Source organism: Mesorhizobium sp. WSM2561, from assembly GCF_000513915.1.
GTDB classification, from domain to species: domain Bacteria; phylum Pseudomonadota; class Alphaproteobacteria; order Rhizobiales; family Rhizobiaceae; genus Mesorhizobium; species Mesorhizobium muleiense.
Window position 1 is genome coordinate 1 of record NZ_AZUX01000047.1, and the last position, 50228, is coordinate 50228.

The following is a 50228-nucleotide window of genomic DNA, read 5'->3' on the forward strand; positions in this document are numbered from 1 at the left end:
ATGACGATCGTGGCATCGTCGATCTGTGACGCCGCCCATTTGGCGTAGACCACGGCCTCATCGGTCTTCTTGTCGTCCGCAATCTCCGAAATCACCGACCGAATCGCGGCTTCGCGCTGCGGCAGGACAGGGCCGTCCTCGGAAACGATGGCGGTGATCAGCGTCGCGGCCGCCACGACCGGATCGTCGATCGCCGTCAGCGGTGAGAGCGCCGCCTGCTTGCGCAGTCTCTTGCGGCGAATGTTCCCTCGCACACGCCCGACGACGTCCGCGACCTCGCGCGCCGCATCGTTCATTGCCTTCATCCGATACCACCAGAACGCCGCCGCTCCCACCAGCCCAATTGCAGCAATCATTATATGCATGCCTGTGATCCCCAAAAGGTTTCCGCCGTCATATCATTCTCCTTGAAGCCGGGTGACGAGAGCATGCCGTAAACGGACAAACCTTGATCTGGGTCAAGCACCACCGAAGATTGATCGAAAACGTGTCTGAATCGGCCGATTTGCCAGCCCGCAACTCGACAGATCGTCCGAGCGCCGCCTGCAAGCGCCGCGCCGGTTGACGTGTAGCCTCATGCCCGCGACTTGTACCAAGCTCCGAAGCAAGCTGCCTCGCCTTGCTTGCGCGATTTGATGGAATGCTTTGCCGCAGGGTCGCGGCAGATGGGTCAAACATAGCGGGGCTCTCCGTTCGGGTCCCCCAGCCTTAGTCGCAGACGATGAGGGTGTTGAACTGCTCGGCACGACAACGGCACCTGTGGTCCTGGTCGGCGTGGGCATCTCAGCCGGAAAGCCTTCTCTCGCGGTATGGACCCGCGCGGCATTCGGTCCGATGTCCGACGATGTCGGACATGCGACGTCGCTGTATCAACGGCATCGTCTTGTTTCAGCACGACTTTTCGTTGGAACGATACATGCGTGGCTGTCCGCGAATGTCCCCGAGCCAGTCTGGACGCCCCATGCCTTTGCCGATCCTTGCGCTTGCCATTGCGTCCTTCTGCATCGGCACCACCGAATTCGTCATCATGGGCCTGCTGCCGGAGGTCGCCGCCAGTCTCGACGTGACCATTCCCGCCGCAGGCCAGCTGGTCACCGGCTATGCGCTGGGGGTGGTCATCGGCGCGCCAATCGTCGCCATCGCCACCGCGAATCTGCCGCGCAAGCCAGTCCTGGTCGGGCTCGCCGCCCTGTTCGTCGTCGGCAATCTGTTTTGCGCCATCGCGCCCAATTACTGGCTACTCATGGCGGCGCGCGTCTTTACCGCTTTCGGCCACGGCGCCTTCTTCGGAATCGGTTCGGTCGTTGCCGCAAGCCTTGTGCCGCGCAACAAACGGGCGAGCGCCATCGCGCTTATGTTCGCCGGCCTGACGCTCGCCAACATCCTTGGCGTGCCCGCCGGCACGGCGCTTGGCGAAGCCTTCGGCTGGCGCGCCACCTTCCTGGCGGTGGTCGGCATCGGGTTGATCTCGGTCGCGGCGATCGCCTGGCTGGTACCGTCCGACGTCGCCGAGCCCAGCGGCGGCGGGCTGCGCGGCGAGCTGCGCGTGCTCGGCAAGCTGCAAGTATGGCTGGCCATGCTGATCGCGGCACTCGCCTCGGCCAGCCTGTTTGCCGTCTTCGCCTACATCAAGCCCTACCTCACCGACGTATCCGGCCTGTCCACGGCGGCAGTCATCTGGGTGCTGCTGCTGTTCGGCGCCGGCATGACCATCGGCAACATGATCGGCGGCCGGCTGGCCGACTGGAAGCTGATGCCGACGGTCATCGGCACGCTGCTGTTGCTGGCGCTGCTGTTCGTTGCCTTCACCGAGTTCGGCGCCGTCGCCACGGTGGCGGTGGGCATCGTCTTCCTGTGGGGCCTGCTTGCCTTCGTCGTGGTGCCGCCGCTTCAGATCCGCGTCGTGGAAGCCGCTTCCGAGGGGCCGAACCTCGCCGCCACGTTGAACCAGGGCGCCTTCAACGTCGGCAATGCCAGCGGCGCCTGGATCGGCAGCGTGGCTCTTTCCTGGGGCGTTTCCTATGCCAACCTGCCGCTGGTCGGCGCGGTGCTCGCTTTGCTGGCGGCGACCGTCGCGGTGCTGCTGCAGTTTCTCGATCGTCGGACTGTCCTGCAAACGCGGATGGCGTAGGCAGCATCTCGGCATCACACACATTCCGCGGGATCAGCCCGTGTCCCACCCTTGAGCAGCAGGACCCGGAGGGTCGGATCAGAAGGATAAGAGAGATTGGTCGCTACGGCCGAAAAAGATGTGAGGGCGGCGCTGAAATGACCACGATCCACAAGGGATGGGAGTTCGAGGAATTGGGAATAAAGCAACCGACCGACTGCCGGCCCGGTCCGGCTCCTATCCACCAAAACCAAGCTCTCCTCGAAATTCTAGCAACAAAAAATCAGTGACTGGTATGAGATCATGAGACGATGTGTTTTCCTCCTTGGGCTTTCCGTGTGTGCCGTTGGGGCAGCTGTTTGGCTCGCTTCAGCGCCAAGCAGGCAATCGTCCAATTCGGCACCGGCCGCTACTGTAAAGCGGGGCTCGCTGGCGGAGACCATAACTGCAATCGGGGTTCTGGAACCCTCACCGCTTGTGCAAATCGGTACGCGAGTCTCGGGCCAATTGACGGCGTTTCACGTCAGCTTGGGGGACAGCGTTCACGCAGGTGATCTTATTGCGGAAATGGATTTTTTCGAGCAGCAGAACCGATTGCGCGTGGCGAGGGCTTTGCTTTCCCAGAAACAGGCAGCCCAACGCTCGAGGCAGTTCGAGCTCGACCGGGCCAAGCGTGCCCTGAGGCGTCAGCGGCAACTCTCTGCGAGCCAAGTCATTTCGAGCGCTGCTCTTCAGGACGCCGAAGTCGCCGCCGGGACTGCCAGCGCCAAGCTCGATGAATCGACAGCGCAGGTCGAAGAAGCGGCTGCCGGGGTCGAAAAGGCCCAAAACGATCTCGGCTATACACAGATCACATCCCCGATAGACGGACGGGTGATCGCTCTCGAGGCCAAACGGGGACAGACGCAGACCTCGCGGGCTATTGCTGTCGTCGCGCAGACCGACGTGATGAGGGCGCGAGTGCAACTTTCCGAAGCAGATGTCGAACGCGTCAAGGTCGGGCAGCCGGTGCATTTCACCACAGCCGGAGACAGAAAGACGAACCGAGCTAGCCTGGTGATGGAAGTGGAGCCGGCCCATCCACTCTTCTGACGAACCAGGGACCTCCTGGCGGCGGCTGCTCGGGGGAGCCGAAGGCGGTCTGTTACAATGTGTTTTTTGAGGCACCCAACAATGACGGGAAGCTTCTGCCGATGATGACCGCTGAGGTGACGATTACGGTGAGCGTGGTTGATAACGTGTTGCTTGCCCCGAGGGGTGCGCTCGTCGGTCCAGATCCGCAGGGTTTCTACAGCGCGAGGGTCGAGATAGGGGACGGCGCGACCGAGCCACGCCGCGTGCGTGTGGGGCTGGTGAACCAAATGGACGCAGAAATGGTTGCTGGCTTCGCGGAGGGCGAAAAGATCGTTCTGCGAAAGGACAGCGGCATCACCGACACGGACTGACCGGTCCATCGCAACGTCGAAAGACAAGCGCAGCGCTGGCGGGGCGCGGACCCCGTACTGGCACCTGAGCTCGCGCGCGTCTGTGCCACATCTCTGATGGACTGCTCGAGGCCAGCTACCGCCTGCTGAGGCAGCCAAGTGCGGACACAAGGGTGGGTGCGCCTTGTGTCGGCCCTGACATTTCCCCCGCTTGACCGAACTTCCAACCCCGATGCGGTGGCGAGGAAGGGCTGGCTCCAAACCTGAGTGTAAGCCGATCCGTGTCGTCCGTTTCACCGAAAATCTGCTCAACGACAGAGTGCAATCGATGATTGGCATCGCCCCGTGTCAAGAAAAGGGGTCTGCCAGCCGCAATCCGGCAGCTCTACGATATGCGCGGCGAGAGATCCAAGCGGCCTAAAATTGAGAAGCTCTCATGCAGGATTGTGTGTTGCCTTTTGCCAGAGAACCCTGTCGCTAAGAGTATGCGATTCAGGTGCTACATATGATGACAGGCTACCGGGAGCGAGAAGCCTCCGCTCGGCTGCCGCCCTATGACGTTAGCTTCGTGTCCGGGGTGAGTGGGTCTTCGGGAATGGGCATCGAAGCGGGAGCGCTGTCCAGAACGTGCCTTCCCGACATACGCCAATTCTCGCCCATGGTGTGGGAGGGAGCGGCACCCGCTCAATCGAAGGTAGCCTAGCCATGTCATACGCCGTCAAGGAGATCTTTTACACGCTACAAGGTGAGGGGCGTTATGCGGGGCGGGCCGCCGTATTTTGTCGCTTCGCGGGATGTAACCTTTGGTCGGGCCGTGAAGCCGACCGCGCTACGGCAATCTGCAGATTCTGCGATACCGATTTCGTTGGTACGAAGGGCTCTGGGGGCGGACGCTTTGCGACCGCACAGGGGCTTGCATCTGCCGTTGAACGGGCCTGGCGCGGGTCTGGGCTAAGGAATCGCCTTGTCGTTCTTACCGGAGGGGAACCCCTTCTGCAGGTTGATGAAGAGCTGATAGAGGCACTGCACGCCGCAGGTTTTGAAATTGCTGCGGAGACCAACGGCACCATCCTTCCGCCGGCTGGCATCGACTGGCTGTGTGTCAGTCCGAAAGCCGGTGCTCCACTCGTGGTCAGGGCCGGCGACGAACTCAAGCTTATTTATCCTCAGCTTAATGCCGAGCCGGAGTGCTTCGAAGGCCTGGCGTTCGACCACCTGCTGCTCCAACCGATGGATGGACCTGAACGCGACGCGAATACCGCGGCAGCGGTCGCCTATTGCCTTGCTAATCCACGCTGGCGGCTCACCCTTCAAACCCACAAGTTCTTGGGAATTCCATGAAAATCGCGCAAGCTTTCACCTTTGAGGCAGCTCACCGCCTTCCCCGAGTGCCCGAATCCCATCGCTGCCATCGAATGCATGGCCACTCATACCGTGTGGATCTTCGTCTCGCAGGCTCAGTTAATCCGGACACGGGTTTTGTCGTGGACTTCTTCGATGTCGAGGCTGCTTTCGCCCCCCTTTTGCAGCGCCTTGACCATCACTGCCTAAATGAGATCGAGGGTCTAACAAATCCGACCGCCGAAAATATCGCGATCTGGATCTGGGACCGAATAAAACCCATCCTGCCGCAAATTGCGTCGGTAATAGTTTGGGAAACGCCGCAATGCTGGGCCGAATATGAAGGGTGAGACGATGCAACAAAATTCCGAGACTGCGCTCGTTCTCTTCTCCGGCGGCCAAGATTCAACCACCTGTTTGGCTTGGGCGCTCGAGACATTCGCGCGCGTCGAGACGATCGGCTTCGATTACAGGCAGCGTCATCGGGTCGAATTAGACGTCCGGCCCCGCGTGCTCGATCAACTACGGAGGGACTTTGCGGGTTGGAGTGCTCGACTGGGCGAGGATCACCTCGTCGATATAGCGGTGCTTGGAGATCTGAGCGAAACTGCGCTCATCCACAGTGTCGAAATCGCGATGCAGGAGAATGGGCTCCCGAATACCTTCGTGCCTGGCCGCAACCTTCTCTTCTTGACGTTCGCGGCCGCTGTCGCTTATCGCAGAGGCGTGAGGCATTTGGTAGCTGGAGTCTGTGAGACGGATTACTCGGGCTACCCCGATTCCCGAGACGACACGATCAAAGCGATGCAACTCGCTCTGAACCTTGGAATGGAGACGCGCTTTGTGATCCACACTCCGTTGATGTGGATCGATAAAGCGGAGACTTGGGAGCTGGCGGAGCGGCTAGGAAACGAGGCGCTGGTCAAGCTCATCTGTGAGGAAACCCACACCTGCTACAATGGCGACCGCGAGCACGTTCACGCCTGGGGTTTCGGGTGCGGGACCTGTCCAGCATGCGAACTGCGTGCCCAAGGTTGGGAACGCTTCCTCTCCTCCAGGTCGAACCCGAACCCGCGCCCGTAAGGCAATTTGGCTTCGGCACGTTGAGGGATATTTCCTACTCGTTCCATTGAGCAGCAAAAACTCAACACTGGACTTTGGAAGCCGTTGTCCCCGGTATATTATTGTGGCGCCTGCGATTTGGCAAAGGCGCATACTTTTACAGCCGACTCGCTCCTCTTTAGCTAAGCTCTTCTGTGGTCCGATCGCTTGGTGACCGTAGCCTTGATGCCCTCATGGGCGTCGGAGACGACAAGCTTGACGCCACGCAGTCCGCGACGCGTCAGCTTGCGCAGGAACTCCGTCCAGATCGGTTCGGATTCCGAGGTGCCGATCTCCATGCCGAGCACCTCGCGCCGGCCGTCACTGTTGACGCCGACGGCAATGATGACAGCGACCGAGACATAGTTCTACTCCCGAGCCGGATGAGGGAGCCTGACGGCCCGCTCGCGGGCGGGGAGATGAGAGGACGACCGCTCTCGCAGCAAACCGCTCGGTGACAAGGGCCTGGCCGGGCGCGGCGGGCTTTAGGCTGGTGCAGGAGCTTCGGTCACTTGAGCGCGCATCCACTTGGGCGGCGGTCGCCATGACGTTTGCAGGGTTGATTGTATTCACGGTTCAATCCCTTTGGGGGCGAAATCGATGTCAGTGCTCACCTTCCTGATCGTCGCCCAATAGGGCCAAACCAATTACGTGCATTCACCATTCCAATAGGAGGGAGCGGCAGGCTGCACAGCCTGGGCAAATCCTAGCTAAGCGCCGCTGGTCGACAATGCTTTTGCTTTGCTGATATTCATTGCAGGACGGGGGGGCGCCGCCTGGACGGAGAGTTGATGCGCATGACTTCGGCCGAAGCACCTGGCCTAGGTGTGAGCTGTCCGGGCGCCCACATGTGGACGTCGTAACAGGTTAGTTCTGCGCTTGAGATTCAATATGAATGCTGTAAAATACAGCAATAACAGCAAATTCAGGAGATCGCGATGCCGAAGTCCGGTGGCACCTACTCGACCAGTGACCTGTCGCGCAAATCCGGCGATATCATCGCCGAGGCGATGCGCCATCCCGTGACAATAACGCAACGAAAAAAGCCGCGCCTGGTGCTTCTTAGCATCGAAGACTATCGGCGCCTGCGCGGCAGCGTGGACAAGCGCGCCGTTGGCACAATCGAGACAATGTCCGACGGCCTGCTGGAGGAGTTCGAGGACGCGGTCGAGGCCTACGCTGATTCAGAAGAAATGTTTCAGCCGTGAGCTTCGAAGATATTCAGACGGCCAGCGTCATCCGCTATCCCTATCTCTGGGCGCGGGAAGCTGCCAGCGGTGAGACAGAGGGCCGCAAGTCCCGGCCGGTTGTGGTAGGTGTGCGCCTTGCCCGTGCCGAAGGCGACCTGATTCTGTTTTTCCCGATCACCACCAAACAACCTGAGCCGGGCCGCTTCGCTGTGGAGTTGCCCGACATCGAGAAGCGCCGAGCCGGCCTCGATGCCGCGCTGCGGGTCTGGATCATTTTTGACCAGTACAACACTGACATAGTCGGGCAGTCATTCTATCTTGAACCTGATCCGCCGCTCGGGCGGTTGAGCAAAGCGTTCTTCCTGCCATTGGCTCGCGAATTCGTCGCGCGCCGAGAAGCCTTGGTGGGCGTAAGACGGACTCGGTAGCCAAGTTCGGCCGCCTGTCGGATCTCGGCCGCCGGGCGTCCCTAGGTGGCCTTGGCCAGCGCATCAAAGCCCGCGATCTCGATATAGCCGCCCGTCATTGCCATCGGTCACGTGTGCTACAGCGCGCCGCAAACGGTGATACTCACCACCCGTGCCCCGCACCCGATCGCCATGCGCACATAAATAAATCCCCAGGAGCGAAGTGGCGACCGTCGCCTTCCTTATCACGGCAGTGAGCGACCGGAATGTGATGCAAGGCAGCGTCTGAGCTCTGCATGTCGTCATCGGAATGAATTTAGGCGGCATGAGCAGGGCCTTCTTCATGAGACTGCCTGAGATACGCGTCCACTTGGCCTTCTTGCTGGCCTATCTCACACCGCGTCCGGCTGCTGCAGCCCGACCTCGATCCCGCAACGTCGTGACGCCGACCTTCTTCCCCGCCGTGCTCGGCTGAAGCCTGCGCGCGGCTTCCTCGCGCTAGCAAGAAGCTCGGCCCGCGCCGCCCTCCATTTCATTTCGGCCCTTCGGGTGCGGGTCGGTCGCCCGGTGTTCTCCGATGCCATCAAGGCCGCGATGGTCGCGACCTGATACAGCAAAAGGAGAAGACCCATGGCTCAGATCGGCACCTTTACCCGCAACGATGACGGCTCGTTTGCCGGAGTCATCAAGACCCTCAACCTCAACGTCAAGGTCCGCCTCATCCTAGCCGATAAGGAAAGTGACAAGTCGCCCGACCTCCGCGCGCTGGCAGGCGCCAACGAGATCGGCGCCCGCTCCGATCTACGCCAGCCTCGTCGAGAACGAGGACGGATATGCCCTCTTCTGGTCGCGCTGAGGCGGCTCACGCGGCGCTCCACCTCGGGGAGTCGCGATCCGGCAAAAAACGGAGGCTCAGAACTGTCTTGTGGCGGATTCACCGCCCGAAGGCTTGGTCGCGCTCGCTTTGGCATTCTTCAAAGGCGCCGGACCGAATGATCCACCATGGACGCTCCACTGTTGCGGCTTCCCCCGATTGAGCTTGGGCCCCGCGGCGCGAAGAAGCACGTCCATCTGCGCCTAAGTTTGCCGACCCGGTACGTTGGACCAGAGACTCGCAAATATGAAACCGGTCATCCGGCGATGGCTGGACGCGCTCTTCGGGGATAAACCACTCACCCGATGGCGGATCATTTCGGCGTAGGGTTGAGGTTGCCGTACGAAATAGCCACCATCTCGCGCTGGCCTGACCTGGTCGGGATTGAGCAGATGGCAATCCTGGTTGCCGCAGCACTTGAAATGAAGAACCGGGTCAGTCCTATCAGTGTACCACCCGTGCGCATGGCTTTCGCCACCGGGTGCCCAACGGGTGCGCGTCAGCGCTGCCTTCAGCCAAGAAACTCAATCTGCGGCAGATGAACCCGACTTTACCAGGACCGACGACGATCGCACGCCTATAGTTGCCCTTTAGCGCTACTGTGCATAGAAAGCATTCTGCCCGGGGGCGAAAAAAGTTGGGATACTAAGGGCGTGGGCTCTAAATTCGAAAAGCTAAATAGGTTGCGCGAGTCTCTGCGCGAGTCCAACCATGATTTCCGAGCGAGTACCCAGCTGTTCAGCAGCTTGGATGTCGCCAAGATTGATCGCGATATGGATATCGCTGGTGTTGGGAGGGAGCGTGGCGAGCGCAACCAGCCCCCGAAGAGCGCTAAAAATCTTGACGATGTCGAACATGCCATCATCGAACGCGTCGAGGACGAGAAAAAGGCTTCGTATCATACTCTTGAGGACAACCTGCAGCTTCTCGGCGGACGTCTCGCCGGCCTCGATTTCGAAGAACAGTTCGGTCTAATCCGTCAGGCGAACGCGGCCAGCGTGTCGGATTTCAAAGCTTCGGTTGCGGTCGGGCTGGATGAACTTCATGGATTGAGGAGGGCTCTTGACGACGCTGAGAAAGAGCACGCCTGGTTCAAAGAGAAGCACGGATTGGTTCGCGCGGCGCGGGTCCAGCACGGCGCGGCTCATCTTTTACGGCTCTCGCTGCTGCTGTTCCTTTTTCTTATCGAAACAGGGATGAACGGGAGTTTCCTTTCCAAAGGGAACGAGCAGGGGTTCTTTGGCGGCATCCTGGAGGCAGCAGCATTCTCCTTCATCAACATCGGCGCGGCTTTGCTTCTCGCGGTTTTCTGCGCCCGCCTGGTCACCCACCGGTCGGTCTTTGGGACGTTGGTGGGGATCGTTTCAATCGTTGTCTATGTCGGTCTGGCCGTGACGATCAACCTGGCACTGGCGCACTATCGAGAGGTGAGTGGCTCGCTCGCGGACGGGGCGGGTGCAGAGGTCATCCGAAACATGCTCGCCAATCCGGCGGGCCTCATGGACGTGAAGTCGTGGCTGCTGTTTGCGATCGGCCTCATGTTTTCGATTTTCGCATTTATAGACGGCTGGTTCGTACTCGACCCTTATCCGGGTTACGCGGGCGTCGAAAATCGGTTGGTCCGTAAGCGGGAGGACTATATCGATCGTAAGAGGGAGTTGATTGAAGATCTGCAAGACGTTCGCGACGACCACAACCAAAAGGTTGAGGACATCGTCAAGGAACTCGGCAGTCGTCGCAGGGAGCATCGTGCGATCGTTGATCATCGGTCGAGGCTTCTGGGGCTCTTTTCACAGCATCAGGACCAGTTGGAGCGAGCCTGCAACCAGCTTCTCTCCAAGTACAGGGAAGCGAACATCCAGGTCAGAACGGAGCCTGCGCCAAAACATTTCGGGGCGCCTTACAAACTCGATCGCATCAAACCTCACGTGGCGGGCGACGGCGAGTGGAGCGAAGGAGACATTGGGGCGTCGATCCGGAAGGCGCAGGACGAACTCAACGGGCAGGTTCGCCTCATCGGTCAGGAATGCGAGCGGGGAATCGAGCAGTACCGCGAGCTCGACAAGCTTCATCCGGACAGCGCAAATGGCTAGGCGGGTCCGCAGGCGCAAGAAGGGCAACGCGGGCACCATCTTCGCGGCTGTCGCCCTTGGGGTGCTATCTGTTGCGATGTTGGTCGGCTTTGGCTGGATGTGGTCAAGATCTGGCAAGGGTCAGATCGAAGCCAACACGAATTGCCCGTTGGATGGCCCCGTCAGCCTGACGGCAGTTCTGATCGACGCCACCGATCCGATTTCGGCAACGACGATGGCCGATCTGAAGAACGAGTTCCGCAAGACGATCGGGCGGGTCGAGCCGGGCGGCTATGTGAGAATTTATACGCTGAACTCGGCCCCCGGCGACCTGACCGTGATGTTCGATGGATGCAACCCAGGCGACGGGTCGACGGTGGATAGTTGGACAAACAACCCGGCGCGTCGTCAAAAGAAATGGGAAAACGCCTTCGGCGATCCTTTGAGCAAGCTTCCTGATGAAATTCCGAATGCTGCCTCGGCGAGCCAGTCTCCGGTCATGGCCGGCATTCAGAAAATCAAACTGTCGCTCTTCGATAGCAGCTTGGCGAAACAGGGTGGCGCAAAGCGATTGGTGGTCGCCTCGGACATGATCGAACATACGGCGCTTTATTCGCAGTACCGATCAGGTCTCGATTACCAGAAATACGTCAATAGCGCCGCCGATCGGACCTACGGCACCTCGCTCGATGGGGTGGACGTCACAATTCTCTATATCGACCGGCCAAAGAAGCCATTTCGGTCGCTGGATCACGCCGAGTTCTGGACGCAATGGGTCCAGAGCCATCATGGCGAGTTCGAAAAGCTGGTTGGCTTGGAGGGGTTAAACTGATGGCGAGGAACCGCGGCAATTCCCTGCTGGGGCATCGAGGGTTTCCGCTCGTTGTATTCGCGGCTTTGACGCTCGGCGGCTGCGTTTTCATCGCCATTGCGAAGCTCTCAGGCGTAAACCCGATCGTGGCGGCGGGTGCACCTGTATGCCTGATGCTCTTTTACCTCGGCATATCGATCTTCACCGGGAAGCTGCGCCTTCACGATGAGCAGACCGGTGACAATCTTTACTACATGGGCTTCCTGTTCACCCTGACGAGCCTCGGCGCCTCGTTGTTCCAGTTCGGGTCGGAAGGCTCGACTGATGCAATCGTCAGGAACTTCGGTATCGCGATCACGTCGACCATCACAGGCATCGCGCTCAGAATCTTCTACAATCAGATGCGCCGCGACCCTGCGGATATCGAGAGGACCGCCAGGCACGAACTCGCCGATATGACACGGCGAGTAAGAGCCGAGATGGAGAGCGTCACCAGGGAGTTTGCCGATTTTCGCCGGATCAGCCATCAAATGCTCGAAGAGGGCTTCGCAGAGATTGCCGTGCAGGCAGAGCGGAACGGCGAGCACATAAGATCCGCATTGGACAAGATCGCCATGGAATCGATTAAGCCGGTGCAAGAGGCCTCAGGCAAAATCAGTGACGCGCTTAAAGACAATTTCGGGCAGGTCGAAAGTCAGTTCTCTTCGATTGCGAAGCGTGTCGAAGCTGCTGCTGACTTGCTCGACAAGGCCAACAGCTCCATGTCCTCGTCGGTCGGTAAGCTCGGTGAGCAGGCTGACACAGTGGCCACGAAGCTGGAGAAGGTTGTCGTTCCTGACGAGGTGCTAAAGAACGATCTGGCGCCGATGGTAAAGCTCATCGGCAGCGCTGTCGCCCAGTATGCGGTCAAAACCGAAACGGCCTCGCAGGAGCAACAAGCTCGTATGACCGGTCTGGCTGATGCAGTGACGAAGGTGGCGAGTGGTGTAGAACGGGCGGCCGCCGCGGCCGAGAAGACTGCAGAAACTGTTCAAGCGCAGCAGCGCCTAACCGAGGCGCTTGCGGCAGTGGTGCAAAAGCAGAGTAAGGACACGAGCGAACTCGTTGCAACGATAGCAGAAAAGAGTCTTCAGTTGGCTCGCGCCAACCATGCTGCCAACGACGCAATAGCAATCGACCCAACTCGCGCAGTGACACCTGCCGCCAGCGAGGCGATAATCAAGATCTCCGACCGTTCGCAAGGCGATTCCTTCCAACCCTTGGGCGGTGCGCCAGAGAAGGCTGAACCGCCGAGAAAAAGCGGTTGGTGGGGCCGGTGAGCGAGGCCGGCGGAACAGCGGTCGCTTTTGAGCGCAAGGGCTACGGCCGCGGCCTGATCCTGGGGCTGACGATGGCCGAGACGATGCTGCTTTTGGTGTTCTGCCTTCTGCTTGCAGCCGGCGCAATTATCGCCAAGAAGCAGAAAGAGGCTGCAGAGGCGCAGAAGATTGCCCAGTCCCTCAAGCAGGAATCGCGTAAGCTCGACGAGGAAAACAAGCGGCTCCTTGCTCAGCTGAATGAAATGGTCAAGCCAGCGACAGGGCGCAACTTGCCCGACCAGCAATGGCGTGAGCTGGTCCTAGCTAAAGAGAACATTGAAAGCATCAAAAAGGCAGGGCTTTCGGTTGAAGAAGCGGTGAAACAGGCCCCGGTCACGAGGGTCCTTTCCGACAACGATGTCGACGTTGATCAAGCCAAGGCGATGATCGAGCGCACGAAGGTGCTGAAGGAGTTTGGTTACGCCGGTACGGCCAAGACCTTCAAGGACCTTTCAGATGCATTGAAGAAGGCAGATGAGCCTATGGTTGCCAAGCCGCACGATTGGCCGCCGATCATCAGTCTCAGCGAACTCGATGGCTACAATTTCGATACCGGGAGTGCGGAGCTTTCCGATCGCTTCAGGACGCGGTTGCGGGATCTGTCGAAGACGATTGCGGGCATTGCAACGTCATACGGCGTCGACGTCATCGAGGTGATTGGACACACGGACGAGCAGGCCATGTCCGGTCAGTTATCGAACATGGATAAAGGTCTCCAACCGGTCCTGGCCCGCAAGGTAGAAGTCGGTACGCTTCATCCGGCCGACAACGCCGGCCTTGGACTGGCGCGAGCAATCTCGGTCACGAGTATACTTCGCGATATGCCCGAGCTGAAAGGGTTCACCATCCTGCCGATGTCGGGTGGCCAGCTGATATTGCCTGGCGACCATCTGACCGACGGAGCGCAGGCTGGTGACGTGAAGGCAAGACGACGAATTGAAATCAGGGTGAGGCAGCGGTCGCGAGAAACGGATCTCGCGCCAGCTGGGGGATCGAAGTCGTGAGTGGGAAAGAATGCTAGTGGCTTAGCGCACACAGCATTGAGTTGGGGGACTCAGGGAATGGGGTTTTACGTTCGAAAATCGATCGGTGCAGGTCCGTTCCGCTTCAACTTTTCGTCGGGCGGGGTCGGCGTCTCAGTTGGTGTAAAAGGTCTTCGGATCGGAACGGGTCCGCGCGGCCACTATATCCACGCAGGCGTAGGCGGTCTCTACTATCGCGCCACGCTCGCAAAAGCCGGCGCGAAAAAGGGTGTCCAACAGCCTCACAGGCCGCAAACTCAACCGCAACCGTCGGCCCCACAATACATCACTGATGGCGTCGTGATGAGAGAGATCGAGTCCGGCGACGTTATGGACATGCGGGATGAGACTTTTGCAAATGTGCTCGATGAAAATCAACGCCAGGCAATCGCAGAAACGGCTCTCCGTGGTGCTAGCAGTTCTATTCGGAATAGCCGGGTGCCTTGTTGGGAAAGCGCTCGGAGGTGCCGGGCCTGTGCTGGGCGCCGCTGCTTTTCTGCCGGGCATCCTGATTGGCAAATGGTTTGATAGCTACCGCCGGGTAAGCGTGCTCTATTATGATCTGGAGCAAGACGCCGAAGCTGCCTATGGCGGGCTGGTTGCCGCGTTCGAAACGCTCACTCGTTGCGCAGGAAGGTGGCATGTCGCTGCGGGGGGCAAGATCGACGATCTGACGGCTTGGAAGCGCAACGCGGGGGCCAGCATGTTGGTGGACAAAAAGCCTACGACACTTGCAAGTGCGCTACCAGACGTTGTTCGCAGCAACGTTACACCGCCTTCGATCCAGGTAGGCCGGCAGGTGCTATATTTCATGCCGGACCTCGTCCTCGTGAAAGACGGCAACCGCTATGGGGCCGTGTCTTATAGCGACCTTCGGACCCAGTTCTCACCCAGCAACTTTATTGAGACAGGCAATGTCCCGTCCGACGCCGAAGTTGTTGGGCACACCTGGGCATACCCTAACAAAAGCGGTGGACCGGACAGGCGGTTCAAAAACAATCGGCAGATACCCGTCTGCCGCTATGAAGCCTTGCAACTCTCCAGCCCGACTGGACTGAACGAACTCCTGGAATTCTCCAGGACGAACGTCAGCCAGCCGTTTTGCCAGTCGCTATCGGCCCTCGGGCAATTGCATCGAGGCTCGAGTCGCCAGGCGATATCCAGCCTTACGCGAAAATAGTTGAGCTTGGCTAACGCCTCCAATGACCGCAGACTTTCACATGGCGGTCAAGCTTCCCAAGCGAGCTTTTGACCCGCCGCAGATATCCCAACTGGCGATCGCCACCATGCGTGCGGCCACGTACCAACGGTGAGCTCGCATCGAGCTAAGCGCAACAAATGCTTCGAGAAGGTCGCCGCGAACGTCGTGGGGAACTCCAATCATGGCACATTCGCTCACGGCGGGCGGACGGCGAGAGCGATTCGACTCGCTACGGACCAATTCGGTCGCCGGCAATGATGACGACTTCGTCATCCCGCGATGAAAGCGAAAATGGCCATCGTGTCCTTCCCACCAACATGACCGGTATTCAAAACTTGAACTTGAAGCCGACCGATGTGGTGACGGCGTAGAAGTCCATGCCAGCTGAGCCCTTGTCGAGCTGAGCACCTTCGGCGTCGAACGTAGTCGTGTCGCCTCTCTCTCGGAGGTAGCGATCAAAGTCGGCGGCGAAAAAGATGCTGACGCTCTCAGCCACTTGATAATTGGCCTTGGCGCCGAGCGATATGAAGTCGATCGAGCTGAAGCGATCTTCGAATAGACCTCCTCCCCAATGGTAGTCGTCAGCCTCGGGATGGACCATCCGGCCGCCACGAAGCAACCCCGATAGGGTCCAGTCGCTGAGCTTCGTGGTTATCTCCGCGCCAAGGAATACGCCCGGAAAACGCTGCTCGTAGCTGATGACGGGCTGGCCGGGCGGCCAGGACACGGGCGAGTTACGGAAGCCACCATAGCTTTGGAGTCCCCCACCGCCATATGCAGTCCACTTGATGTTGGTATATTTGAAGCCGCCATGCAGATTGAGGATCGTAGCATTGTCGATCGGGAAGTCGTGGGCGACTGCGATGTCGATATTGATGTAGCGGTCGAGCCTGGTGTCGGGATGCACCGATCGATCCCACCAATGGTCCCAAGTAAAGTCCACGTTATCCGGAGTCTCCTCAATATTCTTTACATCAACCCCCCAATCGTAATCCTCCATGTGGCCGTTGCCCGATAAAGCAACCACAGCGTTGGCCGACATCGTCCAACGGTCATCGATCTCAGCCTCGAAGCCGGTGGTCAGAACCGGCGCCTGCGTTTCCCAGATCAGTTGGCTGATATGATGGCCTGCCTCGTCCAAGACGAGCTCGTTGGCTTTGAGCCAAGTATACCCGACACCACCGAGAAATATGATGCCGTCGTCAGGCGCAGCGTAGATTGTCTGATCAGCAGCCATGGCACTTGACGAGGACGTGCAGAAAGCAACAAGGGCGATCAAGGTTGCGCCGCTGTTTTCTGCGAGCTGTGCAGTGCATGTGCGATAGAAGCGGCGGCCAACTGCGCCGAGCAGGGACTGGGAAGCGGTGTAAGACATCGTAAAGGCAAGCACGGCTTTTTGCGTGATCCGTATTTTCTCGTTGGCATCGCAGTTGTGGGGTGTCACTGATCTTCCTCGTTGCTAAAATGAATGGGATTGGACGCTGTGAGCAGAGCCGTGCCCCTCGCGACAAGGTCACAAAAGCTTGCTTCCGTTGCCACAGGGGAATGCCGCGATCGGCATCCTGCTCGCGGCAACGCTATGCTTCAGTGGCCTGACTTGTTGATGCTCTCCCCTCCCGGGGGGACCCAGGCGCGTGCGTACAGGCCCACCCATCATAGATCGTGCCAACATAAGCTCCCTTTGAAAACAACGGGATGACCGTCAGAGGCGGTGTCTGACAGCTGACATTGTCGGATATCGGACAGGGGCATCAAGGAGGCGGTCTCCCGCGGCCCGGGGCCCCCTTTCGGACACAGCTGGCATGAGACCTTAGCTGCCTTCTCGACTTTTGACGACGAAGTCGACGCGTGGTCGAGCTTTCCCGCAACCCTCCGCTCGGGAGAAGGCGCGCACATTCCGGATTCCTAGTCAGGCGCGAACGCCGGCACACGTTTGTCGACGCGGGATCGGGGGTCGGGACACCCTCGGCTCGAAAACGCCGCCAGCGAGCGTGGTTGCGAATACGAGGAGCGTATGGGCGTTTCGACAGCGATCTCCTGCCGGAGTGAGCGGCCGCCCGATCATTGCCGAACTCGGGCTGGCGGTGGCCGCCGACGCTGGCGGATCACACCGCGTTACGGCAACATTGATGGAGAATTTTTGTTGCGATAGCACGCCCATCAGCGCGCTGATGACCGTACCGAAGCGGAAAGGAGAGGTGGCGCCGCGGGTCGGCGGGCTGGGGCTGGGCCGCAAACATTCACCCCGGATTCGGTGATTCTCGGTTCGGCGGGGTGGCTGGTCTCGCACGAGGGAGGCGAGCATGCCCGGTTACGCACGCAGTTGTTCGAGACTGCCGCACTCTCTAGGCGATGGAAGGGCGGAAGGTGACCGGCAGGCGCTGAGGGCAGCGAATGACGTAAGACGGCATGTAGACGACATCCTCCGCGGCGATGGTCAGCGCCAGATCCTCCAGCCGCCCGAACAGCGCGGGGAAGGCGCAGCCCAATTCCAGGCGCGCCAGCCCGGCGCCCATGCAGACATGCGGCCCCTCGCCGAACGACAGGTGCGGGTTGTGCCCCCGGGTGACATCGAACCTGTCGGCGCCGGGGCCGAAGGCCTTTTCGTCCCGGTTCGCCGCATGGAACGCCATCAGGACGGCGTCGCCGCGGCGGACCCTGCATCCGTCGATCTCCACGTCCTGGGTGGCATAGCGGAACGGCAGATTGGCCACTGCGCTGCCCCAGCGCAGGATCTCCTCGATCGCCTGTGACCACGGAACTTTGCCGCTGCGCACCAGGTGCAGTTGCTGCGGATGTGTGAGTAATGCCAGCACGCCATTGCCGATGACGCCGGTGGTGGTCACGAAGCCTGCAGAGAGCACCATGAACAGCATGTCTATGAGCTCGGTGTCGGAAACGATCTCGCCGTTGTCGCGCGCGACGATCAGGGCCGAAGCCAGATCGTCGCCGGGCTGGCCCCGCTTGAGCGCGATCAGGCGACGGAAGAACTCCGGGATGCGCTGCCGCGTCTGTCGCACCTCTGCGGCTGTGGCGGAGGTGTTGGCCAGGCTGTAGGTGAGCGCGACGATCTCCTCGCGCTGTTCGTCCGGCAAACCGAAAAGTTCGGCGATCACGATGGTGGGCAGCGGAACGGCGAACTCGCACATCAGATCGGCACTGCCGCCGCGCTGCGCCATCTCGGCCAGGAGCCGATCGACGCATTGTTCGATCCGTGGCGCCAGCAAGGCGATACGACTGGGCGCGAAGCTCCTGGACAGCAGGCCGCGCAAGCGCCGGTGATCGGCCCCATGCGCCGTGACCATGTTGTCCACTTTGCACATCCCGATCAGCGGATGATCCTCGGGAATCTCGCCGTCCTGCAGCGCCCGCCACTGTCGCCAGTCCCTGTTGAAACGATGGTCGGAAAGTATCCGCCTGAGCGTCTGGTGACCGCCTGCCGCCCAGGTCACCACATCGCCTGGCAGCGACACTCGCGCCATTCCCCCCTGCTGCAGAATCGCAGAAGACAGATTATCAAGTCGCCTGGGAGCGACCGAAACACCGATCACATCGCGATGATGGTTTTCTACGCGCATGCCAACAACTCCTTAAAGAACTATTATTATAATGTTACAAAGATGTTTGCAGCATCACAAAATCATTTGCTGATTTTATTATAAAGTTTACAAAATCATTTGCAGCTTACTGCAAATGCGTAGCGTCTCACGTCATCCATGTCAAACGCCTTCGGATCGAACGCGCCGCTCAGCCACCCGACGACTTCGCGGCGGCGGGCTGCGGCGATCGGCGAGCACCTAAGCGTGTCTGCATAGCCCACGGCCGCCCCAATCCTCTAGCGGGCAGGCACACTTGTCAGCGACCGGGCGCGGGGGAATTGGTCTGGTTTCGCGCGACCCTCCTCAAGCGGCGCTTCCCGTTCGCCTCTAGGCTAGTGATTGACCTCACAGATAATGGCGTCGGGATGGGGCCCGACGACGTCGAAGCGGCCACGGTGCCGTTCTTTTCAACCCGGGCGGGCACGCACGTCGGTCTTGGTCTGACGGGCTGCGCAGATGGTAAATACGATGCGCGGGAAACTCAGCATCACTTCGACCCCCGGCATAGGAACTCTGGTTAGGATTCTGCTTCCGATCTCACCAACTGGGGGCTCTGTGCACGGATTATAAGCGCGCAGGTCGTTGGTTTGCGTTAGAACTTTCGCTGATGCGCGGCGACCCTGCCGTCTGCTGAGGGCGCGCGAGGTCTCGGCCCATTGCTGTCGGACGCCAAGGCGCCTCACATCCGCTGTTAGTCAGACCTTAAATGTTCCCCGAAAGCGTACGTCGTCGGGACTGTGCGGTAGGTCTCCACTGCGCCGATATTGTTGATTAGTCGTTGCCGGGACGGCAGCATGGCTCTTGGTCGGATCAATCCGGCCAGATTTGCCGCAGTTTTCGGATCTCGCTACCTGCAGTGTTTCGTTTGGCGGCGGCTGTCCCTCCTTTACGCCAAGGCAGCGATCATCGGCCCGGCCGGTGGTCGGAGCTTTGCCAATCTTCTGAGATTCTGGGCGGTAGCGGCGAGGAGGAACTCATCGCGCGCGCCTGAGGGACCGCGCAGTCCCAGACGCCCAAGCCGCAAAATGCGTTTGAGATGCGCGAACAGCATCTCGACCTTCTTCCGTCGATGACGGGACCGCTCATATTCCGGCGTCTCGGCAATTGCCCTGGCGACATCGCGGGCATCCTCGTTCAGATCTCGGGGGATCTTACGAGAGGGCATATTCGGACAGCACTGCGGCTTCAAATCGCAGACTTTGCAGTCGTGCTGGCTGGCGCGGTAAAGCCGCGTGCCCGCACTGGTGATGCCTGGGCGCGGCGTCTTGTAGCTGCGCCGGAACTGCACCAGCCGTTTGCCACCCGGGCAGGTGTATTCGTTCGCGTCCGGATCGAACATGAAGTCGGCGCGCGAGAAAGTGCCATCCGTCCGGTTGGACTTATCGAACACCGGGATATGCGGCGCGATCTCCCGTTCCTTGACCAACCAGGCGAGGTTCGCTGCCGATCCGTAGGCGCTGTCGGCGGCCAGGTACTCTGGCTTCAGGGCGAAGCGGTCCTCGGTCCTGTCAATCATGGTGCGCGCCGCTCCCACTTCGGCCTGCCGGATCGCGCGGGTGGCTTCGACGTCTAGGATGACGCCATGGTCGGTATCGATCAGATAATTGGTGGCGTAAGCAAAGAAGGCATGACCCTTGTGCGCTCCGGTCCACTGTGCCGCCGGATCGGAGGGTGAGATGAACTTCGGTGTGACCTCACTGGCCGCCCCGAAAGCGGCGTCATCCAGGGTTGCGAGATACTCTCGCACCGCTCGACCGGCCCCAGCGCCAAGATCGGCGGCGCGCCACTCGTCGCCCGGAATGGAGCGCTGTTTGTTGGCATCGGCTGCGATCAGGCTGGCGTCCACCGCAAACCCTTCGCCACCTACCAGGCCTTCGCTCAGGCAGCGTTCCACGACTGTCTCGAAGAGGTGTCGCAGGATGTCGCTCTGCCGGAACCGGCCATGGCGGTTGCGCGAGAAGGTAGAATGGTCAGGAACCTTGCCGTCCAATCCCAAACGGCAAAACCATCGATAGGCGAGATTAAGGTGGACCTCCTCGCAGAGCCGTCGCTCGGACCGAATGCCCATGCAGTATCCAACGAGCAGCATCCGCATCATCAACTCGGGAGCGATCGAGGGACGGCCGATCGTGCTGTAGAACGGCTTCAGTTCCGAGCGGACGCTCTCCAGATCGAGGAACTGGTCGATCCTTCGAAGGAGGTGGTCATCAGGGACATGATCGTCGAGACAGAAATCGTAGAACAACTGCACCGGTGCCACCTGCGATCCCATCATCGTCCCATTCCCTCCGGAATCAACAGGTGGATGGAATCACGACACCGCCAGCCGATCAACGCCGACTAAATCAACACTATCCGCTAAGAGCAGACACTCGAACGGTGTTCGTTCCTAATCGCCAATGCCTCCCGGCGGCCGCCCACGCCGTGCATCGTACCGTGAGTGCCACCGCCCTCCTTGCGAAACTTCTGGTCGGATGCGCACCTGCACCTCCATTCGCCTGATCGGACAAATGCAGACAAAGCCGCTGCGGATCGTGATGGACATGCGGAAGTTCGTGTCCGCCCGCAAGTTCCGACCGTTGGCTGGCGAGCACCTGACCTCCGCACCCGAGCAGGTAGATCGCCGGGGGTTTACCTACGCTCAAAGGTACCGCGTTGCTGTCCCTCGCCCTCGGTTAGCACACCGGCGGCAACAAGATCTTGGCACGCTTCCAGGACATCCCAGGGAATTTCTCGCAGCCTATCCGCTACGTCGACGTAGGATGCGAGGCCTGAAGCTGGCCAAGCTGACAACACGCGCTTCCCCAATGTCGCCAGATCGAGTGCTTCGCGGGGCGAATATCCCTTTCTGCCGAGCCCGAACATTAAGATATGGCCGCGCCAGATGACGAAATGGCTCTCACATCCGGTGTCACGCCACACCGACGGGAAGACAGTGGGGGCCTCAGACGCCGCTTCGTAGAGCCTCCAGGCCTTCCCTGCCCTGTGGTCCAGATTAATGGGGATTTCTTCGCCGCAGCCACATGGACAGCGAAGCAGCAGCCAGCGAGGTGTCCCCCGCACCACGAGCACGGCGTCGCCAGGCTCTTTGATGAGCTCAGCAGCTCCTACTCGTGAGGTGACCTCGGCTTTAAGCGAAATCTGTTCGCGGCTCATAGACGTTCTCGTTCTACGGCAAAGCCGCAATGATCGTTTCCGCAATGGCGAAAGCCGCTGCCCGCACCTTCTCTCGGCCCACAGTTCCGTCAAGAACTCCGGCAAAATCAAGATTCTCTGGGTTGCACGCCTTCTTTAAATAAACAGCGGCTAAGATGCGCGCGTATTGAAGCGGCCTAGCCTCCATCTGTCGAGCCTGCATCCTCACCTGACGCACACTGTCGAAAAACCAAGCGGATTTATCCGATGCGGAGCAGTGAAGATCGTCGTGGCGAAAGGCCTTGGTCGTATATAGGGTGGACACGGACTTCAGAATTTCCTGCACTGTTCGTTTGTCGAGGATAAATCCGTCGATGAATAGACCCGCTTCCAAAGACGCAGCGTCAAATAGGAGGGGCTTTCCGAACTCAACACGTTCCAAGTCGATGATGATCGCGTCGTTCATCCGAACGAGCACATTCGTAGCGTGCAAATCTCCATGAATCACACCGACTAGGACGGGCTCTTTTCCAATTCCTCGGACGAGCCCTCGTTTCAGATCCTCGAAGGAGTGCGTGGCGCCGCAGCTTTCTATGAACGGTTTGCGATGCGCTGGAATTTGGCTCCGCTGAGCAAGGTGGCCGAGCAGAAACGCGCTAAGCGGCCAGTCATCTTCTACTTTTGCAGCCCGCCTCCAAGCTATGAGAGTCTGGTTGAAAAGATGCCCAATAGCGTGAACGCCTCTGCCGTCTCTGACACCGTCGCGCAGCGTTTCGCCTCCCACGACGAAGTCACTCGTTATGAGACCCGCCGAGCGTCCCAAAACGCACCGTTCCACGCGGAGCCTGGGTCCGAGGTGGAACGGAATGTTTTCAAGTGCGGTATTTTGGTAGTTTTGAAATTCTCGGGTGACCTTTGTGCGCGGGCCTACCTTGACGAAGCAGTGATACAAGGCGGGTCCTCCCACCGTATTTTCCGCAAACTGCGCGAAAGCCTCATATGCATCAACACCTGACAGGCCGTCAGTCTTTTGAAAAAGTGTAATTGAGGAACAGTCAGCGAAAGCGCGCTGCAGCAGCTTGGTTCTCTCCGCATTGAGATCGGCGCCTCCGAACACAAGACCCCGGTTGGGGGCTCGCCCCGCCGGATTGCGCGCGATCAATTCGGGCAGACGACCACGATCTTGCTCGTACAAGATGTGTACAGCGGGTCCGAATACCAGCAGGGATGGATCGTACCAATCGCCCGACAACTGAGCCAAGGCCTCGGGGGAAAGGCCAAATGTCGGTAACTCTAGTCGATTGATGAGACCAAACAAACTGTCTTGAGATTTGCCATCGCCCGCAGCAAAGACGTATACGCGACAGTCGTAATCAAGGACGGGAGCGAAGGTCTCCAAATCCCGACTGAGCGTGCTGGGCTTGTCAGGATTCTGCTGAATAACGACAGCTTCGGTCCCTTCGATCACTCCGGGCGACTGCAAAGTTGCTTCGCTAAGCATAAAGCAGTCATAGCCCCACGATTCCAGCGCCGCCTTTACATCGGCAGGTGGGCCGCTTCGTACAAAGGCGACCCGTTTGCGAGGTTGTCTCACTGGAAATTCTAAGATGGGCATGGTTAGTCACGTCTCGTGAAGAGAGGCCGATCATGGCCCCATGCGAGAGCGCCATTTTTGGAACAAATGAAGCAGTCGGGTTTTCGCGTCCCCCGCACCGATCGAACTGACGGTGCCATGCCGCTGTAAATGAGGTGGGTTGCATTGACCGGCGCCTCCGCAATAATGCCCAACATCATCGTGACTGCGAGAGATACGACGGTGCCGTTCAAGGAAATGACCGATGGAGCGGGCTCACGCGATCCGACAATATAGGGATCGAGCCGACGCTCCGATTCGTTCATCATGTCGCGCCGAACCTCACTGGCGTCGAGAAGCTCGCTGCACCAGAGGCATGGGAGCGTCGGGGCAAGGAGTTGGACACGCCCGTAGATGCCGGTAACTTCGCCTTTGCGTTGGATGATGGTCGAGCCAACATCGATGCACGGAATCAAGTGCTGATATGCCACCTGCTGCACGACGGACCGGCTGCCATGGGAATCGGTGCAGCACAGAATGAGATCAACCTGCGCGAGCTTCTGGGCAACTGCATCGTAGACCACGTCACCCGTAATGGCCTCGACGCCCACCGCCGCGTTGAATTCTTTAATGTAGCGCGACGCGACGGCGACTTTTCCCGCGCCAATATCACTTGGTGTGGCACCGACCACGCGATTAAGATTGGTCTCTTCGATAGTATCGGGATCAATGAGCAGAAAATGACGTATACCTAGGTGGACTAGCTGTTGGGACGCAACGGAACCCGTGCCACCAAGCCCAACAATACCGACGCGCAGGGCGCCCAGCCGTCGTTGCCCCGCCGCACCAAAGGCACGCACCTGTCGGTCGAACACTCGAGAGTAGTCCGACGCCCCAACAAGTGGTTCGAATTCCACTTTTCGCTTTGCGCCGAGCGCGATTACCCGAAGTTCCTCTTGCGCCCCCAATCGCCTTGCGCGCAAACCGCCCTCGCTCAGAACCAACGCCGCATGGTTTCGGTGCTGACCTCGAGATACCAAGAAGTCGGCCAATAGCCGTTCGCCGCCGTTGTCGATGAGCGAAAACACAGGAGGCTCGACACCCGGGTGGGTGTGGGTAAAAACCAAACTCAGATTCTGTGTACGGGCGCGTTTTGAGACACGGGCCACAAAGTGGGGCGACAATTCAGCCCGATCGATCGATTGAACTGTGTAGTCTTCCACCGTGGGGTATTCAATCTCGCGAACGAGGAGACGAAATTGCCCGTCGTTCAGTTTGCATTCGGCCGCATAGAGCACCGCGCAATGCTCCTGGTCGGAGGGTAGCAAGCGCTCGCGCAACTCTTTGAGATCCTGATCGTCCAAGCACAAGTAGCTCATCGAGCCGGCCGCAATCGGTCAAGAATGACGAGGAAAAAGCTGTAGAGCCTATCTTTGTTCGGATTCCACCCCTGCATGTGCCACGAGAACCACGTCGTACTGCGATTTGGAACGACGTCGCTCGGAATGGCGTTTGAATCGTTCGAGTTTTGAGGCGTTCCAGCTTCGCCGACGCGGATCCCGTTTGGCTCTACCCAGAAACAATCAGGAACGGCACCGGGATACCCGACTGGCGCAACGAAGAGTATGTCTGCCGTAGGACGGTTCCACCCCTCAATAGCGATCCCAGTGACCTTAATGAGCGCGCTACCTCCTGGTAGCGCGGTCATCGTGACGTCGGAAGCGGGGCTGAACTCAGCGACCCGTTTCTTCAAGTCGGCGAATTGATCCTCAACCATATGCTCAATTCCAGCCGAACGTCGCAGGTGGGACCGAGAAGAAGTGCCTCACGTGTCCACGGTTGAACGTGACGGTTTGACCATCTGAGACAGCCATATCGGGCTTGTCCCCCTCCGCCTCTTCGTAGAGCAGGAAGTTCCCCTGGACTTGGCCGATAGTTTTGATTTGAAGGCCAGTCAAATGGTGTTGGTCCGTCGTGTAAAGTGTACCGTCAATGTAGAATTCGAAGTTATCGTCGTGCTTGTCATCATGTTTGTCGCCGTGCTCGTTGTCGCTCAATACAGTTCTCCTTGGTAAGGGCGCTTTCTTCCCGCCTCGATTAGCCCAGCCAGATCAGCCGTAATCTCGGCTTCAATTGGCTGCTCAGCCACGCTCGCATCGGCGGGCGGTTCAAGATGCAGCTGACGCAATACATAGTACGCTAGCGCCCGACGTGATCTGAGCAGGAGTCGGCCGCTCTTCATGCCGTACTCCGCCTCGACAGTCGCTCTCTGGCTTTTTGACAATCCGTCCCTCGGCCGAAGAACGATGTCTACGGATGTGTGCCACTCTTGATCTAGAAGAGAGTCGACCGTGAGTGGGCGCGATGCCCGCACGTTTCCTATCCGAGAGAGCACGAAGTCTCTGAACTCGGCGCACTCGAAACACCAAGCGCGCGCATGCCATCGCGTCCCATCGTTTGCCAATGCGTGCGGCGCTATCCAACGGACCGAGGCGTCGGGTCCCCGCATCGACTGATAAGTCACCTCAACCTCTCTGCCCTCGCGAATTGCCGCCAAAACCTCCCTTAGGACCGCAGCTCTGACCGGCCGCGACGGATAGCTAAGGACTTCACATGGAGGCTCCCATCCAATGAAGCTAGGAACCTGATCGCCTGCCGCCTTTTTTGCGACAAGCTGATCCAAGTAGTACTCCGCACCGAGGCGAGCATGGCCAGAAACAAAGTTAGGAGCGGCTCGATAAGTTTTGGCGCTACGATCATAGATGAGGTTCGCAGGCCACCGTCCCGCGTATGATGCCAAATCGGCCGAAGCTTGCTGAACTGAAATCCCAAAAAACTCGACCAACTGCGCGCGGTTGACCGTGCCCTCCCAACTGAGCTTAAAGTCAATGAACTCTATGCGGCGCTCAGCACCCCATCTAGCGCCAAGTTTATCAACGATCGCCTTTCCCAAAACACACAACCACTTATTTGATCAATCTAGTTTCTAGCCTGATTCTGCCGTGGGCGCAATGTGGTTGTGGGAAGGCGGGGCTCTGACGTAGAGGGCGCGTGTTCGCTCATGACCTCACGGATCGATGATGGTGTTGACACGGGCGACGTCGTAGTTCAGCGCCAAGTGCTGATTGCGCCCACGATACGGCACTGACCCTGAATCTCAATCATATGAAGCCGGTATCTAGGGCCTCCCCGGCATCTATGCTTCCCAGCCGCGCCGCCAGTTCCATCCGCTCGGGCGTGGCCCGCTCCGGGCAAATCTCCTTCAGCGGCAAGAAGGTAACGACCATGCCCGGATGGCAATCCCTGCACAGCATCCGGCGGGGATAGCACCTTCACTGTCCAGAGACAGTTCGGATACGGCGTGCCGTATAGTCCTGATCGGCCGAAAGGCGTGGCAATCCGGGTAGACACGAAAGAGGGGAGCGCTCGGCCTCATGGCTGACGACCGCGCCCTGCAGCGCGGCCATGATCTTCCTGCCATCGTCGACCGACAGGCCGATGTCACCGCCAAACAGGCGCTGCCAGCTCTTGTCGACGTCGCAACGACAAACGTCACCGAACTCGTTCTTCCCCTTGAAAGTGATCGTCCACTTCACCGCTATTGTCGCGCCTCCGAACAAAAGGACGGTGGTGGACTGCATTGCCTTATTAATTCCTTTCCCAAACCCAGAGAAGTTATCGGTCTTATCTTCGCGAGGCAGTGATCTGCGGCAAAACGCTGGCCACGTCGTAGAAGCGCCAGGAGGCAAGCGACAGACAACACCGGCAGTCAGCCCGCGCCACCGCGCGACTTGACCCGCCATTGCGGCACGATACCTGCGATGCCAAGGCTATCGAGGCGACCCGTCGGCCTCGACGAAGTACTTTGTTGCCGTGAGCGCAAGGCGCAACAGGCGAGTGCGGTCGTGCTGCGGTCGCGATCTGCTGATGGCAGCGCAGCAGGCGATCAAAACCTGGCGCGGCAGGAATTCACAGTTCGCACGAACGTGTTCGGCGTTGTCCGATATCCGACACGATGTTGGACATATGCATCGTGACAGCAGAGCTATCGTATCGTTTGAAACGGTTCTCCGTCTGGCACGGTACATGCTGCGTTATCCGCGAACGTCAGGAACGAAGGAGAATCGCACCATGATCACTCTTGCCGAAAATGTAGTCGCCGAAGCGCTGACCCGCCAGGCGGCGGAACGCCGCCGTGGAGACTAGCGAATGCCGGGCCGGGGAACTCTGTCTCGCGTTACGCCACGATTAATAGCACGCCTCATAATCTTCTGCTGGTCCTCCATGACGCCCTCAATTCTACGCCTTTTCGCGAGCCGCGGTGCCGAGCCGATCGGTGCGATCCAGCCTGCCAGCCCCTTGCGAGCCCTTACGGCGACCAAACGTCTCTTCGCTGCCCGCAGCGCCTGCCGGTCACATTCCGCCCTTCCATGGCTTAGATAGTGAAGCGCCACCATGTCCGAACAACCCTTGCCGACGCTGCCGATGTGGCGCGTCGATCACATCGAGCCCTCGCCCGAGATGTTGGCGCTATGCGCCACCGGTCCGATCCACCGCGTGCGCTTCCCGTCCGGGCACGAGGGCTGGTGGGTGACAGGTTACGACGAGGCCAAGGCGGTGCTGTCCGACGCGGCGTTCCGGCCCGCGGGAATGCCGCCGGCGGGATTCACCCCGGATTCGGTGATTCTCGGTTCGCCGGGGTGGCTGGTCTCGCACGAGGGGGGCGAGCATGCCCGGTTACGCACGATCGTGGCGCCGGCCTTCAGCAACCGCAGGGTGAAGCTGCTCGCGCAGCAGGTCGAGGCGATCGCCGCGCAGTTGTTCGAGACGCTGGCGGCCCAGCCCCAGCCCGCCGACCTGCGGCGCCACCTCTCCTTTTCGCTTCCGGCCATGGTCATCAGCGCGCTGATGGGCGTGCTCTACGAGGATCACGCCTTTTTCGCCGGGCTGTCCGACGAGGTGATGACGCACCAGCATGAAAGCGGCCCGCGTAGCGCGTCGCGCCTGGCCTGGGAAGAACTGCTCGCCTACATTCGCGGCAAGATGCGGGACAAGCGCCAGGATCCGGGCGACAACCTCCTGACGGATCTGCTCGCGGCGGTCGACCAGGGCAAGGCGACCGAGGAAGAGGCGAGCGGCCTGGCGGCGGGCATGCTGGTGGCGGGGCACGAGAGCACCCTCGCGCAGATCGAATTCGGCCTGCTGGCCATGTTCCGCCATCCGCGACAGCGCGAACGCCTGGTCGGCGATCCATCCCTGGTGGACAAGGCGGTGGAGGAAATCATGCGCATGTACCCGCCGGGCGCGGGCTGGGACGGCATCATGCGCTATCCGAGGACCGACGTGACCATCGCAGGCGTGCATATTCCCGCGGAGAGCAAGGTGCTGGTCGGCCTGCCGGCGACGTCGTTCGATCCACGCCATTTCGACGACCCGGAAATCTTCGACATCGGACGCGACGAAAATCCGCACCTGGCGTTCTCCCACGGGCCGCACTACTGCATCGGCATGGCGCTGGCCAGGCTGGAACTCAAGGTGGTGTTCGGTTCGATCTTCCAGCGCTTTCCCGCGCTGCGCCTGGCCGTTGCGCCCGAAGAACTGAAGTTGCGCAAGCAGATCATCACTGGCGGGTTCGAGGAGTTCCCGGTGCTCTGGTGATGCGCGGACGCCGCCGGGAATCGCGATCTTCTCCGCAATTTGCCGGCGCGCCTGGCGCGCGCCGGTCAGGGTCAGCCAGCCAACAGGTAACCAAGATGGACGTGCAAGAAACCACGGCAGCATGCCGGGACGCCTTCGCCGAACTGGCGTCGCCAGCGTGCATCCACGACCCGTATCCGTTCATGCGGTGGTTGCGCGAGCACGATCCGGTGCATCGCGCGGCGTCGGGCCTCTTTCTGTTGAGCCGCCACGCCGACATCTACTGGGCGCTCAAGGCTACGGGCGATGCGTTTCGGGGACCGGCGCCGGGCGAACTGGCGCGCTATTTCCCGCGTGCGGCGACCAGCCTGTCGCTCAACCTGCTGGCGTCCACGCTAGCGATGAAGGAACCACCGACGCATACACGTCTGCGCCGGCTGATCTCGCGCGATTTCACCAAGTGCCAGATCGACAACCTGCGGCCGAGCATCGCGCGCATCGTCGCAGCGCGCCTGGACGGCATGGCGCCCCCGCTGGAGCGCGGGGAGGCGGTGGACCTGCATCGGGAATTCGCGCTGGCCTTGCCTATGCTGGTCTTCGCCGAACTGTTCGGCATGCCCCAGGATGACATGTTCGGGTTCTCCGCAGGCATCGGCGCCATTCTGGAAGGCCTGAGGCCGCACGCCAGCGATCCCCAGCTCGCCTCGGCGGACGAGGCCAGCGCCACGGTGCAGGCCTACTTCGGCGACCTCGTAGAGCGCAAGCGCACCGATCCCCGCCACGACATCGTGTCGACGCTGGTCGGCGCACACGACCACGACACCGACACGCTGTCGGATGCGGAGTTGATCAGCATGCTGTGGGGCATGCTGCTGGGCGGCTTCGCCACCACTGCTGCGACCATCGACCATGCGGTCCTGGCGATGCTGGCGTATCCCGAACAGCGGCACTGGCTGCAGGGAGACGCCGTGGGGGTGGAGGCATTCGTCGAAGAGGTCCTGCGCTGCGACGCGCCCGCCATGTTCAGCTCCATTCCGCGTATCGCCCAGCGCGACATCGAACTGGGCGGCGTGGTGATCCCGAAGAACGCGGACGTGCGCGTGCTGATCGCGGCCGGCAATCGCGACCCGGACGCCTTCGCCGATCCTGACCGCTTCGATCCCGCGCGGTTCTACGGCACCAGTCCTGGCATGTCGATCGAGGGGAAGATCATGCTGAGCTTCGGCCACGGCATCCACTTCTGCCTTGGTGCGCAACTGGCCCGGGTGCAGTTGGCCGAGAGCCTGCCGCGGATCCAGGCGCGCTTCCCCACGCTGGCATTGGCCGAGCAGCCGACCCGAGAGCCCTCCGCGTTCCTTCGGACGTTTCGCGCGCTGCCGGTGCGGCTGAATGCGCAGGCGGGGGGCTGAGATGCGCGTCGTGGTCGACCAGGATCTGTGCGGAACCACCGGCCAGTGCGTGCTGACGCTGCCGGGCACCTTTCGCCAGCGCGAACCGGACGGCGTGGCCGAAGTGTGCGTGGCGATGGTCCCGCAGGCGCTGCACGCCGCGGTGCGGCTCGCGGCCAGCCAGTGCCCGGTCGCCGCCATTCGGGTCATCGAAAGCGACGCGGGCAATGACGAGCGCGCAAGCGCCGACCCTGCGCCTTCTCCGGCGGAGGCCGAGCAGCCTGCCGCGAAAGACCAACGCAATCCAGGAGGACACGATGGGACGGTTTGAAGGCAAGGTGGCCGTGGTAACTGGCGCCGGCGCCGGCATCGGCAAGGCATGCGCCCTCGCCATCGCGCGCGAGGGCGGCAGAGTGGTGGTGGCCGACATTGACGGCTCGGCGGCCATCGCGTGCACCGCGCAAATCGCGGCCGAAGCGGGCCACGCGCTGGACCTGGCCATGGACATCGCCGATGCGGAGGCGGTGACAGCACTGTTCGAAACGGCGGAGCGGCACTTCGGTGGGGTCGACCTGCTGGTGAACAACGCGAGCGCCATGCATCTGACCCCCCGCGACCGCGCGATCCTCGACTTGGACCTGGCGGTCTGGGATCAGACCATGGCGACCAATCTGCGCGGCACGCTGCTCTGCTGCCGGCAGGCCATCCCACGGATGATCGCCCGCGGCGGTGGCGCGATCGTCAACATGTCGTCGTGCCAGGGTCTCAGCGGTGACACCGCGCAGACGTCCTACGCCGCGTCGAAGGCGGCGATGAACATGCTGTCGGCCTCGCTCGCCACCCAGTACGGCCATGCGCAGATCCGCTGCAACGCGGTTGCGCCGGGTCTCATCATGACCGAGCGTCTCCTCGCCAAGCTGGACGAGCGCATGCAACGGCATCTTCACCGGCACCAGCTCTTGCCGCGCGTCGGCCGACCCGAGGACGTGGCCGCGCTGGTGGCGTTCCTGCTCTCCGACGCTGCTGCGTTCATCACCGGCCAGGTCGTGTGTATCGACGGCGGCATGCTGGCGCATGTGCCGACGTACGCCGATGGTGGCAACAGCCCCGACGCGCGGGCTGCCGGCGACACTGCCGAAGCGGCGCGCTGCTGATGAACATGCTGCTCAACCCACTGGACCGTCGTCACCGGCTGCGGTACGACATCCCGGTCGTGCCCGGCGCTTTCCCCTTGGTCGGGCATCTTCCCGCCATCGCCTGCGACCTGCCGCGCCTGCTGCGGCGCGCGGAACGGACGCTGGGCAGCCACTTCTGGCTGAATTTCGGCCCTGCCGGACACCTGATGACCTGCATGGATCCTGATGCGTTCGCACTGCTCCGGCACAAGGACGTGTCCTCGGCGCTGATCGAAGAGATCGCGCCCGAATTGCTTGGCGGAACGTTGGTCGCCCAGGACGGCGGCGCGCACCGGCAGGCGCGCGATGCGATCAAGGCGGCGTTCCTGCCCAAGGGGCTGACCCAGGCCGGCATCGGCGACCTGTTCGCGCCCGTCATCCTGGCGCGGGTGCAGGCGTGGCGCGACCGCCGCGAGGTAACCATCCTGCCTGAAACCGGCGACCTGATGCTCAAGCTCATCTTCAGCCTCATGGGAATCCCCGCGCAGGACCTGCCGGGATGGCATCGCAAGTACCGGCAACTGCTGCAGTTGGTCGTCGCGCCCCCGGTCGACCTGCCCGGACTGCCCTTGCGGCGCGGCCGCGCCGCCCGCGACTGGATCGACGCGCAGTTGCGCCTGTTCGTCCGCGACGCGCGCGCGCATGCCGCGCGCACCGGGGTGATCAACGACATGGTGAGCGCCTTCGATGGCAGTGACGATGCGCTCTGTGATGACGTCCTGGTCGCCAATATCCGCGTGCTGCTGCTTGCCGGTCACGACACCACCGCCTCGACGATGGCCTGGTTGGTGATCGAGCTGGCGCGGCGGCCTGTGCTGTGGGACGCCCTGGTCGAGGAGGCGCAACGCGTGGGCGCGGTGCCGACCCGGCACGCGGACCTGGCGCAGTGTCCGGTCGCCGAGGCGCTGTTCCGCGAGACGCTGCGCGTGCATCCGGCGATCACGCTCCTGCCGCGGCGCGCGCTGCAAGAATTGCAACTCGGCCAGCGGCGGATTCCCGTGGGCACCGACCTGTGCATCCCGCTGCTGCATTTCTCGACCTCGGCGCTGCTGCACGAGGCGCCTGATCAGTTCCGCCTGGAGCGGTGGCTGCAACGCACGGAGCCGATCCGGCCGGTGGACATGCTGCAGTTCGGTACCGGCCCACACGTCTGCATCGGCTACCACCTGGTATGGCTGGAAATGGTGCAGTTCTGCATCGCCTTGGCGCTGACCATGCAAAAGGCCGGGTTGCGGCCGCGGTTGCTGAGCGGCGTCGAAAAAGGCCGGCGCTATTACCCGACCGCACATCCGTCCATGAAAATCCGCATCGGATTCTCATGAGCTGGCATCGCATGCCCCGTGTGGCGAGGCAGCGGCGCCGGCGACGCGCGGCATTGCTGCACCTTGCGCGCGCTCGGTGCGACCCCGGCAACACCACGGCGGCTGCCGCTCGCGGTGGCCGTCTCCTGTCAGGTACAAGGACATGAACAACGTGCAGACCGGTTCCACGCTACACGACGACCGAACTGGCGTTTCCGCGCTCGGCAGATTGGGTGCGCAGGCGTGCGGCGCATCCGGCAGGCTGCTGCCGGAGATTTGGATGCAGGACGGCGCAAAGCGGGTCGAACAGGCGCTGGCGCGTCTTCTCGACGCCGAAGAGGACGGTGAGACCGAACTGATGGCGGCGATGCGCTACGCCACCTTGCACGGCGGGAAGCGCACCCGCGCCTTGCTCTGTCTGGCTGCCGGCGCACTGGCCGACACGCCGGCGCACATGCTCGACGACGTCGGCGCCGCCATCGAGATGATGCACGCCTGTACCCTGGTCCACGACGACCTGCCCGCGATGGATGACGACGTGCTTCGCCGCGGCCTTCCAACCGTGCACGTCAAGTTCGGCGAAGCCACTGCGATCCTGGTCGGCGATGCGTTGCAGGCGCACGCTTTCCTGACCCTGGCGAGCCTGGATGCGCCGGGCGACAACCGTATCGCGCTCGTGCGCGAACTGGCGCAGGCGGTGTCCGCCGAGGGTGCCGCAGGCGGGCAGGCCATGGATTTGTCGCTGGTCGGAAAGCACGTCGAGCTGGACACGATCGTGGCGATGCACCGGATGAAGAGCGGAGCGCTAGTGCGCGCGTCCGTTCGCATGGGCGCGCTATCCGCCATCGCGGAGGATGCCGCACACGCTGCGCTGTACTGTGCGCTCGATCGCTACAGCGCCTGTTTCGGGCTGGCGTTGCAGGTGGTCGACGACATTCTCGACGCGACAGCGGACACCGCGACGCTGGGCAAGACCCCCGGGAAGGACGCGGCGGCGCAGAAGCCGACCTGCGCGTCGATCATGGGGCTGCAGGCAGCGCGCCAGTTCGCGCTTGATTTGTTGAGCGACGCCGGCGAGGCCATCGTCCCGCTGGGGCCGCGTGCGGAACGGCTGGCGCAGATGCTGCAGCGGGCCAATGCGTATCTGTACAAGCACGCGCCATGCGCATGAGCGCGCCCGTCCGCATGGAATTGCCCCTGTGCCGTTGCGATCGGCCGGCGGCAGCGGTGCATGCTGCGCTGTGTCCGAGTCCGCGGCGCCGATTGCTGCAGTTGGCCGGCACCGCACGGCGCATAGCGGCGCGCTGCGCGCAACAACCCTATGCGGCGGACCGGCGTCTGCCCGATCCTGGTTCTCGTCAACCGCCTGCAGAAGGAACGTCCCGCGTGAACGCGCTGTCCGAACAGATTTTTTCCGAATTGCGCCACCTGCTGAGCGAGATGAGCGACGGCGGCGGCGTCGGTCCATCCGTCTACGACACGGCGCGAGCTCTGCAGTTCCACGGCAACGTCACCGGTCGGCAGGACGCATACGCGTGGCTCATTGCGCAGCAACAGGCCGATGGCGGATGGGGAAGCGCGGACTTCCCGCTGTTCCGCCATGCGCCCACGTGGGCGGCGTTGCTGGCCTTGCAGCGTGCCGATCCTCTTCCCGGCGCTGCCGATGCAGTCCAGGCTGCAATCCGATTCCTCGAGCGCCAGCCCGATCCCTACGCGCATGCGGTGCCGGAAGACGCGCCGATCGGCGCGGAGCTGATCCTGCCGCAGTTGTGCGGCGAGGCCGCATCCTTGCTGGGCGGCGTGGCGTTCCCGCGCCACGCGGCGCTGTTGCCGCTGCGGCAAGCGCGCATGGTCAAGCTGGGGGCGGTGGCGACGTTGCCGAGCGGCCATCCGTTGCTGCACTCCTGGGAAGCCTGGGGGACGTCGCCGACCACCGCATGCCCGGATGACGACGGCAGCATCGGCATCAGTCCGGCGGCCACAGCCGCGTGGCGTGCGCACGCCGTGACACAGGGGAGCACGCCGCAGGTCGGGCGCGCCGACGCGTATCTGCAGGCGGCATCGCGGGCGACCCGCAGCGGGATCGAAGGTGTCGTTCCCGGCGTCTGGCCGATTAATGTGTTCGAGCCGTGCTGGTCGCTGTACACCCTGCATCTGGCCGGGCTGTTCGCGCATCCCGCGCTCGCCGAGGCGGTGCGCGTGATCGTCGCACAGCTCGATGCCCGGCTGGGCGTGCGCGGTCTGGGCCCGGCCTTGCACTTCGCGGCCGATGCTGACGACACCGCCGTTGCGTTGGGCGTCCTGCGCCTTGCAGGCCGCGACCCGGCGGTCGATGCGTTGCGCCATTTCGAAACCGGCGAGCTGTTCGTCACCTTCCCCGGCGAGCGCAATGCCTCGGTGTCGACCAACATCCATGCCCTGCATGCGTTGCGACTGTTGGGAAAGCCCGCTGCCGGCACCAGCGCCTACATCGAGGCCAATCGCAACCCGCACGGTCTATGGGACAACGAAAAATGGCACGTTTCGTGGCTGTATCCCACCGCGCATGCGGTCGCTGCGCTTGCGCAAGGCAAGCCCCAGTGGCGCGACGAGCGCGCGCTGGCGGCACTGCTGCAGGCGCAGAGCGACGACGGCGGCTGGGGCGCCGGTCGCGCGTCCACATTCGAGGAAACTGCCTATGCGCTGTTCGCGTTGCACGTGATGGACGGGAGCGAAGAGCCGACAGGGCGCCGGCGCATCGCGCAGGCGGTGGCGCGTGCGCTGAAGTGGATGCTCGCCCGCCATGCGGCGCATGCATTGCCGCAGACGCCGCTGTGGATCGGCAAGGAACTGTATTGCCCCACCCGGGTCGTGCGCGTGGCCGAACTCGCCGGGTTGTGGCTGGCGCTCCGTTGGGGGCGGCGCGGTTTGGCCGAGGGAGCAGGAGCGGCGCCATGAGCCAGACCGAACGCGCGCTGCAGCAGGTGCTGGAGTGGGGGCATTCCCTGACCGGGTTCGCCGACGAGCATGCCGTGGAAGCGGTGAGGGGCGGCCAATACATCCTGCAGCGCATCCACCCGAGCCTGCGCGACACCAGCGCCCGCACCGGGCGCGATCCGCAGGACGAAACGCTGATCGTGGCGTTTTATCGCGAATTGGCGCTGCTGTTCTGGCTCGACGACTGCAACGACCGGGGCCTGATCGCGCAGGAGCAGCTCACCGCGGTGGAGCAGGCGCTGGGGAAGGGCGTGCCGTGCGCGCTGCCCGGATTCGAGAGCTGCGCTGTGCTGCGCGCTTCGCTGGCCGCGCTCGCCTACGATCGTCGCGACTATGCTCAGCTTCTCGACGATACCCGGTGTTACTGCGCGGCGCTGCGCGCCGGACACGCGCAGGCGGCAGGGGCGGAACGCTGGTCCTACGCCGAGTACCTGCATAATGGCATCGATTCGATCGCCTACGCGAACGTGCTCTGTTGCCTGTCGTTGCTGTGGGGACTGGACATGGCGACCTTGCGCGCGCGTCCCGCGTTTCGCCAGGTCCTGCGGCTCATCTCCGCGATAGGGCGCCTGCAGAACGATCTGCATGGACGCGACAAGGACAGGTCGGCCGGCGAGGTCGACAATGCGGCGATCCTGCTGCTGCAGCGCTACCCGGCCATGCCTGTGCTGGAGTTCCTCAACGACGAGCTGGCCGGCCAGACGCGCATGCTGCACCAGGTCATGGCGGAAGAACGCTTTCCCGCGCCATGGGGACCGTTGATCGAGGCCATGGCCGCCATCCGCGCGCAGTACTATCAGACCTCGACCAGCCGCTACCGCAGCGACGCTGCGGGGGGAGGCTAGCGTGCGCCGGCCTCAACGCGCGGGAGGCGGCGGCGTGCGCGCGCTGCCGTCGGTCCGATCCGATGCTACGCCGTCACCCGATTCGACGGATGGAGCGAGCATGAGCGACACCGCCCTGAGCCGGCGCAAGGACGACCATTTGGACATCGTGCTGGACCAGCGAACGGCGCGGGCCACGGTCGCCGCCGGCTGGGAGTACATCCGTTTCGAACACTGCGCATTGCCCGAGTTGGACCTGACGCAGATCGATCTGCGCGCTTCGCTGCTGGGCAAGACCATGCGCGCGCCGCTGCTGATCAGCTCCATGACCGGCGGCATGCCACGCGCGGAGGCCATCAACCGGCATCTGAGCGAGGCAGCGCAAGCCTTGGGGATCGCCATGTGCGTCGGTTCACAGCGCGTGGGCCTGCAATCTCGCAACTCCCAGGGGCTGACGCGCGCGCTGCGCCGGCTGGCCCCAGACATTCCCTTGCTGGCCAATATCGGCGCCGCGCAACTGCGCGAGGCCGACGGCCTGGACCTGGCGTGCCGGGCGGTGGATGCGCTGGAGGCCGACGGGCTCATCGTCCATCTCAATCCGCTGCAGGAAGCGGTACAGCCGGAGGGCGACCGTGACTGGCGCGGCATCCTGGCGCAGATCGCTCGCGCCGCGCGCAGTGTGGGCGTGCCGATCGTGGCCAAGGAAGTGGGGTCGGCCCTGTCCGCCTCGGTGGCCTGTGCGCTCGTCGAGGCGGGCGTGGCGGTGATCGATGTGGCCGGCGCTGGCGGCACCAGTTGGGCCGCGGTGGAGGGCGAGCGCGCCCGCGATGTCGCCGACCGTGCAGTGGCGATGGCGTTCGCCGATTGGGGGATTCCGACCCCGGCCAGCGTGAAGGCGGTACGTCGGGCGCTGCCAACGGTGAAGCTGATCGCCTCGGGCGGGATCCGCGACGGCGTCGACGTGGCCAAGGCCATCCGCCTGGGCGCGGACATCGCCGGGCAAGCGGCCGGCGTGCTGCGCGCGGCGACGGTGTCCACCGAGGCGGTCGTCGCGCATTTCGAGATCGTCATCCGCCAGTTGGCCGTTGCCTGCTTCTGCACCGGCTCGGCCGATCTGGCGGCGTTGCGTCAGGCGCGCTTGTTGCCCTCGGCGCATCTGCCCGCCGGTTGATGCCGGCGTCGCCCGCCCGTGGCGGCGGGCGCCTAGTTAAAATGACCCGGACAAATAGCTCCGTAGCAGGGAGAAAGCGCAGTGCCGATGTTGAGCTTTCCGATGGAGCAGCGCAGTGCCCTGTTCGAGGATTTGCTAGCCCGCATTCCTGCTGGGAGCCCTGTGATTCAAATTACCTGCGGACCTTTGTTACCAGTGATCAAGATGCCGGACCGCTATGTCGTGTCGCACTATGATTTCGTCGTCCGCAACATCCCGCCCCGCACAGCTCTGGACCTACCGACGGGCAGCGTGAGCGCCCCCGGTCGGAGGATGAGAAGCTGTGAATCGTCGGGGGAGCTATTCGGTTCCGCCGCAGGCATCCGCCGACGTCACCTTCATCAATTTCGAGGGCAGGGAGTCCCGGGAGCGATCGTACCGAGTTGAGCCTGTCTCGAAGCGTCTTCCGATGATGCGGCGCCATCATGCAGCGATCTCAACGCAACTGAAATGCCCACCTCATCGGACCGAAAAAAACAGTCCGCTCCAGAACTGCCGGGGGCTGGGCAGGAAAAATCAATTCGGCATAACCATTGACCCGCTTCTTAAGGGCGGCGCTCCGCAGGAGCATTGCCTGAAACCACCCTGCCGCTCGTCCCGAAGGTCCGCCGCAATTTGCTGATCGCACTCACAGTGGGCAGGTCTATGACAATTTGCAGCTGCTTGTCACGGTTGCGGTGGCCATGAGAGCTCTCGCGAGGCCAGCCCTCTTTGATGCTGTGAACAACTTGCATGGCCTGATTGCGCTGGCTGCGGCTTCGCGCACAGTTTGCGCATGGCGGCAGACGTTGGCCTCGATGCTCTCTTGTTCGAAATGGCGGCCGCAAGCGTTCGGCTGCTGCCCCTGAGCTTTGGCGACAAGGCAGCCAGGCTAGCCCACCAGACGTCGGGGCGGTTTCTTTTTGAGGTCCGGGTCGATGGTGATCCTCAATTTCAGCGAATTGCGGCCATCCGCTATGCGACCGGCACAACCGGAATCCTCGCCTTGAGCAAGGACGGGCTGGCGGTCGTGTCCTTCACGGCCAATGGAGAACTCGCCAGCTTAATCGATCCATTGGAAAGCTGGGATCGTCTCCCGCTACGCCAACAGGCGCGCAATGACATCCACGGGCACATCGACCTGCTCCTCGCCGCGCTTCGAAACGCNGGCTGCACGCCATACCGCTAGACTTTGAATTAAAGGCCGCTGTGGATATTTCCGTTTCGTTTTGTCGGCGCATGGCACGGCTCCCTTGGGGAGCGCCACGATGGAGGCATCATTGACAACAGATTTCGCGGCTGCCTGGTTGCATCTTGATCGAGCCTATCATTATCTCGGCGGCGACGATGACACGAGCCGCAAATCCCGTGCGGCCCTGGATTTGTTGATCGAGGCCATTGCGACGGCACAANTCCGGGCCATCTCACCCAAATTTGCGGTTGGCCTGATGCAGATCATGCCCGCCACGTGGGCCGAACTGCGCATCAAACATGGTCTCGGCACCGATCCCTTCGATCCGCGAGAGAACATCCTGGCTGGTGCGGCGTATCTCCGCGAGATGTTCGATCGCTTCGGTCGGAAGGGATTTCTGGCCGCCTACAACGCCGGACCACAACGCTATCAGGAGCATCTTTCCAAGGGTCGCCCTCTGCCTCGTGAGACGATCGACTACGTCGCGAAACTTAGGCCGCTGATCAAGGGAGCTGTTGATATCCCGCCCCGCTCGGAACGATCGGGAAATCGGTCGAGCGCGGATGGTTCGCAGCTTTTTGATCGCGACTTTGCTCGGATAAATGACCTCGGGTGGCGCGGCAAAAGAGGTTTCGGTTCCGTCGACCAAACGGTCTTCACGGAGATCCGTTCCGCCAACATGCCCTCGCGGATCGACACGGCGGTGGACGATCTCACGGCGCTTGAGCCGACGCCGGATGTTGGTTCTGAAGTTGCTCGTCCTGCACCGAACTTAGCCAGGAACAGCCTCTTCATCCCACGATCGCGCGGTGCATCGCAATGAGCGCTGGACCTCGCGTAAATTGCACTCTGACCTGCTCTGTCGCACGATTGACGGCGAAAGTGCTGGCGCCCAGGGAAGTCGGGGAGGGATGGCAAGATAAAAGGCCGCGATATGCGGCTCGGTCGGTCGGTTGTTTTGGTTGCCTTTTCTCGAGCTTTCCGCACATCGCCAGAAGTTCCCGCACATCGCCCGACTTGATTTTCTGCAAGGGTTTCAACGTGATCCGCACATCGCGGGTGAAACGTCGTGAGAGGTGATGACGATTTCCGCGTGCGGCCAGGCCGTATCCGCTCGCGCCAGAGCCAAAGGGCACGGCCCTTCATCGCTCAGGCGCTCGCCGCCGCGCAAAAAGCTGGCGGGAGGATCTCTCGCGACGGCAGTATCACTGCCGGGCGCGGCTCATATTTCGGACGAGGCCGGGTGGCGAGCCTTCGTGCCAATCGCTTCATTACCAGCCGCTCTCGATCCTGCACAGTCAAGGCGCTCGTGGTCCGTCATCACAAGAGACAGAATGGCCCGCTTGCGCGACACCTCAATTATCTGCGTCGCGAAGGGGTCACCCGCGACGGCGAGAAGGCGCGCATGTTTGGTCTGGAAACCGACGATGCCGACGTCAAGGATTTCGCCGAGCGCTGCGAGGATGATCGGCACCATTTTCGCTTCATCGTCTCGCCCGAGGACGCGGTGGAGATGGCCGATCTCAAGATCTTCGCCCGCGACCTCATGGGGCAGATGGAAAAGGACTTGGGCACCAACCTAGATTGGCTGGCCGTCGACCATTGGAACACCGACAATCCCCACGTCCACATTATCCTGCGCGGCAAAGCTGGGGACGGTCAGGATCTCGTCATCTCTCGCGACTACATAAAAAATGGGATGCGCAGTCGTGCGCAGGATCTGATCACTCAGGAGCTTGGCCAAAGGACCGATCGTGAAATTCGTCGTGCATTCCATCAACAAATTGAGGCCGAACGCTGGACACACCTCGACCGCCAGCTTGTTCGTGAAATCGACAGGCATGGCATTATCGACGTCGCGCCCGTCGCGGACCGAAAGCCTGATGAGTATCTCGCGGTGAAGGTCGGCCGATTGCGTAAATTGGAAAGCCTCGGCCTCGCGCACCCGATCGGTGCAGGCCAATGGACAATGGTAGCCGAGGCCGAAGCCACCCTGCGAGCGCTTGGCGAGCGAGGCGACATCATCAAGCGCATGCATCGCAGCCTTACCGAGCATGGGCTCGACAGAGGCGCTGCCGACCAAGTTTTCGCGGGCGAGGCGAGCGAGGTGCCGATCATCGGCAGGCTCATGGAACGAGGCCTCGATGACGAGTTGCGCGCTTCTGCTTACACAATTGTCGACGGCATCGACGGACGCACTCATTACATCCGGTTTCAAGATCTCGATGCCACCGGAGACTCTGCACCAGGTTCTATCGTCGAGCTTCGGCGCTACGAAAATGGAAAAGGCCGCAGCCGCGTCGCCCTAGCTGTCCGTTCTGATCTCTCGATCGAAGAACAGGTCCGTGCTGACGGCGCGACTTGGCTCGACCGGCAACTGGTCGCGCATCGGCCAACCAACTTAGGCGAGGGCGGATTTGCACAGCAGGTCAAACAGGCGCTGGAGAACCGCACCCAGCACCTTGTCGAGCAAGGCTTAGCGCGGCGTGAGGCTGACCGTGTCGTACTTGCGCGCAACCTGATTGCAGCGCTTCGCGCTCGCGAGGTTGATGCACTCGGTGAGCAACTGGCCGCCGGGACAGGTCTGTCCTTCACGAAGGCTGCTGAGGGCGAGCAAATTGCTGGTACCTACCGGCGGCGCTTCTCTCTTGCCTCAGGCCGCTTCGCGATGATCGATGACGGGCTCAGCTTCAAGCTCGTGCCCTGGTCACCTGCACTCGACAAACACCTCGGCAGTCACCTCAATGGCGTCATGCGGGGCGGGGGTGGTGTGGATTGGGCCCTCGGCAGGAAACGAGGGCTAGGGCTGTGAGGAGGGCAGCTAAGCCGCTCGCGAACGCGCCCTGCTGGACGAGCGGTATAGCGGCAGCCATCGACGCGTTCTCCGAAGGAGCGATCGCCGCTCTGTCACAGGGAACCGAACACCGATGATTTGATGAACCGGCGTGCGCTCGTTGAGAAAAGCGCGCGCGCAGGAACATCGCGCCAAGTTGCCGCACACTCTCGCATCATGGCGCATCGTCAGCCCGCACATCCCGGAGAGCAAGGCTATCACGACGACAGCTTCACCAGACGAGGGGAACGAACTCAGGCTGTCCTTGGCTCTTAAACGATGCGTGCGTTCGAGCTTGCTCGGAGAAGAGTTCTGTCCATCCATTCGTGAAGAAGGTCTCGCAATCGACACTTAATGTCGGGTTGGTCGCGTTCGCAACACGGTGGTGTTCGGTCGAGCGCTTTTCATTTCGAAAAAACGGTTCCTGTGCAGTTGGCATCACGATTGCATCTAACGCCTCGCAACACACGCGCGGCCGTCTCCGTTTTGTTTGTTCCATCGCGATCATGTGAAGAACGAAAGAAATCAACAAATGTCAAAATATGCATCAGAGAGGTCATGCGCACGCAAACGCGGCGTTGGCTTAGTTCCCAATAGTCTGCGAGTCGAGCAGCTCACAAAGCCAGCCTCGAAAACCGCAGTCGACACTCTCCGCGCCTTGCTCTTGACAGCCGCCCTGATGCTCGTCGACCCCGCGCTTGCCGCCGACGGCGGCAAGGTGACGGATTTCTTGCTCGATAATGGCATGGAAGTGATCGTCATTCCCGACCATCGCGTGCCGATCGTCACCCATATGGTCTGGTACAAGAACGGCAGCGCCGACGAGCCGTCAGGCAAATCCGGCATCGCCCATTTCTTCGAGCATCTGATGTTCAAGGCCACGACCAATCACGCGACCGGCGAGTTAGCCAGCGCCGTCTCTGACATAGGCGGCTCCAACAACGCCTTCACCTCCTCCGATTACACCGCCTACTTCGAGATGACGGCGCCGTCTGCGCTGGAGCTGATGATGAGCTTCGAGGCCGACCGCATGCGCAACCTCATCCTCACCGACGACGTCATCGAGACCGAGCGCGATGTGATCCTCGAGGAGCGCCGCTCGCGCATCGACAACAACCCGCAGGCCGTGCTCGACGAAGAGGTCGAGGCCACGCTGTGGCAGAACCAGCCCTATCGCATTCCGGTCATCGGCTGGATGCAGGAGATGGAGCAGCTCAACCGCACCGACGCCGTCGCCTTCTACAACAAGTACTACCGGCCCAACAACGCGGTGTTGATCGTGGCCGGCGATGTCGAACCCGAAACGGTGAAGGCGCTGGCCGAGAAGACCTATGGCAAGGTGGCCCGCGGGCCGGACCTGCCACCACGCGTCCGCCCGGTCGAGCCGGAGCAAAACACCAAGCGCACCGTGACGCTCTCCGACGCCCGCGTCAGCGTGCCGAGTTTCTCGACCAAATGGGTCGTGCCCTCCTACCACACGGCCAAGCCGGGCGAGGCCGAAGCGCTCGACCTGCTCGCAGAGATCCTTGGCGGCGGCAACCGCAGCCGGCTTTACCAGGCGCTTGTCATCAAGCAGGGTATCGCTTCCAGCGCCGGTGCGTACTTCCAGGGCACCATGCTCAACGACACCAATTTCACCGTCTACGGCGCGCCGCGCGGCGACGCCACGCTCGCCGACGTCGAATCCGCGGTCGATGCGGAGGTGGCGCGCATCGCCAGCGACGGCGTCACCCCGGATGAACTCGAAAGAGCCAAGGACCGCCGTGTCAGGTCGATGATCCTTGCCCGCGACAACCAGGCCATGGTCAGCATCTATGGTTCGATGCTCGCCACGGGCGGCAATGTCCAGGACGTGCAGGAATGGCCGGATCGCATCCGCAAGGTCACGGCCGACGAGGTCAAGGCCGTTGCCGCGCGCTATCTGGTATTGGCCCACTCGACCACCGGCTATCTCTTGCCGCAACCAAAGACGGAGAATTGATGTGTTGACCAGTGAGCATTTCCGAGTTTTCTCTTCTCGCGCAAAGGCAGAGGGGAACGGCTGGCACGCTTTCGCCACACTCTTCCTCTCTATCGTCTTCCTGGTCCTGCCGGCGCTTGCCGCCCGCGCCACGGAAATCCAGTCCGTCACCTCATCCAAGGGTATCACCGCCTGGCTGGTGGAGGACTATTCCGTCCCGGTCGTCGCCGTCCGCTTCGATTTCGGCGGCGGCTCGACGCAAGATCCGCCGGGCAAGGAAGGCCTGGCCAATCTGATGACCGGCCTGTTCAATGAGGGCGCCGGCCCTCTCGATTCGGAAGCCTTCAACATCAAGCTCGACGATGCCGGCGCCGAGATGAGCCTCAACGCGACCCGCGATGGCATCTACGGCTCCATGCGCATGCTGGCCGAACAGCGTGACGAAGCTTTCGACCTGTTGCGGCTGGCGGTCAACGAGCCGCGCTTCGACCAGGCGCCGATCGACCGCATCCGCGCCCAGATCCTGTCCGGCATCATCGCCAACGAGAACGACCCAGACACGGTGGCGCAGAACCGATGGGCGCGCGCCGTCTATGGCGATCATCCTTATTCGCGCTCCGACCAGGGTACCAGGCAGAGCATCGCCGCCATTACGCAGGATGATCTGAAGGCCCGCCACAAGGCAGTCTTCGCGCGGGGCGGGCTGCATGTCGGGGTCGTCGGAGCCATCGACCCGGAAACGCTGAAGAAGAAGCTGGATCTGGTGTTCGGCGATCTGCCGCAGAACCAGGCGCTCGCTCCGGTCGCCGACGTCACGCCTGCTCTGGCGCAGCAAATCGAGGTCAACTACGACCTGCCGCAGACCTCGCTGCAACTCGCCTGGCCCGGCGTGAAGCGCAACGCGGCGGATTTCTTCCCCGCCGTTTTGATGAACCAGATCCTCGGCGGCCCCTCCACCTCCCGCTTGTTCCAGGAGGTGCGCGAAAAGCGCGGACTGGCCTACAGCGTCAATTCCTCGCTGGTCAATCAGGACCACGCCGACGCGCTGATCGTCACCACCGGAACGCGTTCCGACCGCGCCGCCGAGACGCTCGGCATCGTGCGCGACGTCGTCAAGCGGCTGGCGCAGGATGGGCCGACCGAGGCCGAACTGGCGGCGACCAAGAAATATCTGATCGGCGCCTATGCGATCAACAATCTGAATTCGTCGAGTTCCATCGCCGCGACGCTGGTCGAACTGCAGCTCGACGATCTCGGCATCGACCACATGCAGCGCCGCACCGGTTACATCAACGCGGTGACGCTCGATCAGGTCAAGGCGGTGGCAAAGAAGCTCCTGAGCGCCGAGCCGACCATTATGGTGGTCGGACCTCCGCTGGCCGCTGCCGGAAAGGGATGAGCCCGACTTTTGGGATCGCGTCGGCGGCTGTGGCGCGGGGCTTGGTGCAAATCCCCCGACGCCGGGAGGAACTTGGCACCCGGCCGGTGGCGATCGCCGGCTCGTCCATCGGCGCCATCATGGGCGTCGGCATGGCCTCCGCGTTGGCGGGCCAACATCCGCGCCTGTGCCTGCTCGATCCTTCAGCCGCCGCGGAAGCTGTCGGTCACCTTCCGCCCTTCCATCGCTTAGAGAGTGAAGTGCCACCATGTCCGAACAACCCTTGGCCACGCTGCCGATGTGGCGCGTCGATCAGATCGAGCCCTCGCCCGAGATGTTGGCGCTACGCGCCAACGGTCCGATCCACCGCGTGCGCTTCCCGTCCGGGCACGAGGGCTGGTGGGTGACAGGCTACGACGAGCCAAGGCGGTGCTGTCCGACGCGGCGTTCCGGCCGGCGGGAATGCCGCCGGCGGCATTACCCCGGATTCGGTGATTCTCGGTTCGCCGGGGTGGCTGGTCTCGCACGATGGGCGAGCATGCCCGGTTACGCACGATCGTGGCGCCGGCCTTCAGCAACCGCTGGGTGAAGCTGCTCGCGCTGCTCGCGCAGCAGGTCGAGGCGATCGCCGCGCAGTTGTTCGAGACGCTGGCGGCCCAGCCCAGCCCGCCGACCTGCGGCGCCACCTCTCCTTCCGCTTCCGGCCATGGGCAGTTGCCGGGATATTTCGCAACGCTTTCCTGGATCATCTGCTCCTTGAGCGTCGGAACGGGGATTTGGCAGTTGAAAGTTTGAGATGACGCCGGACCGATCAGGGCAGCGAGGACGGCGAGCGCCAGCCATGGCTGATTACTTGGCAGCAGACCTTGCGGACATAGGTGTTTCCGTAGGTCACGAACGCATCGTCCGGGATCGCTCCACTCTTCTTCAGCAGCGCGACCAGGTTCCTGGCCATCTGCTCGTCATAGGTCTTTTCCAGCGTGATCGCGAACCAGCCATTGGTGACCAGGTATGCCGAGACAGCAATGCTGGCCGATCGGGCATAGGCGTTCGCTTCGGCAAGATTGTCGAAACTCTTGATCTGGATGTGACGCTGACGAGAGGGTCCGCTGTCATACTGGTCGACGAAAACCCAGGTGTGGTGCATGTAGCCAGTCTGGCTACCCGACTGGACCCGGCACCAGCGGTCGGCGTCATCGAGGATCGCGACGGGGCTCCCATTAGCCAGGTTGACGAGGTTGATCGAATTCCCATTGGGGAGCGCCTTTATTGGGGGGCAGCGCCCTAGGAGTGCCTGACGCGGCCGGAGCGAGCCTCGGGGATTGAAACTGGCCAATCATTCTGAATCGAAGGCGCAGGCGCTGCGGCGACACTGGATTGCGGTGAAGGGGGCGGGGCTGTTGGCAGGGAGATCTGCGGCTGGCCGGTATCCATGTGGTGTGTCGTAACCCGGTACTTGTCCATCTCGCTCCTTGAGAGGTGCCGTACGTCATTGCTTTCGTACTCCAGGGAAGCTGGAGCAATGACGGGTCGACGCCCATTTCCAACATGTACGATATCACGTCCGCAGTGATCTGCTGCACTGCCGAAACAGCTTCTTGCGCGCTGAGGGAAACCTGGCCGCTGAAGGAGGACTTATGCACCCCGATCGCGCCGGGCTCCGCGAAGCGCATGACGCCGCCCAAGAATGCAAGAGCGCAGGCCGAGGATCATTCCGGGCCCCTGGGCTGGAAAGTGCTTAGCCTGTAGGAACGGATAAGGCGGCCGAGCTCCATCGCCTTGACGATATTGCCGCCATTCGAATCGAAGCCGATCACAGTCGGATTATGCGACCGCACGACCGATGCAAATTCATCAAGATTGTCTTCGAAGGAAAACTCGCCGATGACCCTCACGTAGCGGAGGCCGTCGGGTGTCTGATCGGCTTGATACCTCAATCCGGCATGGGCCGCCAGCCACGCGCCAACGCAACCCCAAGCACCTTAGACAGACGCAGCATCGCCCTCTCACCCCTGGCGAAGGTTAGCGTCCTCTATCGGCGCTGTCGAATCCTAACACGAAATACCGTGAGGAGAGCCTTAAGGCCCTGCCCTTGACGACCACGGCTCCTGACGCAGGGCTACGCTGCCTCATGCTCCAGCATCCATGCACGACGCTGCGATCATCCCTCTACATCCGGCCAGCCCGTATGGCGTCCAGGCCGCCCTATAAGTTTGGCGGGCCCCCGCGCGCCTGATAGCGCGCGCCGGGCTCTCGTGGAACCGAGCCCGCCTTCTTCGCCTTGCTCAGGGCGGGGTCGGCCCTTCGGGCTTTGATCCCTGGCGATAACAAGCCTCCGGCTCGTTCAGCGGATTCCGCTCTTGCGAGCGGCGACATTGTTCAACTGGCCTCTCCCGGCGGCGCGGTGTGGGCGGCGCTCCCTTCTAGGCCCGCCGCGCCAGGCCGCAACCCTTCGCTTCGCTTCGGGTCCTCCACATTCGTTCCGGCCCGCAACCACCCTTTCGCACAGATACGACAAGGCCCCCGCGGGTGCGGTCTGCCTTCCGGCGGGCCTGTCCGGTCGCAAGTCGCCGTCCACCCCGCTTCCCGGGGAGGCGCGGCTTTGGATCGGAGAGGATGAAAAGCCATGCGCCAGACCGCCAGACGTCCCGCCAGCGGAAAACACGGGAGCCGGAACAAGGACGACAACCGGCCGAGCCTTTACCACGAAGTGACCAGCCGCACCATTGCCGAGTTGGAGCAGGGCCGCTTCCCATGGGTGCAGCCACGGGGCCTCGTCGCGGAAGCGCTCCTGGCGATCGATCAGCAGACGCACCACCTGCCGCTTCGAGACCGCGATGCCGATCGCAGCCAACAGCGCCACCAGCCGCGGCACGGTGACCTGGCCCTGATGGTACTGCGCCAGCACGAAGCGGCGCAGGTCCGGCCCGAAGGGCGACCCCCCATAGCGGAATGCAATATTCCGTGCATTTGAAACGCCAGAGACACCGCGTTTCTTTTCTCCTTCCGCGCTCATCTTTGTTTTTACTTTCTATTTCTTCTGTCGTCAAAATTGTGCAATAAATTACTATGCCACCGTAACCGATGGCGTATGCTTCCGGGCTCATTCTCTTCCTGCTTTCTGGCAGACAGAGCGCTATTCTGCTTTGATTTGCTTCCGGCCCAAACCTTCGGAGCTTTGGCTTCGTTGTCCGGCAACAAGGCGACGGCCCTCTTCGATTTCCGAGAGCGCCGTCTTCCAATCCTCTGTCTTTACGGCCGTCCGATATCTATCATTTATCGCCTTCTTCAACGCTTTGTTCGCGCGTTAGGGGTTCGTTTCTGGCGATCCGCTCCGTGTCGGCGGCTTTCGCTGAATCGTTGGTGCGCCAGTTGCCGTTAAGCACTTTCGGCAAGACGTCATGATCGCACAGCTCGGCACCCGTTCAGCGGCGTTGGTGTTCCCATCCTTCCGCCGGCGTTTTTTCACCGAAAGCCTCGCCAAAGGGAAAGGCATGAAGCGCACCGGACGCGTGCTTCAGATCGCGGCCGGCGTGACGATGATCGTCATGGGTTTTCGCCTAGCAGAATCGTCGACGTGGACGCCGTCGGCGCCAAGCTCGCCACGCGGTCGACAGCATGGCCCTTGGCGTGCTGACAACCCGCGGCCGTCGCAAGACATCCCGTCCGGATTGGCGAAAATGGCGTCGGCCGCCATCCCATGCACCTCCAGCATTTCATTCAGGGCCGAGGCCCCGGTCGTCTCATTGAGGATCACGGCAGCCGGTTGCTGCTTGTCAGCTTGGCGTTTCCCTGGGCCAAGCTGCCATGCCGTGAGCCCGACACCTCATTGATCGAGTGGTGAGGATGGCGCCGGCGTTCCGGGATTGAAAGCCCTGATATCGATTGCGCGACAGGCGTTCCCGCTGATTGCCGGCGAAGGCATGCGTGGGCGGGGGGCATCACATCGGCAAAGGCATGCCGCCAGCCAAGCCATCCCTTGTGGCTTGCCATGCCGCCCAAGATCGAATTCGCTACCGGCATGAAGTCGCAGGCGTGAGGGTTCAAAGGAGGCAAACCCGTAGCTCAGCTCATAGCCTAGCCAAAGACCCGCGCCGTGCGGGTCGTAGGCGGCCGCCGTCCCTTCGGATATGGCCCAGAAGATCGGGGCCAGGCGATTTGGCAAGCCGGGCGGGGTTTTGCGCCGTTCACATCAAAACTTGTCCGCCCGGCCAATTCTGTTCCTCACATCAAACCTGACGGTCAGCCGCAAACGGTATACCACCTGTCGAATCGGCCATCGTTTGGAGCCACACAGAGACCGCCGTAACAAACCTTCTCACCCTTGAAGTTGGCCAGGAACTGCAGCAAATGCAATATATCGTCCTGTTCATCTTCGTCCCGGATAAGCTCCGGACCGCCCTGCGATTTCAGTGCCAGCTCGATCAGCTCGATCGCCCGATCTTTGTTACCGCTCTCGTTATAATACAGCGCTGCCACCGGATAAGACAGGAGCTTACGTTGGTCGCTTTCCGGGGGATTCAGTGCCAGGATGTGTTCAGACAGCTCTTTGCCCATAGCCAGGCGCTCAGCAGACGGAAAGTGCGAATGGTCAAAGTTCGGAAAGAAGAGTTCGTCTAGCGCCGCAATCATCCAATCCTCGGAGTTTCTGTTGATCGCGTCGCGAACGAATTGGCGCATGACGGGCAAGCCGGCCTGCATGTCGCGCATTTTGTGAAGCAACAGACCCACATGAGACCGGCGAAAACCGAGCTTGTCGGGCAACAAGGCGATGCCTTCTTCGATCGCCGAGAGCGCCGTCTTCCAATCCTTTTTCTCCATCGCCGCCCAATATCTATCATTGATCGGCTTCTTCAGCGCTTGTTCGCGCGCTATGGGTTCGTTTTCGGCAATCCGCTTCGCATCACCGGCTTTCGCTTGCTTGCTGGTGCGCCAGCTGCCGTTGAGCACTTTCGGCAAGACCTCATCGAGTTGCNTCGGATGACCGATAAAGGCGATGTGACCGTCACGGTCGACCACGAACGAGGTCGGAATCCCGACAGAAAAGCTGGGCTCCATCCAAAGCTTGTCCATTTCGCCTGTGGAGTCGAACGCGATCCGATAATTCAGATTCGAGAACTTTTCGGTCAACCACGCGTCCAACTGGCTTCGGGCCTC

At 61.7% G+C, this 50228-nt stretch carries 41 protein-coding genes and 4 pseudogenes; 32 read left to right on the plus strand and 13 right to left on the minus strand.

From position 1 onward, the window contains the following. Positions 1-365 (minus strand): hypothetical protein (locus M727_RS0128125; protein WP_027155459.1); only part of this gene is annotated, 365 nt, incomplete at its 3' end. A 596-nt stretch (positions 366-961) separates the two neighbouring features. Here M727_RS0128125 and M727_RS0128130 point away from each other — a divergent pair. The 6 genes from M727_RS0128130 (at position 962) to queC (ending at position 5958) form a co-directional block, all read left to right on the plus strand. After that, positions 962-2131 (plus strand): MFS transporter, encoded by a 1170-nt coding sequence (locus M727_RS0128130; protein ID WP_027155420.1) that lies wholly within the window; start codon positions 962-964, stop codon positions 2129-2131. 282 nt (positions 2132-2413) lie between these two features. After that, positions 2414-3202: an efflux RND transporter periplasmic adaptor subunit gene (locus tag M727_RS0128135; RefSeq protein WP_084646927.1), complete on the plus strand. Its 789-nt coding sequence runs from the start codon at positions 2414-2416 to the stop codon at positions 3200-3202. A gap of 101 nt (positions 3203-3303) precedes the next feature. After that, positions 3304-3555 (plus strand): hypothetical protein, encoded by a 252-nt coding sequence (locus tag M727_RS0128140; RefSeq protein WP_027155422.1) that lies wholly within the window; start codon positions 3304-3306, stop codon positions 3553-3555. A gap of 684 nt (positions 3556-4239) precedes the next feature. Beyond that, entirely contained in the window at positions 4240-4875 is a 636-nt protein-coding gene (queE, locus tag M727_RS40645; RefSeq protein ID WP_084646928.1) for a 7-carboxy-7-deazaguanine synthase, read from the plus strand. After that, positions 4872-5225 (plus strand): 6-carboxytetrahydropterin synthase QueD, encoded by a 354-nt coding sequence (gene queD / locus M727_RS40650; RefSeq protein WP_027155424.1) that lies wholly within the window; start codon positions 4872-4874, stop codon positions 5223-5225. The genes queE and queD overlap by 4 nt, the downstream gene beginning before the upstream one ends. A gap of 4 nt (positions 5226-5229) precedes the next feature. After that, a complete protein-coding gene (gene queC / locus M727_RS0128155) occupies positions 5230-5958 on the plus strand; it encodes a 7-cyano-7-deazaguanine synthase QueC (RefSeq protein ID WP_027155425.1) in 729 nt (242 codons plus the stop codon). A 188-nt stretch (positions 5959-6146) separates the two neighbouring features. Here queC and M727_RS40655 read toward each other — a convergent pair. After that, positions 6147-6338, minus strand: a pseudogene (locus tag M727_RS40655) (transposase); the annotation flags it as partial. Positions 6339-6914: 576 nt separating this feature from the next. On the opposite strand from M727_RS40655, the gene M727_RS0128165 reads away from it, so the two are divergent. The 8 genes and pseudogenes from M727_RS0128165 to M727_RS37780 all read left to right on the plus strand — a co-directional run bounded on the left by M727_RS0128165 (position 6915) and on the right by M727_RS37780 (position 14890). Beyond that, on the plus strand, positions 6915-7184 hold the full coding sequence (locus tag M727_RS0128165; RefSeq protein ID WP_027155426.1) for a type II toxin-antitoxin system prevent-host-death family antitoxin: 270 nt from the start codon (positions 6915-6917) through the stop codon (positions 7182-7184). Next, positions 7181-7594, plus strand: a complete 414-nt coding sequence (locus M727_RS0128170; protein WP_027155427.1) for a hypothetical protein — start codon at positions 7181-7183, stop codon at positions 7592-7594. Before M727_RS0128165 ends, M727_RS0128170 begins: the two co-directional genes overlap by 4 nt. A gap of 609 nt (positions 7595-8203) precedes the next feature. Then, a pseudogene (locus M727_RS40660) lies at positions 8204-8429 on the plus strand (DUF736 family protein). Positions 8430-9100: 671 nt separating this feature from the next. Continuing rightward, positions 9101-10540 (plus strand): hypothetical protein, encoded by a 1440-nt coding sequence (locus M727_RS0128185; RefSeq protein WP_027155429.1) that lies wholly within the window; start codon positions 9101-9103, stop codon positions 10538-10540. Next, complete coding sequence (locus tag M727_RS0128190) at positions 10533-11351, plus strand: hypothetical protein (RefSeq protein ID WP_027155430.1); 819 nt, start codon at positions 10533-10535, stop codon at positions 11349-11351. The genes M727_RS0128185 and M727_RS0128190 overlap by 8 nt, the downstream gene beginning before the upstream one ends. After that, a complete protein-coding gene (locus M727_RS37770; RefSeq protein WP_051505776.1) occupies positions 11351-12649 on the plus strand; it encodes a hypothetical protein in 1299 nt (432 codons plus the stop codon). Before M727_RS0128190 ends, M727_RS37770 begins: the two co-directional genes overlap by 1 nt. Next, complete coding sequence (locus M727_RS37775; protein WP_036263745.1) at positions 12646-13692, plus strand: OmpA family protein; 1047 nt, start codon at positions 12646-12648, stop codon at positions 13690-13692. The genes M727_RS37770 and M727_RS37775 overlap by 4 nt, the downstream gene beginning before the upstream one ends. Before the next feature lie 361 nt (positions 13693-14053). Further along, on the plus strand, positions 14054-14890 hold the full coding sequence (locus M727_RS37780) for a hypothetical protein (RefSeq protein ID WP_245269029.1): 837 nt from the start codon (positions 14054-14056) through the stop codon (positions 14888-14890). A 349-nt stretch (positions 14891-15239) separates the two neighbouring features. Here M727_RS37780 and M727_RS37785 read toward each other — a convergent pair whose 3' ends face one another. The 8 genes from M727_RS37785 to M727_RS37795 form a co-directional block, all read right to left on the minus strand. After that, on the minus strand, positions 15240-16355 hold the full coding sequence (locus M727_RS37785) for an omptin family outer membrane protease (RefSeq protein WP_245269030.1): 1116 nt from the start codon (positions 16353-16355) through the stop codon (positions 15240-15242). 901 nt (positions 16356-17256) lie between these two features. Beyond that, a complete protein-coding gene (locus tag M727_RS0128215) occupies positions 17257-18462 on the minus strand; it encodes a cytochrome P450 (RefSeq protein WP_245269031.1) in 1206 nt (401 codons plus the stop codon). 934 nt (positions 18463-19396) lie between these two features. Beyond that, positions 19397-20785 (minus strand): IS1182 family transposase, encoded by a 1389-nt coding sequence (locus M727_RS0128225; protein WP_027155434.1) that lies wholly within the window; start codon positions 20783-20785, stop codon positions 19397-19399. Positions 20786-21141: 356 nt separating this feature from the next. Next, a complete protein-coding gene (locus tag M727_RS39330) occupies positions 21142-21666 on the minus strand; it encodes a DUF6527 family protein (RefSeq protein WP_051505778.1) in 525 nt (174 codons plus the stop codon). Between the two features lie 13 nt (positions 21667-21679). Further along, positions 21680-23260 carry a phosphotransferase gene (locus tag M727_RS0128235; protein WP_156941657.1) on the minus strand — a complete coding sequence of 527 codons (1581 nt, stop codon included), beginning with the start codon at positions 23258-23260 and terminating at the stop codon, positions 21680-21682. A gap of 2 nt (positions 23261-23262) precedes the next feature. Beyond that, entirely contained in the window at positions 23263-24582 is a 1320-nt protein-coding gene (locus M727_RS0128240) for a ThiF family adenylyltransferase (protein ID WP_198032712.1), read from the minus strand. 417 nt (positions 24583-24999) lie between these two features. Next, on the minus strand, positions 25000-25275 hold the full coding sequence (locus M727_RS0128250; RefSeq protein ID WP_027155438.1) for a multiubiquitin domain-containing protein: 276 nt from the start codon (positions 25273-25275) through the stop codon (positions 25000-25002). A 1275-nt stretch (positions 25276-26550) separates the two neighbouring features. Continuing rightward, positions 26551-26859: a hypothetical protein gene (locus M727_RS37795; protein ID WP_051505779.1), complete on the minus strand. Its 309-nt coding sequence runs from the start codon at positions 26857-26859 to the stop codon at positions 26551-26553. Positions 26860-27145: 286 nt separating this feature from the next. On the opposite strand from M727_RS37795, the gene M727_RS41850 reads away from it, so the two are divergent. From M727_RS41850 to M727_RS37810, 17 genes and pseudogenes are all read left to right on the plus strand, one after another. Continuing rightward, on the plus strand, positions 27146-27424 hold the full coding sequence (locus tag M727_RS41850) for a hypothetical protein (protein ID WP_156941658.1): 279 nt from the start codon (positions 27146-27148) through the stop codon (positions 27422-27424). A gap of 249 nt (positions 27425-27673) precedes the next feature. Continuing rightward, entirely contained in the window at positions 27674-28876 is a 1203-nt protein-coding gene (locus tag M727_RS0128280; RefSeq protein WP_027155441.1) for a cytochrome P450, read from the plus strand. Positions 28877-28971: 95 nt separating this feature from the next. Next, positions 28972-30264, plus strand: coding sequence for a cytochrome P450 (locus tag M727_RS0128285; RefSeq protein ID WP_027155442.1), 1293 nt, complete (start codon positions 28972-28974; stop codon positions 30262-30264). A gap of 1 nt (position 30265) precedes the next feature. After that, positions 30266-30574, plus strand: coding sequence for a ferredoxin (locus M727_RS0128290; RefSeq protein ID WP_027155443.1), 309 nt, complete (start codon positions 30266-30268; stop codon positions 30572-30574). Further along, positions 30561-31397, plus strand: coding sequence for an SDR family oxidoreductase (locus tag M727_RS0128295; protein ID WP_027155444.1), 837 nt, complete (start codon positions 30561-30563; stop codon positions 31395-31397). The genes M727_RS0128290 and M727_RS0128295 overlap by 14 nt, the downstream gene beginning before the upstream one ends. Beyond that, complete coding sequence (locus M727_RS0128300; protein WP_027155445.1) at positions 31397-32740, plus strand: cytochrome P450; 1344 nt, start codon at positions 31397-31399, stop codon at positions 32738-32740. Before M727_RS0128295 ends, M727_RS0128300 begins: the two co-directional genes overlap by 1 nt. A gap of 142 nt (positions 32741-32882) precedes the next feature. Beyond that, the gene (locus M727_RS0128305) at positions 32883-33890 is read left to right on the plus strand and encodes a polyprenyl synthetase family protein (RefSeq protein WP_198032713.1); all 1008 of its coding nucleotides are present in this window, start codon (positions 32883-32885) and stop codon (positions 33888-33890) included. Positions 33891-34105: 215 nt separating this feature from the next. Beyond that, complete coding sequence (locus M727_RS0128310) at positions 34106-35656, plus strand: hypothetical protein (protein WP_027155447.1); 1551 nt, start codon at positions 34106-34108, stop codon at positions 35654-35656. Next, entirely contained in the window at positions 35653-36540 is an 888-nt protein-coding gene (locus M727_RS0128315; RefSeq protein WP_027155448.1) for a hypothetical protein, read from the plus strand. The genes M727_RS0128310 and M727_RS0128315 overlap by 4 nt, the downstream gene beginning before the upstream one ends. A gap of 100 nt (positions 36541-36640) precedes the next feature. Next, the gene (fni, locus tag M727_RS0128320; protein ID WP_027155449.1) at positions 36641-37690 is read left to right on the plus strand and encodes a type 2 isopentenyl-diphosphate Delta-isomerase; all 1050 of its coding nucleotides are present in this window, start codon (positions 36641-36643) and stop codon (positions 37688-37690) included. A 75-nt stretch (positions 37691-37765) separates the two neighbouring features. After that, a pseudogene (locus tag M727_RS43315) lies at positions 37766-37985 on the plus strand (SAM-dependent methyltransferase); the annotation flags it as partial. 558 nt (positions 37986-38543) lie between these two features. After that, positions 38544-38897: a hypothetical protein gene (locus M727_RS0128325; protein WP_245269032.1), complete on the plus strand. Its 354-nt coding sequence runs from the start codon at positions 38544-38546 to the stop codon at positions 38895-38897. A gap of 79 nt (positions 38898-38976) precedes the next feature. Further along, the gene (locus tag M727_RS40675; protein WP_084646932.1) at positions 38977-39723 is read left to right on the plus strand and encodes a lytic transglycosylase domain-containing protein; all 747 of its coding nucleotides are present in this window, start codon (positions 38977-38979) and stop codon (positions 39721-39723) included. Between the two features lie 246 nt (positions 39724-39969). Further along, on the plus strand, positions 39970-41712 hold the full coding sequence (locus M727_RS0128335) for a VirD2 family relaxase/mobilization nuclease (protein ID WP_027155451.1): 1743 nt from the start codon (positions 39970-39972) through the stop codon (positions 41710-41712). A gap of 700 nt (positions 41713-42412) precedes the next feature. Further along, the gene (locus tag M727_RS37805; RefSeq protein WP_156941659.1) at positions 42413-43714 is read left to right on the plus strand and encodes a pitrilysin family protein; all 1302 of its coding nucleotides are present in this window, start codon (positions 42413-42415) and stop codon (positions 43712-43714) included. Between the two features lie 91 nt (positions 43715-43805). After that, positions 43806-45092: a pitrilysin family protein gene (locus tag M727_RS0128345; RefSeq protein WP_245269033.1), complete on the plus strand. Its 1287-nt coding sequence runs from the start codon at positions 43806-43808 to the stop codon at positions 45090-45092. Positions 45093-45339: 247 nt separating this feature from the next. Continuing rightward, positions 45340-45766 (plus strand): annotated as a pseudogene (locus tag M727_RS37810) (cytochrome); the annotation flags it as partial. Between the two features lie 116 nt (positions 45767-45882). Here the strand turns inward: M727_RS37810 and M727_RS39335 are convergent. Both M727_RS39335 and M727_RS39340 read right to left on the minus strand, forming a co-directional pair. Further along, the gene (locus M727_RS39335) at positions 45883-46218 is read right to left on the minus strand and encodes a hypothetical protein (RefSeq protein WP_027155454.1); all 336 of its coding nucleotides are present in this window, start codon (positions 46216-46218) and stop codon (positions 45883-45885) included. A gap of 562 nt (positions 46219-46780) precedes the next feature. Continuing rightward, on the minus strand, positions 46781-47008 hold the full coding sequence (locus tag M727_RS39340; RefSeq protein WP_051505780.1) for a hypothetical protein: 228 nt from the start codon (positions 47006-47008) through the stop codon (positions 46781-46783). A gap of 689 nt (positions 47009-47697) precedes the next feature. Between M727_RS39340 and M727_RS42540 the strand changes: the two genes are divergently transcribed. Further along, a complete protein-coding gene (locus M727_RS42540) occupies positions 47698-48045 on the plus strand; it encodes a hypothetical protein (RefSeq protein ID WP_084646934.1) in 348 nt (115 codons plus the stop codon). Between the two features lie 1268 nt (positions 48046-49313). On the opposite strand, the gene M727_RS43325 is transcribed toward M727_RS42540, so the two are convergent. Further along, positions 49314-50228 (minus strand): alkyl hydroperoxide reductase (locus M727_RS43325; RefSeq protein WP_036263770.1); only part of this gene is annotated, 915 nt, incomplete at its 5' end.

Bases quoted from the DNA above. Each gene is read 5' to 3' on its own strand.
- M727_RS0128285 (WP_027155442.1), top strand. From the start codon at position 28,972: ATGGACGTGCAAGAAACCACGGCAGCATGCCGGGACGCCTTCGCCGAA.
- M727_RS37770 (WP_051505776.1), top strand. From the start codon at position 11,351: ATGGCGAGGAACCGCGGCAATTCCCTGCTGGGGCATCGAGGGTTTCCG.
- fni (WP_027155449.1), top strand. From the start codon at position 36,641: ATGAGCGACACCGCCCTGAGCCGGCGCAAGGACGACCATTTGGACATC.
- M727_RS0128235 (WP_156941657.1), bottom strand. From the start codon at position 23,260: ATGCCCATCTTAGAATTTCCAGTGAGACAACCTCGCAAACGGGTCGCC.
- M727_RS37805 (WP_156941659.1), top strand. From the start codon at position 42,413: ATGCTCGTCGACCCCGCGCTTGCCGCCGACGGCGGCAAGGTGACGGAT.
- M727_RS37795 (WP_051505779.1), bottom strand. From the start codon at position 26,859: ATGCAGTCCACCACCGTCCTTTTGTTCGGAGGCGCGACAATAGCGGTG.
- M727_RS0128315 (WP_027155448.1), top strand. From the start codon at position 35,653: ATGAGCCAGACCGAACGCGCGCTGCAGCAGGTGCTGGAGTGGGGGCAT.
- M727_RS42540 (WP_084646934.1), top strand. From the start codon at position 47,698: ATGCGCCAGACCGCCAGACGTCCCGCCAGCGGAAAACACGGGAGCCGG.
- M727_RS39335 (WP_027155454.1), bottom strand. From the start codon at position 46,218: ATGCACCACACCTGGGTTTTCGTCGACCAGTATGACAGCGGACCCTCT.
- M727_RS41850 (WP_156941658.1), top strand. From the start codon at position 27,146: ATGGCAGCGCAGCAGGCGATCAAAACCTGGCGCGGCAGGAATTCACAG.
- M727_RS37780 (WP_245269029.1), top strand. From the start codon at position 14,054: ATGAGACTTTTGCAAATGTGCTCGATGAAAATCAACGCCAGGCAATCG.
- M727_RS0128140 (WP_027155422.1), top strand. From the start codon at position 3,304: ATGATGACCGCTGAGGTGACGATTACGGTGAGCGTGGTTGATAACGTG.
- M727_RS0128165 (WP_027155426.1), top strand. From the start codon at position 6,915: ATGCCGAAGTCCGGTGGCACCTACTCGACCAGTGACCTGTCGCGCAAA.
- M727_RS0128300 (WP_027155445.1), top strand. From the start codon at position 31,397: ATGAACATGCTGCTCAACCCACTGGACCGTCGTCACCGGCTGCGGTAC.
- M727_RS0128225 (WP_027155434.1), bottom strand. From the start codon at position 20,785: ATGATGGGATCGCAGGTGGCACCGGTGCAGTTGTTCTACGATTTCTGT.
- queC (WP_027155425.1), top strand. From the start codon at position 5,230: ATGCAACAAAATTCCGAGACTGCGCTCGTTCTCTTCTCCGGCGGCCAA.
- M727_RS39330 (WP_051505778.1), bottom strand. From the start codon at position 21,666: ATGAGCCGCGAACAGATTTCGCTTAAAGCCGAGGTCACCTCACGAGTA.
- M727_RS0128280 (WP_027155441.1), top strand. From the start codon at position 27,674: ATGTCCGAACAACCCTTGCCGACGCTGCCGATGTGGCGCGTCGATCAC.
- M727_RS0128190 (WP_027155430.1), top strand. From the start codon at position 10,533: ATGGCTAGGCGGGTCCGCAGGCGCAAGAAGGGCAACGCGGGCACCATC.
- queE (WP_084646928.1), top strand. From the start codon at position 4,240: ATGTCATACGCCGTCAAGGAGATCTTTTACACGCTACAAGGTGAGGGG.
- queD (WP_027155424.1), top strand. From the start codon at position 4,872: ATGAAAATCGCGCAAGCTTTCACCTTTGAGGCAGCTCACCGCCTTCCC.
- M727_RS0128130 (WP_027155420.1), top strand. From the start codon at position 962: ATGCCTTTGCCGATCCTTGCGCTTGCCATTGCGTCCTTCTGCATCGGC.
- M727_RS0128295 (WP_027155444.1), top strand. From the start codon at position 30,561: ATGGGACGGTTTGAAGGCAAGGTGGCCGTGGTAACTGGCGCCGGCGCC.
- M727_RS0128135 (WP_084646927.1), top strand. From the start codon at position 2,414: ATGAGACGATGTGTTTTCCTCCTTGGGCTTTCCGTGTGTGCCGTTGGG.
- M727_RS0128290 (WP_027155443.1), top strand. From the start codon at position 30,266: ATGCGCGTCGTGGTCGACCAGGATCTGTGCGGAACCACCGGCCAGTGC.
- M727_RS0128305 (WP_198032713.1), top strand. From the start codon at position 32,883: ATGAACAACGTGCAGACCGGTTCCACGCTACACGACGACCGAACTGGC.